The organism is Bradyrhizobium sp. BRP56 (genome assembly GCF_020194035.1).
Taxonomy (GTDB): domain Bacteria; phylum Pseudomonadota; class Alphaproteobacteria; order Rhizobiales; family Xanthobacteraceae; genus Bradyrhizobium; species Bradyrhizobium australafricanum.
Window position 1 is genome coordinate 1 of record NZ_JADYVV010000013.1, and the last position, 55,092, is coordinate 55,092.

The window sequence follows — 55,092 nt, forward strand, 5'->3', positions numbered from 1 at the left end:
CCAGACCGAAGGTCAGATCACGCGCCTCAAGCTCGTTCGACGTCAAATGTACGGTCGCGGCAACCTGCTTCAAGCCAGATTGATCGGCGCAGAATAGTCGGCGCTGCACCAAACTTGCGTCACAGCCAATATTGCAGGCCGAATGACACTCGAAGATCGCTACGGTCACCGTTCCACCATCGTCACCAGCCAGCTCCCCGTGGACCAGCGGCATGTGCTCATTGGAGATCCCACCTATGCCGACGCCGTGCTCGATCGCCTCGTCCACAATGCCCATCGGCTCGACCTCACCGGCGAGAGCCTGCGCCGAACTCGGCAATCCGCCCGAAAGACCTGAGCCCGTAACGCTGTGGACATGCCGCTTCGCTTGAACAACGACAGGCGTTGCCCACATGCCCACAGCAACCGCAACAGAAGCAGAAGAAGTTCAAGCCGCGATTCCAGGTTGACCACGCGGCTCGCCAAATGCCAGAGAAGCTATCGCCAGAACGCCTCGTCACCGGGCGAGATCAAATCGGAAAGGTGGGCGACATCGTCTCGGAATCCCCGAGCGACTTCACATCGGTACACCCGGGGCGACTTCGTCGGAATCCGCAGCTATGGGGATGGCCATCGATAATGGGCTCGAGTGTTTCGGCAATTTAAGCAGCCGGGTTGACGTCGTTGAGCTTGCAGGTGGTGACGAGCGACGCAGGCAAGGCGCAAATTTCAGCTCCAACCTCATGCCCGGCGAAGAGCGCATTTTTTTGGTCAGGCAGACTGGCCGGATGGCGTTCTCGACCGGTTTCGTGTCGAGCTCGAGGCGCCCATTTTCGAGGAAGCGGGTCAGCCCCTGCCAGTGATTGAGCGCGTAGCGGATGTCCTCGGCGAGCGTCGAACCGCAGGAGACCATCGACAGCTGTTTCTCGAACCAAGGCTTTCCGCAAGGGTATCGATGGTCTTGTTGTGCTTGTGCGCGATGCCGGTTCGGATCCGTTCTTGTGTGTCGGACGAGATTATGTGGCAGAGGCGCCCTAACACCAGCCAGGGCCGGCCACCCAGAGATTCTCCGCCACATAGTAATCAGATGCTGGCCGGCAGCTGCAGGATGGTGTCGTTCGGCGGAAGCGCGCGCTGCGGTCGCCTGAGACGCCCGCCTTCTCGAGTCCCCAGCCCATCATCGAGCACGCCGTGACGAACCGCGCGGCTGTCGTAGCGCGTCAACGCCCAGGCAAGGCAGGTCGTAGAATCATGGCCTCCAGAGAAAAGCACGAGTGCAGATCTTGTTATCCCCAGTGTCCCAAAATGGCTCCGAGCCTCACGGTTCGTCTCCATCATATTCGGCCCAGCATTCGGCGGTCTCGAAGACCCTGACCGCGGAGAGTTGCTGCAATCGGGGTCTTATCTTGTCCCAGATCCAGATCGCGATGTTCTCCGCGGTCGGATTCTCGAGCCCGTGGATATCGTTGAGGCAATGGTGATCGAGTTGTCGCAACAAAGGCCCTAAAACCTCCTCGAGCTCGAAGAAGTCTATCACGAAGCCCGTCCGCGGATCGACCCGACCGCTCAAGACGAGTTCGATCCGGTAGGAGTGACCGTGCATCCTGTGGCAGCGATGCGTCTCGGGCACGTTCGGCAGCCGGTGCGCGGCTTCAAACTTGAATGCTTGAGATATTCTCATTTGATTCCGAGGTGTTTGTGAGTTTGGACGCTGAGACGCCATTGGGATGAGACCGACAATATTCGATGGCATCGCGTGTATTGGCGACGACATCGGGACCATCCATCGGCTGGAGCAGGAAGTTCGCGAAGTCAAGGTCTTCGAGACGTTCGGGTAGCGCCTCGGGCTCGTTCGGAAACCTGCTCACCTCGTTTAAGCCGTATCAGCAGGTCCTTCCGCCGTTCTTTTTCAACCTTCTGCCCGAAGGCCCCTGCATGTCGAACCTCTCTGTTGGCAATGGCCTTGAAGAGCGCAATCGCGATCCGACCGCGTTCCGTGATTTCGAAGCGAAGGGGCTTGCGGCCGCACTACGCCACGGAGCCGGCGATCAGGGCACCGGATGAGTGACGAGCCGAGCTCGGCCCATGTCCGCGAATTGCCGTTGGGGTAAAGGCCGGAGTCGCGGCCGATCTCGAGCGCCGTCACCTCGCGGTCGGCGGCCAGGACCGCGGCCTGCCGCGGCTTCAGCGTCTGTCTCGGCCGCCTCACAGCCCCAACTCCTCCGGCGACCGGCCGACCCCGGACCCAGTCCCGGCGCTCCGCCGCGACCGGCTGGACGAACGGGCGGCTGGCGCGCGCCTCAAGCGGAGGCGATCCTCGCCGAGCGAGAACGCATCAAGCGCGACACCATCGCAAACGGCCGCTTGCAGCATCAACTGCTGCCTGCTTAAACTCTAACCCTGATGAGCCAGAGCCTCCCATCTCGAAAAGCCTGATCAGTCTCAAATCATCTGACGACGGACAAGCCGGTCACGAGCAATCCGGAAGGCTCAGAAGATTGTCGGGAAGAAAATGATCATTCTCGGTCTTTAGGTACTCGCGACCATCGTGTTTTTTGACAATCACCTTGACTGTCTTACCCTGCTCAGTGACATCATAAGCGCTTTTGTCGCGTTTGACGTTTGCAATGGCTGTTTGTTCCGAATCTCGCCATGCTGAACCACCGACTGCTTGAATACGCCGATGGCGGTCTTGATGGTTAGGCAGCTTGGTAATGCAGGTGATATGGCGAGTCATGGCTCACTCCTTATTTCGTAGAGCCAAGGCTTTGACCGTTAGCAGAACGGACTCATTATCCGATTGCTTGGAAACCTTGAGAGCCCCGCCTCGGTTTGAAAATTTGAATAACGTGGTCAGTGCGGGCGGGTTGCATTCACTCGGGTTTCCTCTGCTCGCTGTCTGTATCTGCATCGTTGGTTATGCCAGCGCGGATGCACCAACTGGCCAGCCTTACCGCACGACGTGCGTCATTATTATCCAGACCAGCAGGACGGCGCTTAAGACCGCAATGCCAATACCGATGCGAGCCGCGGTTGAATAAGAACGGAAGCGTGGTTGTTTGAACATGCGACTTCTTCTCTTGTCCCTTGACGCGAGCGCGTACCGCTGATGTACCCTAATTCCGTGGCGCGAGTTCTTTCTTTAGGCATGCGAGCTTGGCGAACCGGTTCCACCGCGCTTTGGCTTTCTCGCGATTTCTCTCGCAGCTCGCCCGGCTTCCCGCAGTTCGGCGCGGCGCTTTGCCTGCAAGCTCGCGAACTCTTACGCGACAAGGTCTCGTCTGAGAATGCTGACCCGTTTGTTCAGTGCTCGGCGCAACGCATTGCCCTCACACGTCGTCATCCTGCCAGCAGACCGCTCGGCCACACAATCCATCATGACCCGTTGAATCTGGACTAGTGTCATACTTTCGATCTGGGCAATGCGTTTCTTAACTTTGGCGCGCAAGTTGGCAGTCTTTTTAGACATCGTCAGATCCTGATGCTCCACCGAGTCCAGCCCGAAAGGCTAACGACGTTTGACGGTACAGCATCAACATTGGATCGGGCTCCTACCTACTCTGGGGGGCGATCGAGATAACGACTTCGTCCAGATACCATTTGTCACCGCGAGCGGGAGCGCGCTGGCCGATCCGATCGGAGAACGGTTTGCCGAATTTCCGTCTCCACTGGCGCACGGCTTCATAAGGTCACGCCAATGCCATGCGCCGCCAGCATTTCCTCGACCATGCGCAAGCTTAAGGGAAACCGGAAATACTACCAAACGGCATAGCTGATCACTTCCGGCGGGAAGCGATGGCGTGATCCTTGGCAGTCCGCACGTCGCTCGTATACCCCCTGCGCCGCTCCAATTCGTTGAACTTGACGGCACCCTCGGCCCCCCTACCAGGACGAGGAGGCGACAGCATGCTTTGCGTGTAGTACAAATGCTTGCAATCTGCGAGCTGCCACAGCACAGGGAGCAAATAATGGCACTGAAAGATGTTATTGGCGAATATGCTATTATATCTAAGGTAGATGTATCAGACTTGGATGCCAGCGTGGCGTTCTATGGAAAGAAGCTCGGCTTAATTCCAGACGAAAAGTACCACACGTCGATATGGCGGCAATTCCGTGTGCTTCCACGTGTTGCCATCGGACTGAATGTGCACCCTACCGGAGTCGGAACAGGCGGTGCCGTGGCAACGCTTGTCGTCGATGACATCGAGCAGGCAAGTAACCGGTTGCAGAAGCAGGGCGTGGAGGTCAGTAAAATAGATGATGTGGGAGACGGCGTTCGGCTTGCCTTCTTCAAGGATCCCGACGGCAACTCCCTCGGTCTTCGTCAAAACTCTCCGCAGCATCCCAAGGCAGCTGCCGTAGGCGGCGCGTAGTCCACCAGCCACCGGCTCGCGCCTCATGCGAGCCGGTGGCTGCTGCCCCCCTGGCGGGTTGCCCCTTCGGAAAGTTGGGTGAACCCGGCCCGCCGCCGGCTCACTCACCCTTGTGCTTCGGCACTTCACAGAGGACCGCCGAGATAACTTGCTGTTGAATGGTTGCGCTGCCAGCCACTGCCGGCACGACACAGTGTCCGCCTCCACAAGCGACGATGTGACTCCGCCATTCGGCGGGAGACGCACGTCGCCCGGCAAAGTGATCGCCAATACCTACCCAGACCTCCAAAGGGACCGCCAGTCTCTACAGACAAATTGGCATCCGTCTGATTCGCCACGGCATGCGGTTCTTGGACTAGTGGGCTTACCGCTACACCGCTAGCCGGTGCCTTCTCCCAAGACTTGGTAGGTTGCACTTAGTTAGACAGCGGCCTCTAATGATCGATGATCAAGCGACCTGCAAGCCGAAAGGCGAGCCGAAGTTTGCCGGAAATGGCGCGGAATTTCGGCGCACGCCTCTTCTTGCAATTTTGACGATGGAAGCGGTAGGCCACACGATGCTCCGTACTCTCTTTATAATTGCCTTGACGTTTGTGGTCACGACAAGATCAAGTGCTCAAGGTACCGACGCCAATCCCATATATGTTGACCAAGGTATGGATTGGACCGCGGCAGCAAGAGCGGACTTCTACTCGCGCGATCAGGGCTCGCGTTTGATTCCGTTGTCTTGGATGCAGGCCCTGAAGCAAAAGAATGGACAGCCATTCCTCGCGGATGGTTTGTCACGGTACGGTTATCTACCGAATCCTGCAAACACGGCCAACCTTCCCGTCGGTTTTCACGCTTCTGGCCCTCAAGACTTCCAGGTCGTTGGAATGACCTGCTCGGCATGTCACACGCGCCAGATCGAAGTTGACGGCAAGGTGTATCGGGTGGATGGCGGTCCAGGGCTTGTAGACTTCTACGCACTGCTTGGCGATCTGGACAAGGCAGTCGGTGATGTGATTGCCGGCGACAGCTCGTTCGCTCCCTTTGCTGCAGCTGTCCTGCGGTCCACAACGCCGGATGCGGCCGATGTTGCGGACCTTCGTCGACAGGTAGATGGGTGGTACTTGCGGTTTCACACGCTCATGGTACGCGCGCTGCCCAAGAGCGGCTGGGGAGTTGGCCGTCTCGATGCTGTAGGAATGATCTTCAACCGCATATCCGGCCTGGACATCGGTCCGCCACCCGACTTCATGATCCCGGAAAATATGAAAACCGCGGACGCTCCCGTGAGATACCCATTCCTTTGGAATTCGCCGCGGCAAGACAAGACGCAATGGCCTGGATTCGCAAAAAATGGAAATGACATCTTGGGGCTGGCTCGGAACGTTGGCGAGGTTCTGGGGGTATTCGCTACGTTCGAGCCGAAGCGTCAGGGCGCGATTATCAATTTCCTCGACAATAATTCAACCAATTTCGACGGCTTGAGCGAGCTTGAAAACTTGGTGAAGCGGATCGGCCCTCCGAAATGGCCCTGGAAGATTGACGCCGCTTTGGCCACCCGGGGCAAAGTAATTTTCGAAAGGGATTCCGCTGAAGGGGGATGTAGCGGGTGTCACGGGATTGAAGACGGAGAGCAACGCGTTCCATTCATCAAAACGTGGAGAACTCCGGTCCAGAACGTTGGTACCGATACACGAGAATACGATGTCCTCACCTGGAAGGCGAAAACGGGCGTGCTGAAAGGAGCGTTCATTCCCTTCGCGACCGCCCCGCTCAAGGAGAACGATGAGATTTTTAACATTCTTGCGACCTCGGTCATCGGTTCGATAGCGGAACACCTGTTGGCCGGCGGCGCCCCTTCAACCAATGCCCGGGTGGCAGCGGCGCCAGAGCCAGGATCGTCGGACACACCGGAGTCTCTGGGTCTGGTGCGACTACCACCAACGCTGCAGGATTTGCTAACGGCTTTTGATACTGCCAGCACCTCGGAAGCAATCAAAACTAAGCGGCAGGGAGCAGAACGAGCGTTTCGCAGCCGGCTCCCTCCATGGGGCTCCTACGAGGCTCGAGTTCTGCAGGGCATTTGGGCCGCCGCACCATATCTTCATAACGGCTCGGTCCCTACGCTGGCGGAATTGCTCAAGCCATCAGGGCAGCGCTTATCGCAATTTAGCGTTGGACGGAAATACGACATTGAAAACGTTGGTCTTGCTGCCACCCAGGAGCCCCTGAGCGAAACTCTATCCCTCACGGATTGCAGTAATATCAACTCCGGGAATAGCCGATGCGGGCACGAGTATGGGACCAGTTTAAGCGACCCAGAAAAAAGGGCGTTGCTTGAATACCTCAAGACACTGTGACCCCGCTCCACGCTCCCTCTTTGAGCGGCTTCCAACATGCTGTCGGTCACAGCATGCTTGAGCAAACGGAATCGGTTTACCGAGCTCTCGCACAGACATCTGATCCAGCACAACCGCTCCAGGAAGCACAAGTAACGGCTTACAAATTCTCGCCCATCTTACGTATGCGTCGCTTGTGCATAAGAATAGAGGTTACGCATGCTCCCAATTTCGATACGACATCGCATAGAATGCGTTCGCTGTGGTTCTGGATTAGTCACCCTCGAGTGGCATGAACGCGTGAATGCGAATGAAGTTCAGAATCATTGGCATTGCTGGATCTGCAAACACCAGTTTGTCTCCATCATCACTTCTGACGAGAGGGTGCCTTCAGTCGATGAGATCACAAAACCATTCTTTACGAGCCTGCTCGTCTGACCAATGACGCCCGAGCAGGTCGACCTTATAAGGACATCATTTGACGCGATGTGGCCGATTCGTCGCGACCTCGCTGACCTGTGCTACAACAGGTTCGTCGAACTAGCTCCTGATGCAAGGAACTTGTTCGGCGGCGATGCTGAGAAGCAGCGAATGAAGATGCTGGATATGATCACCGCTCTGGTCGCTTCGCTCGACGAAAGACCGATGTTCCAATCGCTGATCACGCTTTCCGGTCACAAGCACGCCAGACTTGGCGTTCAACCATCGCACTTTGTCGCAATGGGCGAGGCGCTGATGTGGAGCTTTGAGCGCAAATTCGGCGCTTTTTTCACCCCCGAGTTGAGGGATTCCTGGCGAACACTTTACGCCACCGCCCAGAACGAGATGCTGCGCGCGGCTGGCCGACCGAGTTCATTCTGACAGCGGCGGACAGGGGCCAAATTCGTGAAAGATTACGTCGGACACAAATAAGACGTGCGCGACGGTACTATACTCAACGCCACATTTAGTCTTACTGCGTCACAAGGGTGGTCTGTGGATTGGACGAACTCAACAGCGTTCGGGCGAGCCGCCGTCGCATCGTCGCGATCGACTTTGGAATGTGACGTTGGGTCCAGTGGCAATCCGCGGGGTCTGCAATCTGTGGGAACGCGAGTGAACGGAATCGGTCGGGCGCGCCGAGGGAGTGCGAGGCGGCTGACCGACCCCGACTTCATCGCCCGGATCGGTCACTACGGCGGACTACCCGAGGCGGTGACCAATGACCCGGAGATGATGAGCGCGTTGATCAAGCCGATGCGGGCGGACGTCGAGATCTTGGAGACCTATCGTCCCGAAGCTCCCGTGCGCCTTGCCTGCCCGACGACGCTGCTGGGCGGCGAGGACGATCCCGTCGTGCGCCCGGACCTTCTCGAGCGATGGGCAAGCCACGTGCACGCATCCGTGCCCGTGCTGCTTCCCGGCGGCCACTTCTACTTTCGCAAGTCTTTGCCGGTGTTAATCGACCTCGTGGTGTCGACGCTCAGGCCGGTGCTGCGCGCGATGCCTCGCTAACGATAGCACGCGATGTGGCCCACCGCCCGACCTGCCGATGTCGCGCCTGCGCTCGGGCGCGGCGCTCGAACGACCAGGCGATGCCGGAATGGACCCTCGAAGAGTTGGAACCCGATTCCACTTTGTGGGTGCATGGGCCGCGCAGGCGCCATTGCCTGCGCGACACTCCATGCGGTTTTCAACCAGGCATTGGAAGAAAGCGCTTAACAGTCGCTGGGACCACCAAGGCGATTGGTCCGGCAAGGCGACGACAAGGACTTGAGCAGCAGCATCGAAGCCTCTGACGTTCGATGCGATAACCTGCCGGCAGGCAACGTGCAGGTGGGCTCGGCGTGGTCAGCCGTTCGCAAAGGTACGCATCCTTTGTCCACGCGGCGGCCAAGAAGGAGACGGTTTCCGTCGGCCTGAAACTACCGCCAACGACATTTGGGTTTCGCTGCCATGCGCTGACCACAAACTGTAAATTGAGCAGGCCTCTCGTTCCGGGCGAGTATGGCATCGATTTTTATTTGGCTCATGGAAGAGGAACACTTTCCACAGAAAGACGGTTCTCTTGGTCAGATTTAAGGTTTGCCAGACCACCCTTGCCGTTCTTACGACGACAACGGGTCCTCGTGTAGCCCTCTTTAGAGGCAGGGCTCCATAAAGTGTCATCCGGCTTGCAATATTGGCTCTTACGCAAGTTTGGTGCAGCGTCGACTAGGGGGCGCCAAAGTTCAGTCCCGTTTCGACAGCCGGTCGCACACTGATCATCGAGCCATGGCAAATTCAAGTCCAACGAACTTTGCCGGGTCCGAAAGACATCGTTGCGGTCGCCGCGGACTACCTGCCGTACGAGCTTCCTGCTATGGCCGGTCTGGCGTACCAGCTACTCGATAGGTATGCCATTCTTCGACAGAGTCAGGATGGCTGCATTAGTCTCCTCGCGGCGCAGATAGCCCTCATACTGGAGGCGCTCGGCGGCTGTGAGCAGCTTGGGATCGATCGTGGTCGCGCCGATGACGGCGCGCATCTGACGCATCGATTTTCGGACGGCATCAAGGAAGGCTCGGCCGGCGTTCTCCATTAGATGCCAACGATCCGCGACCTGTACCGCGTACGGCAAGGCCTTTGCTGCGGCTTCGCCATAGGCGACGAACGCGCGAAAGGATCGCCGGCCGCGCCTCTACGCTGATCCGCTTCTTGTTCATCACTCTCGATCGCCTCCTCTTGAGGTTGTGAGCCGAGCGCAATTCTCGGCTCGTGTGGAAGAGGTTCACCGAGAAACTGCTCAATCACCTCTTGGGCAGTTTCGCCCCGGCGTCGCGAGAATCTACCAGCGCCACACGTTATCTGGAAGAGATGCGTACTCCCGTTGCAGCGTGGGAGCTGTAGGTTGGCAGGTTTCAGCGACAGTGCTGGGACATGGCAGTGAAAAAGCTTGGTGGCGTAGTGGGTCACAGAAACTCACCTAGCGCCTTGTGCCCTGCCGCACACCCGATCCGACGCCTCCCACAGCGCCGTCATCGCGTCCTTGACCGTTCGCGCCATATCTATACCTGCGCTCTTGCGGTGTCTCGACCTTGCCCGGCCCAACTGTCTCGCGTGGCCGAAGCGCACGTACCGTATGCTTGGGATGCCACCCCGTAACGGCGCACAGCTCGTCCAGGATCCGTCCCCTCTCGAGCCGCCCGCTCGACCGATAACGCTCGGCCAGCGCTGATGTGATCTCGCGCCTTGCGCGCACGCTGATCTTCCCTGCCATATGGACCAGTGGGCTGAGTATCAAGCGATGGCAGTGCTATTCCCAGAGGAAGCCCGAGATGAATTCTTTGCCCTGAATGCAGCCGAGAAAATCACGCTTGACGAGATTTCATCCCGTCTTGTTCTTCCCAAGGATAAGATCGCATTCGTTATGACTACGGCGTGGGCTAAGCTGCTGGACCTGCTCAAGAGCATTGACTAAATGCTGCCAGCAAAGAGGCTGATCCTGGCGGTTGCCCGCTAATTTGTGTCGCGCGGTCGGACAGGGCGCCAAGTGCGCGACATCAGCGGATCATTTCGATCATCGTGTATGGCCACAAGCTCGCCAGTCTTTAGGCCAAGGCCCTTCAAATGCGCTTCGCGGAGTTCGGAATTCACGATCGTTGCTTCACCGCCGCTGGCCGCCAATGAAGCTTTCACAGCTTCCGCCTGATTAGCCATTGCGACGGCATGGGTCACATATCGAACCTTGCCGTCTTTGACTACGCCGACCGAAATCATCCATCCTGCTGCCATCTCAGTTCTAGCCTATGAAAAGAGCTTCTGTTTTCGAGGCGGCGGCCCAGTCGCCATAAGCTCCGCAATCGCGGCGAGTACAGCGCCGGTTTCGATCTTTCCCTCCGACCATCCCCTGAGCGCTGCTATAGCGTTCTTCAAAGCCTCTTCACGTGTCATGCCATGATCTCCACGGCTACGAAAAAGACGTGCGGGCGTCTGGAGGAACCACCCGCACGAAGTTTGCTACGCCAAGCTTGACTGTCTGGGGTTGCGTGAGGATAGAACAGCCAAACCGTAAGCCTCTCAGCAACTCGCGTGCCAGATGGTCACTATGCAATGCAGAGATAAGCGGTGAGTAATCGACACAGCACAGCGGGGCTAGGGGCCGAAACGACGAAAAAGCGTGCGGGCGGCTGCTGACGGCCACCGCCCGCACGCCGTCGCGCCGCGAACAGGCTTGGCCCTCACGAGGATCATTCATAAGCGAACCAAGCCATACCTGGCTCAGCAACCCACGTGCCAGACGGTCACATTGCGCAGAGAAGCAGACGGGGCACTTTCATACCTTGTGCAGACTGACTGCTCGCGCGAGCGGCGGCTTCCGGACCCCAACGTCATGAACCGGACACGGCTGAATGAGATCAGACGTGCCGCATTAGTGACGACGAGGGCGAGAGATGATCGGATCGATCGCGTCCTCGTGTACAATGACAAGCTCGCCGGGCTTCACGCCAAGTCTTAGTAACTGCTCCTCTTCGATCGGGCAGTTGAGCATTGCGGCCTTTGCGCCGCAGTCTGCTAAGGTCATCCTCACCGCTTCCGCCGGATCGGCGACGGCAACCACGTAAGTTATATGCCTGAAAGCTTCGTCGTCGTCGACTTCTTCCTTGAAGACAGCGACTGTCACTATCCAACCATCCATTTTGTTGGGCTCCCTGACGTCAACTATGAGCTGCCGAGCCCTGCAAATCCGGAGCCGCCAAACACCCGTGAGACGGGGCTGAACGCGAAGGTCGGCGGCGCCCGTAGCATTCCGGGAGCTCTTTCTCCGCGCCGCTCGCTGGGCTATCCGAGGCGATGGGCCTGGAGCGTGATGACGTCGACCTCGACGCCGGCGTGCTGACGGTCCGGCTGACCAAGTTCGGCAAGTCGCGGCTCGTGCCATTGCATCCGACGACGCGAACCGCGTTGCGCGACTACGCTCACCGGCGCGACGCGATGCTCGGATCACGCTGCGGCTCGACCTTCTTCGTTGCCGAACAGGGAGGCCGCTTGCTGCACCAGTACGTTCATCGCGTCTTCTGGCGATTGTCCCGAGAGATCGGGCTGCGGCGCCCAGGTGATCGTACCGGGCCACGCGTGCACGACTTCCGTCATCGCTTCGCCATCCAGACGCTGCTCGACTGGTATCGCAAAGGCAAGGACGTCGAGCAGCAACTCCAGTGCTCTCCACTTACCTCGGCCACGCCTGCGTGCGTGATACCTACTGGTATCTCTCGGCCTGCCACCGAGTTGATGGAAGAAGCGGCGCGGCGTCTCGATCGGCGGTGGGAGGTGACGCCATGAAGCCTGCCTGCAATGTCGGCACGTTGATCGAGCGCTTCTTCACCGAGCGCCTCATGCGCCAGCGCAATGTTAGCGCCAACACGATCGCCTCCCACAGGGACACGTTCCGGCTGCTGTTCTTGTTCGCACAGGTGCAGCTGCGGAAGCCCCCATCGGCCTTGGCGCTCACCGATTTGGACGCAACGTTCATCGGCGCGTTCCTAACCGATCTCGAGGTAAAGCGCGGCGCCAGCGCGAAGACGCGTAACCTGCGTCTGACCGCCATCGTGGCGCTTGCTCGGTATGGCGAGCACGCGCTGGATCAGCGCACTGTGTGCCGGCTCCTCGAAGGACACGAACCTGAAGAAGGATCGGAACCTCGGGTCTGGCGCACACGTACGATGCGTCGGTAAAGGGCCGAAGGAGCGAACCGGATAGGCGACAGCTGCACTTCCTGACGCGCCCCGAGATCGAGGCGGTTCTCGCAGCGCCCGATCGAACGACGTGGCTTGGCCGCCGTGATCACACCTTGCTGCTGGTCGCGGCCCAGACGGGCTTACGCCTCTCCGAGCTCCTGGCCTTGACCGGGATGCTGTCCCACGTTGGGGAACAACGCTGTTGCTCCTTTCCACGGTTCCTTGAGCCATGCCTGGAGCGCACACCGAGCGAGTGTGGTCAGCGGAGTGCGCATGGGGGCCGGCTCAGTGCCGACAGCGTCCAGTCGCTGCTGGGAAAGCATGTTCGTGTCGCTCCCAAGAGTTGCCCGTCTTTGAAGGCCAAGAGCGTGTCACCGCACGTGCTGAGGCACAGCGCTGCGATGCTGCAAGCCGGCGTCGACTGCTCCGTGATCGCGCTGTGGCTCGGTCATGAATCGGTCGAGACGACGCAGACATACCTGCACGCCCACCTCGCCCTCAAGGAAGCTGCCCTGGCGAAGCTCAAGCCGTATGAGCGCGGCAAGCGAACCCGCTTCCAGCCGAACGACCGCCTACTCGCCTTCCTCGAGACGCTCTGAACGATCAGACTATGCCGAATGGAATGGGGCTGCCCTGCACGCGATCGACGGTGCCAGCGTGACAACGGCGTGCCATACCAAATCCGTTTGGCATAGTTCGGCGGGCGGCATAAACAGCCAAGATGAACGACGTTGATCCGCAAGCCTGGCTCGCTGACGTGCTGGCCAGGCTTCCAGATCACCCCGTCAGCAGCGTCGCAGACCTGCTCCCGTGGAATTGGAAGGCGACCCAACAGTCCAAAGCGGCTGCTGCCTGAGCGCCGCGGCAGACCGGTGCGCCTACCCAGGGTGCTGGCCGGATGCATACGACGGCCTCGCTGTTTGCTAACGGTTGATCCGCGATGCGCACTACAGTGATCTCGAGCGCGAACCTGCGTGGTCTTCGTCCCTTTCTCGGGTTAAGCAGATTTGGTTTTGAGTAAACGGCCCCGGAAGAACCTGTCGTCTTTGCCATTGCTCGACAAGAGAATCAGATAGGAATACGTCATCGTTCGGAATGTGATCGAATACCGCGGCCATGCTGTGCTACCAGACGCGCCGTGCCTCACCATCCAGGACGTAGAGGGGGCGGTGTTGCTTATCGAGCGTGAAGCGCTACCGGGACGTACCGGCCCTCCGCCGGAACCGGCAGACCCGTTCTTCCCGCCGAATTGCCAGCGGATCTGATGCGGAATATCCCTCAGCATTTGTTCTGCCGCCCTGGAGACTTCTCTTGCCATCTTCGCTCCCGGTGGCTGCGACGAACCAGATATCCTCCCTCGGCAACCTCAATTTGTCTCAGATGTTTCGGCGCTGACCAGACAGGACACTTCCACGCAAGTTCATGCCCGGTGTGATCATCGTTCAGCTAGTCATATCCAGCCGGTGCTTGGATTCAATTGCGACCAGAGTGCCCCATCAGCTTCGACTGGATACGAGCTAGCGCGTCACTGAGCCTCGCCGCTTCGTTAAAGCGTGTCTCCGAATATGGCGGGCGGGCGGATGGATCGTGCAAGAGGGCCTCCGCTGTATTCGAGAGCCGGCGGAGCGGCGTCCTCAGCCACTGCGCCGCACAAAAGAGTAGTGCTAGTGTGGCAATGGCACAAACACCGAAACTACTCCAAAATGATCGGATTAAATTACGGGTGGTCGCAAGCGCCTCGTCGGTACTCTGCCGAACCAGAAGAGACCAACCGAAGCTTGGAAGGTTTGCGAAGCCGACCGTCGGAACGATTACTGCGAAGTAGTCCCTGCCGTCAGGCCAGCGCTCGCGTAGAGACGCGGTCGTCACGCGACTAGCCGCAAGCGCGGAGCCGACGTTGAGCGGCTTGTTGATGAGATCGGGCGGGCCAAACAGGACGGTTCGATCGCCCGAAAGCAGCAGCACGTCAATGCCGGGCACTTGTAACGAGTCCATGCCTTCTGCGACCCATTTCCAGTCAAGGTGCGCGCCGATGACCCCGGCAACGGAGCCGGCGTGGCGCAACGGTGCTGCCAGGTCGATAAAGCGATAGGGCTCACGAGATGCAGGCAACTGGGTGGCCAGCAGTTGAGCGGCATGCACATCGATAGCCGCCGGCGAGACAAGGCCCCGCTTAAACCAGGGTCGCTGTGCAACGCTTACTCCTTCGAGCATGCCGTCTTTAGCCGCGAGAATGCTCCCTTCGAGATCCGCGACGCCGAGCCAAGTGTAGCGTCGATCAAGGCGGCTCAAGAAGTCGATGTGTTCTCGCGCACTCTTAAGATCTGCCGGGTCAATGAGCTCAGCGGACCGAGCTACATCCATCCAAACTCCATAGAGCCGGCGGGCCAACAGCGCGGAACTCATTTCGCCGCGAATCCTTAGCGCGTCGAATTGCAGCTGCTCTCCCCGTTGCTGTAGCAAGGCCGTGTAGATCGTTGCGGTCACCACGGCAGGCACCAATATGAGCAAGGCGCCTCCACAGAACACCAAGGAGAGTAAGCTCGGTCTTTTCGGCATCTCACGCTCCTCAACTCGTTAGAGCTCGCGCCAACTCGCGGATCATTTGCAAGATGTTCCCTCGATCGGCCCCTGGCATGGCCGATTCGGTATGAAGCTTCTTGATAATTTTCGCCCTTTGCTCAGGAGTTGGAGAGAACTTGATTCGATAGCCATCACGAGTAGTCGCAGCAACATGCGCGTCCACTCCGCCAATCCCGGGCAGGTCGAGCTTCCCTTCTGCTCCGGCGGAAAGCCCGGATGGACCGCTGATTCGAGCGCCCCCTCGGCCCAGATTGAGAAGCCATCCGCGGTGTTTCTCACCTTGGATCACCAACGTGATGGGTTCTGGGATCTGGCGCTGAGGTCGATCGTATCGCGGTCGTTCGATGCACACCACGACTGCCACGAACAGCACCAGTATGTTGTAAAGTGTCCAGAACATCACGATAGCCGTACCGTCGCCCGCTGTTGGGGACGTATTGAAGACGAAATCGGAGTTCAACGGCACGATCAGGCCGCCGATCGTCAGTGCGAGCAGGAGTAGAAACGGTCGCATCAACGCCCATTGGACAACGACCTTGGCACGGTCGCCGCCTTTGGCCGTCACCGAGAATTTATGCGATCCGCTGGTCAGAAGCCCGAGAGCAGCTGCCCGGCTGATGGGCCAGGCCGCGATCAGTTGAGCCGTATCGTTGAGAAGCGGGACAAACAACCCTTTTGAAAGCCAGTTCAGGGACACCAGAACCATTAGGTAATAGGGTACATAATAACTGATAATTTCCACCAGCGACGCGTTCACGATGGTGATACCGAACCACCAGTACAACAGGGGGCAAATCAAGCTGGCAAGCCTGAAGGGAAAGGTGCTGAGCCAGTAGAGCAATGAATCGAGGATACCGATTCGATGCATCAGCCCAAGGCCTCGCATGCCAAAGGGGCTGTATGAGCCGCGGACAATCTGCATCAGGCCAAGGCACCACCGTCCACGCTGAGTAATATACTCTTTCAATCCTTCGGGAGCCAAACCTTCAGTCAATGGCTCGTTAAGGTACGCAGTTTGCCAGCCGTTCTCCGCAAGCTTAAGGGTGAGCAGGAAATCCTCGGTTACGCTTTGTGTTGGAATCCAGCCAATCTGCTCGACGGCCCGGACCCGCATTACGGATGATGTCCCACAGCAGATGGCAATCCCCCAAGCGTCCCGCGCTGGCTCGACGTTGTCAAAGAAATGACGTTGTTCATCCGGATATGCGGTGCTTATTCCCAGGTTATGTTGGATCGGATCAGGATTGAAGAAGTGCTGCGGGGTTTGCACGAGCGCGACGCCTGGCTCGTGAAACAACGCTAGTGTCCGCTCGATGAAGTCCGCATGGGGAACGAAATCTGCGTCAAGTACAGCGACAAAGACCGGGGGGGCTGGATCGCGGGCGCGCACGCGAAGTGCGTGGTTGATGTTCCCCGCTTTAGCGTGCTCCTTATCCGAGCGTGCGAGATATCCGATTTCGTACCGCTCGCAAAGTTGCCTCACCCAATTCCTGGCGCCGTCGTCGAGAAGAAAAATCCGAAGCCGTGGATAGCGGATTTCGGTCGCGCCAATGATCGTGCGCTCGAGCACTTCCGACGGCTCGTTGTAAGTCGTGATGAAAACATCGACGCGCGGCGCTTCTCCAGGCAGCCACCATTCGGAGTACTGGTTTGCTTCTGCCGACCGCTCTTTTACCCGCGACAGTATGAAAAACGCGATGGTAGAGGAAAGCATCGTCAGAGCTTCGAGTATGGCGAATCCCCAACTGAACAGCGCGTCCGCAGTCCAGTCGAGCGGTGCCAGTGTTTCGGTGAAGCGCCAAGCCATATAACGCCAAGACAGTACGGTAGCCGTCCCCAGGAGAAGAGCGCGCCAATACCACTTCATCGGATTAAGCAACGGAAAGACGGTAAGGCGAAGCCCAATTATGAAGGCGGCGCCTGCGAAGGCAGCAACGAGTGGCGACAGCAGAAGCATCAGAGTCCGTACCGCGTGATAAAGAGACGGAATTGTGCGATTGGGCCGGCTGTGAAGATAACGCGTCCAGTACGTCCAATCGCGCAGCCGAGATCTGCCTCTCCTGCAAGGTCTGGAACTGTCACGGTGACATCAAAGCGCTGGAGATGTTGTGCACTTGGACCCACAGCAAGATTGGTGTAAAGCGAGGCCGCACCGGATCCGCCAAGGCGAGTTATGGTTCCATTGAAAACACGGTCATCGCGAAACAACTGAAATTGCACGGCCGTTCCCACCGAGAGACCGTCGTAGAGAGATTCGCTGACGCCCGCAGTGACGATCAGTGTACTGCAGTCGACGATCTTGATGAGATCCTGGCCGCGCCGCGCGTATTGGCCATCGTCTATTAGTATGTCCCAGACTAGTCCAACGACGCTGGCATTAAGAGTAGCGAAGCTCAAGCTATTGACACGAAGACGCTCGGCATCGATTTGCCCGTCGAGCAGTACAATACGTGCCTTCACCTGCTCCTTGTCGACATTCAGCTCGGCCAGCCGCTGCTCGAGCTCGCGGATACGTTGGGCCGAGGAGGGAGCGTCGTTATAGGACTCCCCGATGAAGACGCCGTCGCGAGCGGACGTAAGTTCCGTCTCTAAAAAATTCACTCGCTGCTGCGCACTCTCCCGTTCTTGCTGCGCGACGTCGTAAGTTGCGCGAGCGCGATCCAAATTCGCCACCGTCTGTACACCACGCGTGCTTAGCTCATTTGCCCGCTTGAATTCTGCGTCCGCTTGACGAAGGCGCGCGGCCGCAGCGTCTTGAGCTGCTTTCGTTTCGGCAATTCGAGCCTCAATCTGCCGAACCCTGCCGCGCTGGTAATCAGTTGATTGAACATCGAAGCGAGACCGGGATGCGGACAAGGCCTCTCGCTGGCCAACGAGACGGTTGAGCTCGATCTGCTGGTTCGTGCGATCGCGATCAAGCTCAAGAAGCCTCGCGGTATCGAAGCGTTGGTCGTTCAGTTCTGCTATCAGCTCGCCGGGACTAATGCGCGCGCCGATGCTCTTTACGGCAAGCGTCACTTTTCCTTCGATCGGGGCCCGAACGATGTAGAGTCGAGCATTGAGTGTAGCATCCGCCGATGTTCCGGCGAAGTGCTCGCCGATAATAACGTACAATCCAACTGCCAACAGGGCCAAGCCGACGATTGCACGTACGAGCCTCATAAGAACATTCCAACTTCATTTATGATGGGAAGGTCGCGCAGCGTATTCCCCATCCGGGATAAGCAGATACTGAGCCTACGGTCGCATTGTTCTCCCCTAAGCGACCCTCCGCCCTGCTTTGGATTGCCAAGTCTGATGCCGCTCGGATGCGAGTGTTAGCGGCTCAGGCGTTCATTGATCAGACTAACAGGCTGGTAAAGAATAGCTTTGTGATCTCAGCGATAGGAGGATCCGTATCGTCAGAAGTGACAATAGTCATAAATTCGTGCCTGCAATTCCAGCAGCGCCAGAGATCTTGGACCTCCCGCGCACCAATGCGTTCATGCCACTCGCGGTGGACCAACGCAGAGCCACATTGAGGACAGTTTTTGTGACGTGCTATTGAGACCGACTCCATGTGGCGGCCCGTGTCGTTGTGCCAAACGGGATTGCCGAAGAAGCATTATTCTGGCCGCCGCTTCGTGGGCGGCTGCGGTGGATGGACTTCTCTGTTCAAACCCTGTGCCAACTGCGACAGCTTGATCAGTAAAGGATATTTTTCAAGGAAGTGTACCAGACCGACTGCATGTCAGAAATCGGACAATCCATGTTACGTTCTAACGCAAGGTCGCAAATCAGGCTAAGTCTCGTTTTGGAAGCCTTGGGTGAATCGTTCGGTGTTGAGTAATGCGGGCTGGGAGGTGTCGCTGATCATAAACGGCCTGATCAGAACGTCTCCACCTGACCGGACAACCGGATGCTCGTGGAAGTGCGCTTTGGATCGTGTGCGCTCGGCACTCCCGTAAGCGCCCGGTCATGACCCGGGCTTTTGTTCGCCGCCCTTCTCGCCGCGGCCGCGATTGGTTTTGTGCTCGCGGATGAAGTCGGTCAGGCTTTCGAGGCCGAAGTCAGTGAAGGCGGGGATCTGCTGATCGTCGGGCCCGTAGACCCAGAGGCAACCGTCTTCCGGCTCCACGTCGACATAGACCTCCCACAGCAGTTCGGCGTCCTCGCCGAGCATTTCGGCAGCGAGCGGGAGGGTGTAAACGCGGGTGATCGCAGCCACGGTCAGGCCGCCAGTCTGGCGTCGGATGGGGCGCGCCAGTTCCAGGGAAGAAGCTCGTCGATGCGATTGGCTGCGTGGTCGCTGACGCGGCCGATCAGGTCGGCGAGATAGGCCTCCGGATTGATGCCGTTCAGCTTGCAGGTTTATGCCGCCTGCCGAACTATGCCGAACGGATTTGGTATGGCACGCCGTTGTCACGCTGGCACCGTCGATCGCGCGCAGGACAGCCCCATTCCATTCGGCATAGTCTGGTCGTTCAGAGTGTATCGAGGAAGGCGAGCAGGCGATCGTTCGGCTGGAAGCGGGTTCGCTTGCCGCGCTCATACGGCTTGAGCTTTGCCAGGGCTGCTTCCTTGAAGGCGAGGTGGGCGTGCAGGTACGTCTGCGTCGTCTCGACCGATTCATGACCAAGCCACAGCGCGATCACGGAGCAGTCGACGCCGGCTTGCAGCAGTTCCATCGCAGCGCTGTGCCTCAGCACGTGCGGTGACACGCTCTTGGCCTTCAAAGACGGGCAACTCTTGTGAGCGACACGAACATGCTTTGCCAGCAGGGATTGGACGCTGTCAGCACTGAGCCGGCCGCCGTGCACATTCGGGAACAACGCTGTTGCTCCTTTCCGCAACGGTTCCTTGAGCCATGCCTGGAGCGCGCACCGAGCGAGTGTGGTCAGCGGAGTGGTCCGCTCCTTCCGCCCTTTACCGACGCATCGTACGTGTGCACCAGACCCGAGGTGGACGGCATCCCGGTCAAGGCCAGTCAGCTCTGAGAGGCGTAAGCCCGTCTGGGCCGCAACCAGCAACAAGGTGTGATCGCGGCGACCAAGCCACGTCGTTCGATCGGGCGCGGCGAGAACCGCCTCGATCTCGGGGCGCGTCAGGAAGTGCACCTGTCGCTTGTCATGGCGTTTGCTCGGTATGGCGAGCACGCGCTGGATCAGCGCACTGTGTGCCGGTTCCTCGAAGGACACGAACCTGAAGAAGGATCGGATGGCGGTCAGACGCAGGTTACGCGTCTTCGCGCTGGCGCCGCGCGTTACCTCGAGATCGGTAAGGAACGCGCCGATGAACGTTGCGTCCAAATCGGTGAGCGCCAAGGCCGATGGGGGCTTCCGCAGCCGCACCTGTGCGAACATGAACAGCAGCCGGAACGTATCTCTGTAGGAGGCGATCGTGTTGCTGCTAACATTGCGCTGGCGCATGAGGCGCTCGGTGAAGAAGCGCTCGATCAATGTGGCGACATTGCAGGCGGGCTTCATGGCGTCACCTCCCATCGCCGATCGAGACGCCGCGCCGCTTCTTCCATCAACTCGGGGCAGGCCGAGAGATACCAGTAGGTATCGCGCACGCAGGCGTGGCCGAGGTAAGTGGAGAGCACTGGGAGTTGTTGCTCGACGTCCTTGTCTTCGCGATACCAGTCGAGCAGCGTTCGGATGGCGAAGCGATGACGGAAGTCGTGCACGCGTGGCCCGGTACGATCACCTGGGCGCCGCAGCCCGATCTCTCGAGACAATCGCCAGAAGACGCGATGAACGTACTGGTGCAGCAGGCGGCCTCCCTGTTCGGCAACGAAGAAGGTTGAGCCGCAGCGTGGTCCGAGCATCGTGTCGCGCCGGTGGGCGTAGTCGCGCAATGCGGTTCTTGTCGTCGGATGCAATGGTACGAGCCGCGACTTACCGAACTTGGTCAGCCGGACCGTCAGCACGCCGGCGTCGAGGTCGACGTCATCACGCTCCAGCCCCATCGCCTCGGATATACGCATGCCCGTCACCGCGATCAGCCCGAACAGGGTATGGTAGGTCCATCGGCGCAATCCGCCCGCTGGCGGCAGAGCCAGCGCCGCCTTCAGCAACGCATCGATCTCCGCGTCGTTGTAGACATAGGGCTTGGCGCGCTTCCATCCGGGCAGCATGCCGACGGCCGGTACCTCCGTTCTCGGATCGAAGTTGGCGACATGGCGCGCGAACCCGCGTACGTCGCTCAATCGCAGCGCCCAGGATGCATGACGATCGGGCGGTAGCGTTGCCCATTCCATTGCCAGCTTCGTCGTGATGATCCTGGCTTTGCGCTTCTCCATGAAGGCGACGAAGTCGGCGAGCCGACGGGTCTGGTGCTCGTACTTGTATCCAAACCCCTTGCGCATGCTCAGGTACTTGTCGAGTGCGGAGCGCAGATCGGTCATTGCACGCCTCCCGGCCAGGGCAGGCTCAATGTTCTCAGCGCGTCGATGTCGACCTTCGCGTAAATCCGGGTGGTGTCTTGTTTCTCGTGCCGCAGCAACTGTCCGATCTCCGACAAGGTCGCGCCAGATCGGAGAAGCTCGGTAGCGAGACTGTGTCGGAAGATATGGGCGCCGCGGTGGGCACACCCTTCGATTCCGACGCGATCGAGAGCAGCCTTGGCGATCATGGTGATCGCGCATCCAGAAGCAAAGCCGACGTGTGGCGCGAGTGTGCGGACGAACAGCCGTCGGCACGACGACTTTGGGCGGCCATTGCGCAGATATGCAACGATAGCCGCGCAAATGTCTGGCGGTATCGGCATTCGTGCACGCTGTCGGCCCTTGGCGCGAACGAGTATCTCGCTGGCGCGCCAGTCGATATCGTCGACGGTGAGCGTCGCAACCTCGTTGGCCCGCAGGCCGAGCTTGGCCAGCAACAACAGAATGGCGTAGTCGCGCCGTCCCGTCACCGTCTCTCGGTCGCAACCGTCGAGAGCCTTCCGCACCTGAGCAGCAGGCAGATAGGTCGGTAGAGTTGCGAGCTTCCATCGGCGCATCGATGGAACGCAATCCGCCAACGGGCGCGCGTTCAGCCCCCGATGGTGGAGGTAACGGAGAAAGGCACGCAACGACCAGCACATCGCCTTGCCTGTTCCCGGGCCCCAATCCTGGGCGTGGCGCTCAACGTAGCGGATCACGTCCTCTTGGCTGATCTTGCGCAGGGCGCCGGCGCCGCCGGAGCACACCTCGTGCAGGAACCTGCGGATGACTGGGAGATGGCGGACGATGGACCTCGGGGCCAAGCCGCGCTCTGATCGCAGGTAGGTATCGAACTCCTTGAAGATCCGTTCGTGCGGGGTGAGAGGCGATAGCACCAACGGCGCGATCGCGTCTTCTTCGCGCAGCACCGACAGCCATCGCTTGAGCGCAGCTCGGTCACCGGGTTGGATAGACTGCCTCCCGCCTCGATGTCGGAGGTACCGCTCAACGACCTGCTCATCGAGATCGACCAGCTTGTAGCGACGGCCCGCGATCCAACTCAGGAGCCCGCCAACCACGTTGAGGCAACGCCACGTGCCGTGCCGAACGAGCCTCTCTTCGACGAGACGAGCGGCGTAGCGCTCGACGAACTGTCCGTGCGGCCCGCTTCTGAGACGCCGGTAAAGCCGGCTCCTGCCCAAGTACTCTTCAACTTCCATCTTCCTGTTCTCCGCTGTTGAAAGCGGAGGCACAGAACGAACTATGCCGAACCGACCAAACGCCGGTCAGCGAGAAATCTGGGGAAAACGACCCGACTCGGCATAGTTCGGCGGGCGGCATAAACCTGCCTATGCCGCGCGCGGCATAGCGCCGTCTGGATCAGGGTGTAGAAGACCGCAGCACGCTCGCCACCGGAGTCCGAGCCGAGGAAGGTCCAGTTGCGTCGTCCGAGCGTCAGCGGGCGGATCGCACGTTCGGCGGCATTGTTGGTCATCTCAAGACGGCCATCTTCGGTGAACCGGGAGAGCGCCTTCCAGCGATTGAGGCTGTAGCGGATGGCCTTGGCGAGGTCTCCCTTGCGACTGATCCTGCCGAGGCTTGTCTCCAGGTAATCCTTAAGGTCGGCCAGCAACGGCACGCTTTGAGCCTGGCGCATGGCCAGACGATCCGAGGCACTTCGGCCGTTGATCTCGCGCTCGACGGCGAAGACCGCGCCGATCTTGTCCAGCGCCTGACGCGCGATCGGCGATTTGGTCCTCGCGTGCTCGTCGAACAGTTCGCGTCTCGCATGGGCCCAGCACGCGACCGGCTCCGGGCGCGGGCAGCCGGTGAGCGGATCCGGTTCGTAGAGTTTGTCAAACCCGGCATAGGCGTCGGCGTGCAGGAAGCCGGATGCAGGCGCCAGAATGGCTTGAGCGTGCTCACCTTTGCGGTCAGGCGAGTAGCGATAGTAGGCCGCCGGTGGATTGGGCGAGCCCCAGGTGCCTTCATCGCGCACAACGACCCATAGCCGGCCGCTTTTGGTGCGCCCGCGTCCGGGATCCTGAACCGGGATCGGCGTGTCGTCGGCATGGATGGTCGGGCCGGCGCGAGCGTAGTCGCCGATGCGCTCAGCTACCGGCGCCATCAGCCATGCGGCCCGTCCGACCCAATCGGCCAGGGTCGATCGATCCAGGTCGACGCCCTCGCGCGCGTAGATTCCGGACTGTCGGTTCAAAGGCAGGTGGTCGCAATATTTGGAGACCAGCACATGGGCGATCAACTTTTGGCCGGGCCTGCCGCACTCGATAGGCAGGCTTGGCATCGTCGGCTGCGTAATGGCCTCGCAGTCCCGGCAGCTCAGTTTCGGCCGCACATGCACGATGACCTTGAAGTGTGATGGTACATATTCCAGCACCTCCCGCTCATCGTCGCTGATCCTGCGCAACCGCTCGGAGCCGCAGGCCGGGCAGGCGCAAACCCCGCCGTGGGTGATGATCTCGCGCGGCAGGTGATCGGGCAGCGGCCGGCGATTGCCCACACGCCGGCGCCCGGTCAACACCGGCATCGCGCCTGGCGTCGCCGCAGTCGCATCCTGGCGGGCTTCGCTGGCGGCCTCGGCTTCCTCCAGATCGCCGATGATCAGCTCGAGCAGATCGATCTGCCGATCGAGCTTCTCAGACGACTGGCCGAAGCGCGCGCGCCGCAGCGTCGCCAACTGGGCTTTCAACTTCTCGATATGCAGCGTCTTGGCGTAGAGCTCGGCCTGCAAAGCTGCCGCGAACGCGCGCAGGGCGTCCGGATCCGACGGCAATTCCGCAGTGGCGAGAGACATGCCGGCTTATAGCAAGGTCATGACTCAGGAGCGAGAATAAATCTTCGGACTCGGGAGCTTATTAGACAGCTTCAGGACGTATGACCGGTTCAGGCGCGACCGTCCGCCGCCAATCGATGCCTTCGACGAGCAAGGCCAGCTGGGGTGGTGTCAGCTGAAGCCGACCCGCCACGATCGGCGGCCAGACGAACTTTCCTTGCTCCAACCAGCTTGGCGAACAGGCACATCCCACTTCCATCCCAGGCCAGGATCTTCAACATGTCGCCGCGCTTGCCGCGGAACACGAACAGCGCCCCCGAGAAGAGATCGGCGGCCAGCACGTTCTGGACCTGGGCCGCCAAACCATCCATCCCTTTGCGCATATCGCACGGCTGCGTCGCCAGATAGACTCGCACCCCAGACCCGGGCGCGATCATGCCGCCGCCTTCAGAGCAGATAGCACTCGCCGCAACACTGCCTCGCTGATCTCGGCGTCAACTCGCAGGCGCACACCGCCGATCAGGACGATCTCAATCACGCCGCACCGTTCTGCCCCAGGGGCCACGGATGGTGAGGCAGCCTGCACATCGCTGATGACCTCGACCGGAATCAATTCCAGCGGCGAAGCCGCCGACGCTGGCGTGCGCATCTGCCGGCGCCACGTGAACAACAGATTCGCATTGATATCGTGCCGCCGAGCCACCAGTGATACCGACGCGCCGGGCTCACAGCTCTCAGCCACCAGTCGCTGCTTCTCTTCGAGCGTATATGACTTGCGCCGACGGGCGCGTGCCGTCGCACCACGAAAATCTTCGTCAGCCACTCCATCCCTCACGATCGTGTCCATTAAGCTCCGCTCGTGGACACTATCTTCAGCGCCCCGGAGCCAAGCTGCTATCCGATCCGAACCCCACAACGAAAGGCGGCCATAACCGGGCGCTTACGCACTCCCTGGCGCAATCAGGAGTCGTTAGGAGACCAGAACGGTCAGCTCCGGCGTTTCAGTCGGAGAGGCATTAGGGGCCTTGGTGACGGATCTTTGAGACGATATCCGGACTTCTGATATCTGATCGCAGTTCGCGGATGCCCCTAAGCGTTGACGTTGGAGCAGGTGCAAAACGGTGTGCACGACAGGCCGCTACCAGTGATCGAGCCAATGTGATTTCTTAAGAGCCCACGCCCCGTCTAAGTGAATGCGCCTTTGAGCAACAATGCAATTGCCGGCAACGCGTCAAATGCAGTGCGGCAGATCTACACGCCTCATTCTAATCAAGCGCCTCCCGAGCACGCTTGAACTCAGCGCGTCGACTCACGCATGTAGGTTTCTTGCTCCATCTTCAGTAACCGGTCCGCGGCGGGCTTGGCGATCAAGCAGCGCGGGGATACCGGCGGCTTGAACGGGACCACTGAACAAGTAGCCTTGTCCTTCTGTGCAACCATTGGCCACCAGATAGACAAGTTGGCCTTCGTCTTCGACTCCCTCGGCCGTGGTCGTCAAACCAAACCCTTTAGCAAGGCCGAGTATAGCACGAACGATCACCCGACTGTCGGTGCTCTCGTCGAGATGCGACACGAAGCTGCGATCGATTTTGATCTTGTCAAGACGAAACGAAAGCAGCTGGCTAAGCGTAGCATAACCTGTTCCAAAATCATCGAGCGCGATGCGGACGCCGGCTTGACGAAGTTCGTCAATCACGGTCTTCGCAGCCCCGTTCCGTTCCACGAACGCGCTCTCGGTAATTTCAATCTCCAGGCGGCATGGACTAAAGCCGGTTTGCTCAAGGATTGATATAATGCGCCCTCCAAGCGCGGAATCCCGCAATTGAATAGGCGAAATGTTGAAGGCAAGCGAGAACGTCTTCGGCCACGCAGCGGCATCAAGACACGCGCGGCGAAAAACCTGATCTCCAAGAGCGTTGATGAGGCCAGTTTCTTCTGCAATTGGAATAAACACGTCGGGCGGGATATGCCCTAATGTCCTGTTTTCCCAACGCGCCAACGCCTCGAACCCGACGATGCGATTACTTTCGAGTGAAACCACCGGCTGGTAGTGGGGCTCGATAATATCCGCCGCGATAGCGCTCCGAAGCTCACGCTCAATATTGATGCGCCGCTCGACATGTATGTCCATGTCCGGTTCGAAAAAGCGAACACGCGACCTGCCGTCGCTCTGCGCGCGATAAAGCGCGCGTTCTGCGCGCCTGACCAATTCGTGGGGGTTGACGCCATCAATCGGAGCGATGGCGATGCCAATGCCAAGACTAAGCTCGGCTGCGCCAGTCTCAATCGCGAAAGTATCGGCGGCGGACGCCATCATACGGCGCGCCAGGTTGGCGGGATCTTCGAGGGAGCTAATGCTGGGCAGGACGATCCCGAATTCGTCGCCTCCGATCCTCGCCAGGAGGCCATCCTTGCGCAAGATGTCGATAAGCCTTGTGGCAAGTTCGCAGAGTGCCTTGTCCACCGCTTCATGGCCGTGCGTATCCTTGATCCGCTTCAAGCCGTCGAGGCCGAGCATCAGAACAGCGACTTGATGCGTGTCGGTGGCGAGGCCAGCGCACAGATCAAGTTTCTCATCAAACAGGCGGCGGTTCGGCAAGCCAGTCAATGGATCGTGTCGCGCCAAATCGCGGACGTCCCCTTCTGCAATGGTTCGTGCGTCAATTCCGCGGGCGAGTTCTCGGTAGCGCCGAACACTAAAGATTGATAGTGCAATGCTCAGCAAGAACGCGACGAACACAATGAATATAATGTCGTCGAGTACCGAATCCACATAGCGCCGTCCCAGCTGCGCCAAACGGGGGCCAAGCCCATAGAGATGCGCTAAGAGTGAAGCGAGAACGACGCCGCCGAAAAGAGCAATGAAGTCTCTCGTGGCAGAACGGCGCCAATCGAAGTGCAATATTCGCAATCGTGGAGTTGAAATTTTCATCTCAGTCGAAATTTCGCAACGTAGAGTGGTCCAGTGAGGTTGGCGCCCGCAGCGCGGTTGTTAACTGAGAACCAGATGTTGCGCCGATTGCCGAACTTCAGTTGCGGCTTCGGAAGCTGCAATGAGCCATCGGGTAGCGATAGTTGCCGGGCAGAAGTTGTGTTCGAGCGACCTGCACGTTCGCACATCGTTAGCGCGGCCCAAGCAATGAGTTACATCTGCCACTTGAACACCCTGGAGCGCGAGCCGCTAGTTCACGTGGGATAGCAATCGGCGCGACTAGGTTCCTGTCAGTTGTGCTCCCTGATCCCGACATTCTGCCGAGTGCCTGGCCAGCGGATCGGTAATCGCGGCGCGCGCCAAGGGCCGGCCGCCTTGGCGAGGTGAGGCGGCTGCTGCCAGTTGAGCGCTCGACGGAACAATGGCTGTCAAGCGCTGTTGTAGCAAGCAACGACATGACAGCTCCCGGCAGCAACCTATTGTGGTGCGAATCTACCTGCAAATGTTGCAATGGATGGACCATGAACGAATAATTGTTAGTGGAGTTGCGGCTTTGACTCGGAGAATGATAGCGAGAACGAACGTCGGGGCCCAGAGCACCAGAGACGAAGTGAGCGACGAAGGATAACCTAGGCGACAACCACGCGGTTGCGACCTTCAAATTTTGCACGATAGAGTCGCTGGTCGGCGACGTTCAAGAACCCGTCGAGCGTGTCTCCATCGCGCCCGAACTCCGACACTCCAACACTGATGGTGACGCCGACCGACGGTTCGGCTCCGACGTCGAATGCGGTGCGTTCGATGGCCGACCGAAGGCGCTCGGCGACCGCGCAAGCCGCGTCGAGCGTCGCCCCCGGCAGCAGTACCATGAATTCTTCACCGCCCACGCGCGCGACAGAGTCGTAAGGCCGGATTGCCTCCAGGCACTTTCGCACGAATACGCGCAGGACCTCATCGCCGACGCTGTGACCACGCGAGTCGTTGATATCCTTGAAATGGTCGAGATCGAGCGATAGCAGAGCCAACGGAGCACCGGTCCGTTTGGCACGCGCGATCTCTGCGCCGATATGCTCGATGAAGTGGCGCCGATTCCCGGCACCGGTTAGTGGGTCGGTGGCGGCAAGCCGCTCCAACCTTTGATTGCTCATTTGCACTTGCTGGAGTGCTTTTTGAGTGTCAGCCATCGATTTGGCCAGGCGGGCGGTCATTTCTTCCTGGCTATAGATGGTCGCGAACGATTGCGTTGTTCGGAAAGCTCGGACGACGCCATAACTGAGCAGAAAAAAGCCGCCAGCAAAGATCGCGTGAGCCAGCCACCACATATGATTCCACGGCGCGGCCAAAATGAATGCGAGCGACGATAACGCAAACCATGTGACAGAAACGCCGAAAACAAGCATCAGCGGTGAGTGAATCCGTCGCATGAGCAAGGCCGCGACGTTCAGCGCGCTGAATAGCAATGCGCCGCCCTCCATGGACAGGCGGACCACCGGATGCCCAGCATAGCGTGAATAGGCGACAAGTGCGACAGCTAGGTCCACCGTAAGGAACAGGCCAATCCACATGAGCCACGCGCGCGTGTCCGAGCGCTTCTCAAGCTCGTCTGACGGCTGGTTGTAGCTGAGTAGCCCGACGAAGAGCAAAATCGACATCGCCAGACGCGACGCCGGCCCATAGAGCAGAAACAGCCAAATATTGCGATGTGCCATCCCGGTGAAGGCGCCGTGCAGCGAATAGATCAGCACGAAGGCCAGAAAACCAAGGGTCAACCACCGCAACAACGGCTCGCCTGAAGACCGATAGCAACGCCACGTCACATATGTGACGAACAGCCCCTCGAGGGTGGCGACGGCGATGGCGAATTCGTGGAACAGGTGGTCTTCAAACTTCAGCGCGGGATCCTGCTGGAAATAAAGGTAAGCGATGAACTGAGTGGGCAGCAGGGCGAAGCCGATAATGAGAAGGCTCGTATACGCCTGTGTGATCAGCCGCAGCGCGTTGGGCGGCTCGTGCAACATAAGATTGGTACTCATATGCTATACCGTCATTCCATGATGATCCCGCGCGGTCCTTTCATGAACTCGCGGGCCTTTCTTCAGAGCACCTGGGGTCCTGTTGGACAACCAAAGTGAAGGCATCATGGTTCGTCTCCGGCGAAGTCATCCAACACCCCGGCACGGGTGATCACCGCTGCACGGGCGCGGAAGTCACAAGAGTTGCCTTTCAGTCCATCAGCTGCACTCATCCGAGCAGGGCGGCGACGCCGCCAGGATCGGCTTGCCAGCCAGGAGCGGCCAAGTCCGCCACCGCGGGACCGTCGGTGCCGTGGCGGGTTATATGTTCGAGCCCACCACGTTCAGCCCACCCGCTCCGCTAAAGGTAAGGGTATCGTGCGTGTTCAGGACAGTATCCCAGCTGCTGCCCCGAGTCGTCACGATCTGCGACCCGTTCGAAAACGCGCCATCGGAAGATGAGGAAATCACGAGCCCGTTGAGGAAGGGATTCTGCGCACTGCCATACTCAATCGTCTGCTTGCCACCCACCGGTAGCGCCGTTGCGACGATCTGTCCGGACTGGTTCGGCTCTGAGCCAACGCGCGTGATGAGCAACACCGTAAGTGTCAGGCCGCTTTGATTGATGAGTTTCTTGTATGCCATCTGTGACCTCCGTTACCTGCCGCGTGTCCCCGCGCAAAATGCGGGACAGGGGTTCCGCTATATACATAAGCTGGCTAAGCTAGGCCCCTGCCAGATCTTGTAGGCGGCCAATATTTGGAACCTGTCAGATAGTTTTCATCATGTAGAAAATGCGGTGCCGCTTCGGTGTAAGCACCTAACTGCCCACTGTTGCGGGATAGGCAACATCCCCGCTTGCTCGACACTGGCCAAACTGGTCGCTCTGAATGCGGTATAGTAGTCGACACAGACACCTCGGCACGCCTTTGTCGTGGCGTCGAAGATGGCGCCATAGGACGAGAAGTAACCGCCGAAGATCGTGTCCCAGTAGGCGAGACATGCTGGATCCATTCGCCGGTATCAGGGATTCCATATTGCCGCCCGCATCTCCATCTTCATAGCTTAGTAGCCCCCACTGGACCGACAATCTCTTCAGCTTCACCACCACGCGGGATTCGTCGTTCCGCTTCCGCAGCGGCGAGTTCACCATGATCGGGTTCAAGGTCGACGAGGAGCCGCTGCTGCGTGCCTGTAGCCTCGCCAGCGTAGCTGGCTCACCAGTGATATCGAGAGTTGCCGGTTCAAGGCCGCGAGTTGATAGCCTACGCGGGCGTGCATCGGCTGGTGCGAAAGCCGGCGCCCGATCTGTTCGGGCTCCACGCTTCTCGCCGAGGCCTCATTCGAAATTCTGTGGCGTCGGACCGTTGCGTTTGTTCTTTTGGACACGCGGCTTGCCGAGACGCGCTGACTTACGGCGTTTAGGCGAGGTCTTGCAAGACACCGCATGTTTGGACGGCCGAGCAAAGAATTCGGACAAATGAACGCCCAGCGTTTCGGCGATGCGATCGAGGAGATCAATTGTCGGATTTTTCGATTGCCGCTCAAGACTGGCCATGTAAGAGCGGTCAATCCCGGCTTGGTAAGCCAATCTCTCTTGGGAAATACCGCGTTTCGCCCGAATCCGACGCACATTCCAAGCCACTAGCGCACGAGTTTTCATGTGCCAAGCATGCCATTCGCTCTGACCGTCAAACCACTGACTATAACGCTACTATTAGCGGGGTGCAGACTCATTAATGAATGCTGAGGCGGTAGGGCTACTTTGCCGATCCAGTCAGGAGCAATCACGTTCGAAGGTCCCATGCGATGGCTCCCCGCATCTCAGAAGGAGCGCTCGATGAGGCTGAGGCGATAACCGTGGCCTCCCGCGACCGGCGGTTCCGCTGCAACCTTGTTCGCAACCTCGGCGGCGCATCCAAGCGCAACCACCAACTAATGTGATGGACCGATCTGATTTGGCGATGGATTGTCGTGAGGCCGAGTCGTCATCTAATCAAATAGATTGTATTTTGGTGGCATAATTCCAGCAAACGGCCCAGCCGTCTTGCTCAAGCAGAACTTCGTCTGAACCCGCCCGTAACGCTCGCCGAGGCGATTGCACTCCGATGGCAAGAGCCAGCGTCGGCGCGCCACTCAGTGAACGAGTTGTCGAATGCGCCAAGCTCGGTTCGATCATTGGTCGGGGAAACGAGATCGCCGAATCCTTTGAAAAGGAGGCAACCGAGGGCAGATAGCTAAACCTTCTCGCAATTATCTTACCGAAGCTCCTGACCTTTTCGCGGTTGAGTTCGTCGAATGGACGCGCTTTAGCCTCTTAGCTGGCGGGCAGCTACATGCGGTTCAATCTGAAGTCGACAGCGATTTTTTGGTCGGGGCGGAAGCCTACGTTGGCTCTTTTACACGCCATTGCGGTCGGTCGCCAGAACCTCCAATGCCTTCACGAAGGCGCTCAATGGCTGCGTCAGGGCTAGCGCGAAGAAGGCGCTGAAGCAGCGCAAACAAATGGAGTGAACCATTCAAAAAACAGTTTGGTCACCGGCAATTCGCCATAGGGCTCCGACCACGCCAGTGGAATTAAGAGATCTACGCTGGGCAATCGCCGCATCTCACCACAGAAGCCTCCGCCAAGCGGCAGAAACGCTCAGAATCAAGCAGTCGACTCTTAGTCGTCGCCTGCGCAATCTCGAATACAAGTTGGGCGGCGCTCTCTTCGAGCGCACTTACGCCGGCACGCGACCGACCCTCGAAGGGCAAGAATTCCTCGATGCCGCCCAGCGCATCGTGGATGAAACGGAAGCGATCGCCGCTCGCCTCAAGACTCATTGGCGAGGCGAGAGCGGCCGATTGACCATCGGCGTCCACGCCTCACTCTCAGCCGGCAATCTCCGGGCCACCCTCCTTGACCACCGGCACCGCTTCCCCGATGCTGATACGCATCTGGTAGACGGATCGAGAGACCATCTGATCTCCGATCTAGCCAGTTCCGCCATTGACGTCGCCTTTGTGGCCGAACCCAATTCAAGCTGGAGCGACGGGTGCTTGTCGCTCTGGAGCGAACGTGTCGTCGTCGCCCTCCCCAAGGGCCATCCGCTGGCAAGGCGTGATGTGGTTCACTGGGGCGAACTGAGGGAGGAAGCGCTTCTGTTGTCACAGCATGGCCCGGCACCGGAATTGCTCAAGCTTCTCGTCAGCAAATTGGGTGGGTCCGATCCGTGTTGGCTGCTTCACCATGATGTGGCGCTCGACCGGCTTCTCACTTTGGTGGGCGCGGGCTGGGGTGTCCTGCTGACTTTGGAAGGCGCGACCGGCGCGGCCTATCAGGGAGTGACCTTCCGCGAGGTCCATGATGCGGAGGGTCCGACGCGGCTGAGCTTCCGCGCTTATTGGCGACAAGACAACTGCAATCCGTCACTGCGTCCGTTCCTCGCCCTGCTTCGGGAACGCTATCCAGACCTCTCGGCTGATCCAGAGACGACCTGAGCCGCATTTCGGCGAGCTTTTGCAAAGGCGCGGTCGGTTGCCATGAAACGCTCGATCATGGGCGCGATCAATTTGGCGGGCTCGGTCGGTGTGGTCGTGCCTCCGCTACGCGTCAGAATCTCGGCGTAGCTTTTGAGATCCCTGAAGACCGCCGCCGGCAGCTCGATCGTGAGCTTCACCGGCTTGTCGTCTTCAAGCGGCCCAAGCTTGAGCTTCGTCATGGCGTCCCTCCCTTTCCGTACGGAGCCAGCACCAGGTCTCGCGTAACGCTGACCCGCACCGGGAAACCTGGCCGGATGGTCAGCGTCGGCTGGATGTTGAGCTGGCGCTGCACGATCTGCTGACCCGTCTGGCTGATGCTGTTGGACGCGCCACTACGGATTGCTTGAACGAGGTTGTTCTCGTTCTGGCTCGTGCCCGCCTCCGCTCCAACGCTGAGCATGGTCGAGAGGACGGCGGCTTTGAACAGCATGCCCCAATGGTTGTCGACCTCATCCTCAAGCCCGGCATAACCACCGGTGTCGGCGCCGGGCTGGCGCTCGAGCACGATCGAGTTGCCGTCCGGCATGATGATGCGGGTCCAGATTAAGAGGATACGGGACTGGCCGAAGGCGACGGAACTGTCGTATTGGCCGATCAGCTTCGCACCCTGGGGAACCAGAAGATATTTGCCGGAAGGGCTGTCATAGACAGCCTCGGTCACCTGGGCGGTGACTTGGCCAGGCAGATCGGAACGAATGCCCGTGATGAGCGCAGCCGGGATCACTGTGCCGGCCTGCACGATGTAGGGAGAGGCCTTGGCTTCGAGCCGATCTGGACTGACCGTGCGCTTGTCTGTCGGAGCGTTGAGGAAGGCCGTCTTGCGGTCCTGCATGTTCTGGGCGGATCCTGCATCGACAGGTGGTGTCGCGGCCGGAGTCGGCGTGGTGCCAGTGGAGGCATTCGGGATTGGTTGGTCCATGCTCTGCGGTTGCTGAGCAGTTTGGGCAAAGAGGCGGCTAACCCGCGCCGCCTCGATTTCCTGGACCCTGTGCTGCGTCTCGGGATCAGACGTCGCCGCTATGGTGTTCGGTGCGGCGCCTGCGTTGAGGATCGGCTTGCCGAGATCGCCGGGCAGCGGCGGCCCGAGCGGCGGCGCTTGACGCGGCAGGCCAGTATAGTCCTTCGGCAACCCGGCCAGCCCCTCGGCCGAAGGTCGGTTCTGGGTGCTGAGCAGTTCTTGGCCGCTCTGCGGCTTATTGCCGGTCTGGAGGGCATAGCCGAGCGCGCCCGCGACTGCCAGGGCAGACACCGCGCCGAGGCCGACAAGGACCTTGCGCGAGAGCCGTGTGACACGGGGCCGCTCGCCTCGGAGCCGAAGGTCCGGCGGCGCGACGGACGGAGTATCGCCTTGATGTTCGACTTCCCTGCCTATCGCCATGAGCGCGACCTTCCGTCGGTGCGGACGATACGCACGCGCCGCTCGCTGTCCTTGTCACCAAGACGCAATTCGGCGGCGGCGAACAGGCGGTCGACGATGTAGTAGTTGCGGTTGACCCGGTAGTTCACCAGTTCGGAGCCGCCGGCCGGGCCAATGACGAACAGTGGCGGCATCTCACCCTGGACAATCCCGCTGGGAAATTCGATATAGACCTTGTTGCCGTCGTCAAAAGCGCGCAGCGGACGCCAGGCCGGATCATCGCCCTCGATCGAATAGCGGAAATTGATCGAAGCGAGATCGACGCCGGCCGCAATGGGGGCCGCAGTTTCAGCGGCTGCATTCTGCCGCCGAAGTGCAATCAGTTGGTCCTCGGGATACTGCCAGGAGACCGAGGCCATGTAGGTCTTCTCCGTCGAGCGCAGCTCGAGGAGATAGGTTCGCCGGTCGGTGTTGATCACGAGATTGGTGACCAATTCCGGCCGCGTCGGCTTGACCAAGATGTGGATCTTCTTGGTCGCGCCCGCCCCGCTCTCGGTATCGCCGATGATCCAGCGCACAGTGTCCCCGGCGGCAACCGGACCCGAGCCGACGAGTTGCTCGCCCTCCTGGAGGGCGACATCGGTGATCTGGCCGGGCGCCGCATAGACCTGGTAGAGGGCTCCGCCGGAGAACGGATAGACCTGTACCGCGTTGATGAATCCGTTGCGGACCGGCTGCACACGTGCCGCGGCGTTGGCCTGTTTGAGGCGAACCTTTGGATCGGCGGCCTCCGGGACGCGCTTGCCGGCGGCGAGCGGTTTCAACTGCCCAGGCAGCGGCAGGGGCTGAGGCAATTCCACGATCTTGACGGGAGGCGGCGGATCGACGGTGAGCGTCGCTGGCTCCGCACTATCGTAGTTAATGTCGGGCGGGATGAAATTGTGCGCGCAGCCACCAAGCGCCAAGGCGAACATCAGCAAAGGCGCAAAGCCGGATTTACGGAAGCACGTATCGCCGTCTTTCCGGCTTTGGTGAACGATGGAGAAACGTAAAGCCGGACCGCCGGCTTTTGAGGAAATCGGCGGGGTCATTGTCCCAGCTCCTTCGACCAGTTGATGGCGTTGACGTAGATGCCGAGTGGATTCTTGCGGAGCCGATCGGCGTCGGTGGGTGGCTGGATCGCGATAGTGAGGATCGCGGTCCAACGTGTGGTGCCGGCGAGCGCCCCATCCTGAAAGCGGTGTTCGACCCAGGCGACGCGAAAACTGTCGGGCGAGGCGCGGATGACGCTGGAGACGTCGATGGCGACCTGTTGCCTGCCGAGATTGGCGAAGGGGTCATTGGCGCGGGCGTAATCGTTGAGCGCCGCCGCGCCCGCCGCCGTCGTGAAAGCATAGGCCTGCAGCCAGTTGTGCCGCACGATGATCGGGTCGGCCGGAAGCGAACGAACGATCTGGATGAAGTGAGCGAGATACCAGGCAATCTGCGGGTCGTTTGGCCTGTAGTCAGCGGTCGCGGGCGCCACGGCTTGCGCCTCGCCGAGCTTGTCGACCTGCACCACCCAGGGAACGACGGTGCCGTGCGTGGATTGCCAGACGAGCCCGCCGGCAAGGCCGCAGCTAAGGATCAGCGACCCAAAGGCCATCAGCCGCCAGTTTTTGGCCTGGACGCGGGCCGAGCCGATGCGCTCATCCCAAACTTGCGCTGCGCGCTGGTAGGGGGTTTCGGGTTCGCTCGTGCGGCCGTAGCGCACGGACGATCGCCGGAAAACTGACATTCGTTATTCTCCTCCCGAGAGGTCGACGGAGTGGCCTCCGCCATGGCTGTCGCCGGATTTGAGGGCCTGCGCGGCTGTCTGAGCGCCGTGAATGACGGTCTGATTGCGCTTGACGCGCTGGGCCCAGGCAGGCGGACCGCTCTCGCTCGCTGCTTGAGATGCAGCTTCATCGTTTGCGGCGGTGCCGCTCCCGATGGTCCCCATCGTCGAGGAGCCACCCGTGTTGGCGACGCCGGCACGGGCACCAGAGCTAAAACTCTCCGTCATTGCCCCCGTTGCTCGCGCAGCGGCGCGTCTTGCGGGAGCTGCCGCTGCACTGGCCGCAGCACGGCCCACGCCGCCGAGACCGGACGCGACGCCGCCAGCGCCGGACCGACCGGCCGATGCGAGGCTGTAGGTGGAGGACACACCGCCCGCCATCGCAACACCACCACGCGCGGCGGCCGCAGCACCGGAGCTAGCTGCCATCACTCCCCTTCCGGCCAAACCGAGCGCCGCGCCGCCGACCATCGCTGTACCGGCAACAGCCAGACCCGTGCCGACGGCAGCGCCCGCACCAAGCTGCGGCGCGCCGGAAACAAGACCGGTGGCGATGCCGGGCCCGAAGATGCCGAGACCGAGCATGGCGAGCGCCGCCAGCACGACAGAAAGAGCCTGCTCGATGGTCGGCTGGCCACCAGCATAGGCGGTCGTGAACTGGGAGAAGAGCCCGGTGCCGATGCCGACGATGACAGCGAGCACCATGACTTTCACGCCGGACGCAACGACGTTGCCCAGCACCTTCTCTGCGAGGAAGGCGGTCTTGTTGAAGAGCGCGAACGGAATGAGGATGAAGCCAGCGAGCGTCGTCAGCTTGAACTCGAGCAGCGTGATGAACAGCTGCACCGCCAGAATGAAGAAGGCGATCAGCACCAGCAGCCAGGAGACCATCAGCACGGCAATCTGAACGAAATTCGCAAAGAAGCTGGTGAAGCCCATCATCTGGCTTGCGGAGTCGAGCAGCGGCTGTCCGGCATCGAGGCCGACCTGCGCAAGCCTGCCGGGCCGCAGGAAGTCCGCGGTCGAGATCGACGAGCCGCCGGCCTTCAGGCCGAGGCTAGCGAAGCCATTGAAGATGATGCCTGAGAGCTTGGTGAAGTTGGTGATGATGAAGGCAAAGAAGCCGATGTAGAGGGTCTTCTTCACCAGCCGCTGGAGAATGTCTTCGTCCGCGCCCCAGGCCCAGAACAGGCCGGCCAACGTGATGTCGATGACGATCAACGTCGACGACAAATACGTGACCTCGCCTTTGATCAGGCCGAAACCCGAATCGATGTAGGTCGTGAAGGTATTGAGGAAGGTGTCGATAACGCCGACATTGTTCATCGCTTCTCTCCCTGCGGTGCGTTCGTCATCGGCTGTGTGGCCGGCGCGGCCTGCGGCAGAAGTGGCCGCGCCGGCCCGCCGAAGAAGCGCGCGCGGTTCTCCTTCCAGACCGCCTGGCAGTGCGGATCTTCGGCATCCTGGGGACCAAGCGCGCCGCAGCGGCGCAGCTCGGCCGAGAGATCATCGGGAGCGGAGACAGAGGGGGCATTGGATACGGGACGCTCCGCCGGACGCCGGTGGATGACGTGCAGCGCGGCGAGAAACATCGCGAACACGATGATCATCGCGCCTGCGCGAAGGATATCCGAACGCTCCATGATCGGTGCCTCAGTTGCCGCTGAACATGGTGACGTTGCCGGGCTGATAGCCGCTGCGTGTCGAGAAGATCTTGTATTGCTGCTGGCCCTGCGATTCGGTCGCCGTCACGCGTGCCTGCTCCAACGCATCCGCCCGTCCCTTCGCGGCGAGCACCGCGACGAGATCGGAGAGCTGCTGGGAATGCAGGGCGAGGAGCTGGTTGCCAGCCTGAGCGGCCTGCAAGGCGCCGCTTGCCGACTGGCTGGCGGTAACCAGCGAGCTCATGGCGCTGGAGTTGGTCGAGATATTGCCGACGACGCCGGCCTGCACTTTCAGTGAGTCTTCAAAAGCACCCACCGAGTTCTGCCAGCGGGTTTGAGCCGCGGCAAACATTGTCGCATTGGAACCCGCGCCCGCCGCCGTGCCGTAGACGCTAGAGTACGCCGTCTGGATGCGCTCGACGTTGAACGCGATGTTCTGAGCCTGGCTCAGCAGCGACTGAGTCCGTGCGACCTGTGCCTGGAGCTGAGTCAGCGTCGACAACGGCAGGTTGACGAGGTTCTTTCCCTGATTCACCAGACTCTGGGCCTGATTGTTCAGCATCTGGATCTGATTGTTGATCTGCTGCAGCTCGCGCGCCGCGGTCAGCACGTTCTGGCTAAAGTTCGTGGGATCATAGACGATCCACTGCGCAGAGGCCGGCGCCGTCAAAGGCGGCGAGATCGACAAGGCAAGCGAGAGAGCGGTCGCAGCGGTCAAGCTTGCGCGCCGCGTCTGATGAGCGATCATGATTGCACCTCCAGATTTATCAGGTCAGGGATGAGATCGGCGGCCCAGAGCAACTCGTGATCAGCGAGCCAAGCGGGCGTGAAGTCGTCGTGGCCGTGCTCGGCGAGCAGCCGTTCGATGGCGGCATGGTCGGCCTTGGAGGACGCGGCGCAGAAGGCCAGCGCGACCGGCCCGAGGCCGAGCTCAAAGAGCCGATTGCCGCGGCGAGACTGGCAGTAGTAGTCGCGCTTCGGCGTCGCCCGCGCGATGATCTCGATCTGGCGGTCGTTTAGGCCAAACCGCTGGTAGATGGCGGTGATCTGCGGTTCGATCGCGCGCTCATTCGGCAGGAAGATGCGCGTCGGGCAGCTCTCGACGATTGCGGGTGCGATGTTGCTGCCGTCGATATCGGAGAGCGATTGGGTCGCGAACACGACGGAGGCATTCTTCTTCCGGAGCGTCTTCAGCCATTCCCTGAGCTGTTGCGCGAAGGCCGGATCGTCGAGGACGAGCCACCCCTCGTCGATGATGAGGAGCGTTGGCCGGCCGTCGAGCCGTCCCTCGATGCGATGGAAGAGATAGGTGAGGACGGCAGGCGCAGCTCCAACGCCAATCAAGCCCTCGGTCTCGAACGCCTGCACCGACGCAAAACCAAGTTGCTCGGCTTCCGCGTCGAGCAGGCGGCCGGAGGAGCCGCCGACGCAATAAGGTTGCAGTGCCTGCTTGAGAGCGGTCGATTGCAATAGAACCGTCAGGCCGGTAATCGTGCGCTCCTCGACGGGCGAGGATGCCAGTGACGTCAACGCGGACCAGACGTGCTCCTTCACGGTCGGATCAATGGTGACGCCCTCCTTGGCGAGGATCGCGGTCACCCATTCGGCCGCCCAGGCGCGCTCCGCCGCATCGCCGATGCGTGACAGCGGTTGAAGAGAGACGGAATCGTCAGCGCTGTTCGACAGGCTTCCGCCGAGGTCGTGCCAGTCGCCGCCCATGGCAAGCGCCGCCGTGCGGATCGAGCCGCCGAAATCGAAGGCGAAGATCTGGCTCTTCCGGTAGCGCCGGAACTGGATCGCCATCAGCGCCAGCAGCACGGACTTGCCAGCGCCGGTCGGCCCGACGATCAGGGTGTGGCCAACGTCGCCGACGTGCAACGAGAAGCGGAACGGCGTCGAGCCCTCGGTCTTGCCAAAGAACAGCGGAGCGCTGCGGAAATGCTCATCGCGGTCCGGCCCGGCCCAGACCGCCGAAAGCGGTATCATGTGAGCCAGGTTCAATGTCGAGAGCGGCGGCTGGCGGACGTTGGCGTAGGCGTGCCCGGGCAGTGAGCCGAGCCAGGCTTCGAGCGCGTTCACCCCTTCCGGCATGCAGGTGAAGTCGCGCCCCTGAATCACCTTCTCGACGAGGCGCAGCTTCTCGGCGGCGAGACCTCCGTCCTCATCCCAGACGGTGACGGTCGCGGTGATGTAGGCCTGACCGACATCGTCGGTACCCAGTTCCTGCAAGGCGAGATCGGCATCGGCGGCCTTGTTCGCCGCGTCGCTATCGACCAGGGTCGAGGCCTCGTTGGTCATCACCTCCTTGACGATGGCGGCGATCGACTTGCGCTTGGCAAACCACTGTCGGCGGATTTTGGTCAACAGCTTCACCGCCTCGGTCTTGTCGAGGAGGATTGCGCGCGTCGACCAGCGGTAGGGAAAGGCAAGCCGGTTCAGCTCGTCGAGGATCCCGGGATGCGTCGCGGTCGGAAAGCCGACCACAGTGAGCGTGCGAAGGTGGTGGCTCCCCAGACGCGGCTCGAGGCCGCCTGCGAGCGGCTCATCCGCGAGCAGCGCGTCGAGATGCATCGGCGTTTCGGGGACACGCACGGGCTGTTGCCGGGTGGAGATGGTCGAATGCAGGTAGGTCAGCGTCTCGCCGTCACCGAGCCACGCCACCTCGGGCATGAACCCTTCGACCAGTTGCAGGACGCGGTTGGTCCGATCGATGAAGCCACGCAGGAGCTCGTGTGGATCGACGCCGCTCTGCGCACGGCCCTCATAGAGCCAGTTCTCGATGCGCGAGGCGTCCTCGGCCGGCGGCAGCCAGACGAAGGTCAGGAAATAGCGGCTCTCGAAATGCGCACCTGCCTCCTCGAAAGCGTCCCGCCGCTCCAGGTCGACCAGCGCTGATGCGGCGTCTGGAAAAGTGTTGTGCGGATAAGTCTGGGCGGCGATGCGCTGGGCTTCGACAAAGATCGCCCAGCCTGAGCCGAGACGCCGCAACGCGTTGTTGAGGCGGGCGGTCACGCCGACGAGCTCGGCCGGCGTCGCGCTGTCGAGATCCGGACCGCGGAAGCGCGCCGTGCGCTGGAACGCGCCGTCCTTGTTGAGGACGACGCCCTTCTCGACCAAAGCGGCCCAGGGCAGGAAGTCGGCGAGGCTTGTGGGCCGGTTGCGGTATTCGGCGAGGTTCAGCATGCAAGCCTCACACGCGGAGATAGGATGGATAGCGGAGGTGACGTCGAACGACGTCCACGAATTGCGGGTCGCGCTTGGCCGCCCAGACCGCAGCGGCATGCCCCACGGCCCAAATCAGCGCTCCGGGAATCCAGAGGTGGAGGCCGAGTGCAATTGCCGCCGCCAACGTGCCGTTGGCGATCGCAACCGTGCGGGGCGCGCCGCCCATCAGGATCGGATCGGTGAGCGCGCGATGGACCGGCGCGAAGAAGCCCGGCACTTCCGGATCGACGATCGCAGCCATCACACCAACGCTCCGCCGGAGAAGCTGAAGAAGGTCAGGAAAAAGCTCGACGCGGCGAAGGCGATCGACAGGCCGAAAACAATCTGGATCAACCGGCGGAAGCCGCCCGACGTATCGCCGAACGCGAGCGTCAGGCCGGTCACGGTGATGATGATGACCGACATGATCTTGGCGACCGGACCTTGCACCGACTCCAGGATCTGATTGAGCGGCGTCTCCCACGGCATCGAGGAGCCGGAGGCGTAGGCCGCAGGGGCTAAAGCGATGGAGAAGAAGGCAATCGCCGCGAGGTCGGCGAAGCGGCGATGAACACGACGGATCGCGGGAGGGCACTGAATCATGACGGGTCTCCGGGAAGTGAGGATTGGCCGCCCGCCCCGGCCGACTGGACGCGGTAATCGCCGGTGGCGGGATCGAGGCCGGCGACGAGAGCGAGTTCGGCGAGGCGGCGTTCGCTGCCACGGCCGCGCAGCACCGCGACGAGATCGATGGTCTCGGCAATCAGCGCCTTGGGAACAGTGAGGACAGCTTCCTGGATCAGCTGCTCGAGGCGGCGAAGCGCACCCAGCGCCGTGCCGGCGTGAATCGTTCCGATCCCACCGGGGTGCCCCGTGCCCCAGGCTTTGAGCAGCTCCAACGCTTCGCTGCCTCGTACCTCGCCGATCGGAATCCGGTCGGGGCGTAGGCGGAGCGAGGAGCGGACCAGATCGGACAGGGACGCGACGCCGTCCTTGGTGCGCAGCGCGACCAGATTCGGAGCGCGGCATTGCAGCTCGCGCGTATCCTCGATCAGGACCACGCGATCGGTGGTGCCGGCGATCTCAGCCAGCAGCGCGTTCGTCAGCGTGGTCTTGCCGGTCGATGTGCCGCCGGCGACCAGGATGTTCTTGCGGGCAGCGACAGCCTCGCGGAGCACGCCCGCCTGGCCCACCCTCATGATTCCAGCCGCCGCGTAGTCGTCCAGCGTGAAAACCGCGACGGCGGGCTTGCGGATCGCAAAGGCCGGCGCCGCAACGACGGGCGGGAGAAGCCCCTCGAACCTCTCCCCCGTCTCGGGAAGCTCGGCCGAGACGCGCGGCTTCTCGGCATGCACCTCAGCGCCGACATGATGGGCGACCAGGCGCACGATCCGCTCGCCGTCGGCAGCGGACATCGTTCGTCCGCTATCCTCCAGCCCGCCGGACAGCCGGTCGATCCAGAGCCGACCGTCGGGGTTGAGCATCACCTCGACGATCGAGGGGTCTTCGAGGAAGGTCGCGATCGCGGGGCCAAGCGCGGTGCGCAGCATGCGTGCGCCACGCGAAAACGCTTCCGAATGGAGTGGTGTGCCCGCCACGATCGTCCCCCGATGGCCAATCGCGGTAAGCGATCGGCGACGGGGATGGATAGAAAAGGCATGAACTGGGGCAGTTCAACAAGTATTCAGGCGTCGTAGGGAGCGGGCGTAGAGCAGAGAAAAAATACTTGCTAGGTGTAAGCTCATCTGCGGACGCCCCGTCAGGTATGAGCCGATTCGGATATCGCCGAGCGCTTGCTAGCCACGCAGCGTTCGGTGGAACGAATTGAGTCGATCAGCCATGCAGCGCCTTCAGCGCAGCTAGAGCCATCCGCAATGCGCTCGTCTCAGCTCTACAATTCGATCAGACACCGATTTCGTCGTGTCCGCGGTCAAACCGATGTCGTTTCGCAACCAATGGGACGAGGGAAATCTCTGGACTCTTCGGAGTTGACCGAAAATGGCTCGTCGAAGCCAAGCAACGATCTTCGCGGCGGGCCAGTAACTATTTCGGATGGACGGTTCTTGCAGACAGCCGCCATCGTTCGCTGCTGCCAACACCGGCATGAGCTGCTTAACCAACTCCTGGTTAGCCAACTCCTGGCAGGAGGGTTTTTCTCCGTCTCGCATGCACCTATTCGACATCAATGTTCAGAACGATTCTCAGTCGCCGTCCGATCGGACCATGACAAAATTGGCATGCGGGGGCCGGGCTGAGCCGTGATAACAAAGCCGCTCCCTCATGCGCTTCGAGATTTGTGAATCTAGCGAATATTCTGTTCTCGATTGATGCAACGAGCAGAGTGTTGACAGCTAAATCCTGCACGCGGGCGCATATATTCGACGAAAGTCGACTGAGCGGGGTGCACGCCCGCAGCAGCACGCGCCCAAGCCGCCGTATCGAGGAACGGCGCGTGAGACAGTTCGCAGCTCGGTGTGTGTGTGTTGGAGGTGGAATGGTCTGGTATGGGTGCGCCATTTCTGGCTTCATTGGCCCTCAGCACAACCGAGGGACTCTTTATGAAAACCAAAGCGATTGCTCTCACCGCGCTCTTCCTGCTTCAATCCACACTCGCCGGCCAGGCGCAAAGCGTGCTTCGGCAGATTCAACAGGCGGCGCCACATCCCCCGCTCGACCCCGGGCAGATCTTCCGTGGTGGCGGCGGCGGGCAGCCGCCGGGGCCGGGTGCTACTCCACTTCCTTGTAACTTGCCGACCGCGGAATCCATCGCCAAGCTGGTGCCAGCTCCGAAGGCGGAGGACATTGCCAAGCTGGTGACCATCCCGGTGGATGACATCGCCGAGAAGGTCGCGGATCTGCACAAGGCCCCGTTCAAGGCGCTCGGCGAGGCATTAGGGCAGAAAATCAAGGAAGAGATTGAAGCGAAGAGCAACGATCTGCGGGACTGGGCGTGGGAGAAGGTGCGGGTGCCCCTGTGGGTCGTCACCATCCTGACCGCCCTGCTGGCGTCAATGATCATCGGGCTGCCAATGAAGGCGCTGCTCTACCGGGTGCCAGTCGCGCGCGATAGATGAGCGGCTAGCGTTGCCTGGCCTACTGAGCACGTGGTTGCGCGTTGCCGTGCCGGACGTGGGTTAGCGCGGCAATCTGACAGGTATGCGACCTTATCTATGTGTCTCTCGCCTAGAAGAGGGTGCACTTCGGTAGGTTCTATTCCGTTCTTCACATTTAGAACGGACTGAACCCACATTAGGGGTCCGGCGGCGAGCTCTGCACGTCCTGCGGAATCTCTTGCCGCAGCTTCGGGCCCTGATTGAGTCGGCGGCCCAACGCGGCGACGAAATTGTCGTAGCGCGCGGCCGCCTGCGCCCGCGCCGCTTTTGCGGCCGGCTCTGGGAGTGGCGGTGTCGTCGTGAGCCAGAAGCGGACGAAGAGAGCGATGGTCTCGATCGAAATCCCAACGTCCCGCTCAAGGCGGGCGATCCGGCGGTCGATCTGGTCGAGTCTCTTGGCAATAGCGGCCTCCCGCCGCTCGTCAGCATCCGGCGACAGAAAGGACGCAATGGCGGCTTCGGCGATGAGCGACAACGATTGCTCACGCCGGGCGGCATAGGCCGACAGCGCCTTCATGACATCCGGATCGAGATAGACCGACATCTGGGCTTTTTTCTTCGGCGCGGCCATGCCTGCCTCATAATCCAAGATCATCGCCGGGATCGAGCGAGGCCTGGCGCGCGACGCCCTGCATCATGTCGTTCATGCGCCTGATCCGTGGGGCATCTTCGTCGAACTCGTCGGCGAGGTCAGACGCGAACTCGTTATCGAGAGGTTCCTTCTTTTCTACGATGTCTCGATCCAGTTCCGGATGCCGCCGCCGATCCGCGGTCTTTGGATCCTCGTCATCCGTCTGGTCGTCGGTCGACGACACCAATGGAGTTGGGTGCGGCGGCAGCGGCCGTGAACTCCAATCGTCCGGCCGGCCGTCATTGGATTTGGTCGGGGTCGACGGCTCCAGTATGCGCTCTTGGAAGCGTCCGTCCTCGTAATAGCGCGCCTTCTTGGCCCTGATCGGATGGAGGCCCGACATCATGACGATCTCATCGGATGGCGGGAGCTGCATCATTTCACCGGGCGTCAGCAGTGGACGGGCCGTCTCCGACCGCGACACCATGAGGTGGCCCAGCCAAGGCGCGAGCCGGCTGCCGGCATAGTTTTTCATCGCTTTCATCTCGGTCGCGGTGCCGAGTGCGTCGCTCACCCGCTTCGCGGTCCGCTCGTCGTTGGTCGCAAAGCTGACTCGGACGTGACAGTTGTCGAGGATCGAATTATTGGGCCCATAGGCTTTCTCGATCTGGTTAAGCGACTGGGCGATCAGGAAGCTCTTGATGCCGTAACCCGCCATGAAGGCCAGCGCGGACTCGAAGAAGTCGAGCCGGCCGAGCGCCGGGAATTCGTCGAGCATCAGGAGGAGCCGGCGCCGTCCGGCCTTGGCCTGAAGATCCTCGGTCAGGCGGCGGCCGATCTGGTTAAGGATCAGACGGATCAGCGGCTTGGTGCGATTGATGTCGGACGGCGGCACGACGAGGTACAGCGTGGTCGCTCGCTCTCCGCCGACGATGTCGGTGATCCGCCAGTCGCAGCGCCGCGTCACCTCCGCCACCACGGGATCTCGGTAGAGGCCCAGGAAGGACATGGCGGTACTCAAGACACCGGAGCGTTCGTTGCCGGACTTGTTCAGCAGCTCGCGCGCGGCGGAGGCGACCACGGGATGGACACCGGCCTCGCCGAGATGCGCCGTCCGCATCATGGCGGCAAGCGTCGACTCGATCGGACGCTTCGGATCGGACAGGAAGGCAGCGACCCGGGCGAGCGTCTTATCCTCCTCGGCATAAAGGACGTGGAGAATCGCGCCGACCAGGAGCGCATGACTGGTTTTCTCCCAGTGGTTCCGCTTCTCAAGGCTGCCCTCCGGGTCGACCAGGATGTCGGCGATGTTCTGGACGTCGCGCACCTCCCACTCGCCGCGGCGGACTTCCAGCAACGGGTTATAGGCCGACGACTTCGCGTTGGTCGGATCAAACAGAAGGACGCGGCCGTGCCGTGCGCGGAACCCGGCGGTGAGCTGCCAGTTCTCCCCCTTGATGTCGTGGACGATCGCCGAGCCCGGCCAAGTCAGCAGCGAAGGGATGACGAGGCCGACGCCCTTGCCACTCCGGGTTGGCGCAAAGCACAGGACATGCTCCGGTCCATCATGGCGCAGATAGGCGCGCTCGAATCGGCCGAGCACGACGCCGTCGGGCCGGAGCAATCCGGCCTGCTCGATCTCTTTCGTTTCAGCCCATCGCGCGGAGCCATAGGTCTCGGCATTCTTCGCTTCGCGGGCGCGCCAGACCGACATGCCGATCGCGACCGCCGCGGCGATGATGCCACCGGATGCGGCGATGTAGCCGCCCTCAGTAAAGATTGAGGGCGCATAGGCGTCGTAGGCGTACCACCACCAGAAGAAGGCAGGCGGAAGGTAGAATGGAAAATGGAGCAGCTCGAACCAGGGCTGCCCGAGCTGCGGCTGGAAGCCGAGCCGCCAGGCCGTCCATTCCGTCGCGGTCCAGATCGTCAGCAGGACGATCGCGAAGACCGTGATGACCTGCCCCCAGAGAATCCTGGTCGCGGACATGGCGGCCGTCCTTTCCTGACGTCGGTGATTGGAGGGATCGTTCACAGGCCTACCCCCCGGTTGCGTCCGAACCCCCAATCGATGCCGCCGTCGTCGCGGGCGACGCCGGAGACATGCCGGCCGAGCTGTTTTTCAAGCGAGGGCGTCCAGGGCACGAGCTGGAAGCCGAGACCATCGTCGATCATGGCGAAGCGGCCGGAGGCGAGCGCGAAGCGCTGCCGATAGGTGCCCGAGACATATTCACCGGCAGCCGAGGGGGTGAACGGCTGGCCGGTCTCGGCGGCGAGCTGGTTGCCATGATCCTCTAGCTCCCGGCGGCGCAGCGTGCCGATGAGGTTCTTCGCGAACACCAGTCCACGCGCCTGGCGCTCAGCGAGACCCTGCTCAATCAGCTGATCGGCCCGCCGTTGCATGGCGTCGCCGACCTCGGCGCCGAAGCCGGCCTGGCCGAGCGCCACAGGGTCGCGTGCGACGGCCTGGCGGTCGAGCCAGGTCGCGCCGCTCGCCGTCACCTGCGCTTCGATCGAGAGATCGGAACGGACCGCGAGCGCCACGCGGCGCTGTCCTCTCGCGTCATCGAATCTGCGGAGCTCGACAATCGAACCCGGTGCGCTGTCGCCGGCAGCGTCGAGATCGGGGAGCCTGATGTGGTGAGTGCGGCCGTCTACGCCATCGACCACGGCATAGGCAGTCCCCTTGAGTTCGTCGTCGAGACCGCGATCGACGAGGCGTCCGATGACGGGGACGTCCAGGCTTTCGCCTGCCAGCACGTAGGTCGCGGTCCCGCGCTCGATGCCGCGTTCGGTCAGGCTGCGGTGGATGCGTTTGATGATGTCGCCGCGTTCGCCGAGCTCGCGCAACGTCGTCTCGGCAAACTCGTCCATGACCCATTGGCCTGGCCCGAGCTGATGCGCGAGGCCGAGGCTTTCCAAGCGCCGCAGCCGGCCGACCTTCAACGCATGGAACTGATCAGGTTGCTGCGTCGGATTGGGCGCAAGATCGATAACACCGTGCCGGTCTGCATCGCGAACAAGCTGGCGGTCGAGCTGTGTCCAGCGTTCGGCTTCGACTTGGCGTTCGAGCGAGCGGCGGATGTCGAGATCGGAGCGCAGTCCGAGGCCCTCGGTGACGAGGTTCTGGGCGCGGGCGCGCATCCCCTCCTTGATATAGTCGCGCGAGATGACGAGGTCCTGGCCGTCTTCGCCGACGCCGCGCACGATGATGTGGACGTGCGGGTGCTGGGTGTTCCAGTGATCGACACCGACCCAGTCGAGCTTGGTGCCGAGGTCCACTTCCATCTGGCTGACCAGCTCGCGGGCAAAACCTTTGAGGTCGGCCATATCGGCTGCGTCTTCCGGCGAGACGATGAAGCGAAAATGGTGGCGGTCATTCTTACAGCGCGCGGCGAAGGCCTTGGGATCGGCATCCTCGGTGTCCGGGCCGAACAGGTGAGCCTTTTCCCCGTCCCGGGTCACGCCCTCGCGCCAGAGATAGCCGAGATGGGCGGCGAGCGGCGCCGATTTCGCTCTATGCCGGACAACCCGGGTCTTGATCGTCACCAGACGCGAGCGGCCGGTGAGCAGACGGTTTGCCCGCCCGCTGGCGACCCGGCCACGCCCAAAGCGCGAATGACGATGGTTGACGAGATGGCCGGCTCGCGAAATGCCGCCGCCGGCGCGTTGGGCGGCGGCAATCGCCTGAGCGATGAAGGGCTTGGCCCGCTGGTTCCGCGAGGAGCGGATGCGGCCAGGCCGAGGTTGAAAGTCGTTCTCCTCAGCCATCGGCAGCCTCGGAAACGTGCGAAACGTCAAATCCCTGCAATGAGTTGATGGTGAGGCGCACATTGCGCGCCGAAGGCACACATTGCCGGATCGCTAAAAAACGGAAGCAGAAACAACCGACCGACCGAGCCGCACATTGCGGCCTTTTATCTCGCCCTCGTTCGGTCGTTTCCTGCTCGTCTCCCTTGCCTGCTCTTCCCTGTTCGCCGATCAGCGCTGCGATACGCCAGGGCCCGAATTCGCAGCGAATCGCGATGGCGCGCCGCCATTGCGCGATGTCCGTCAGGATGTCCGCAGCCTGGGCGCTGACGGGCGGGCATCGATCGGCATCATTATTTTGGCGGCGCCGCGCATTCATTGCGATCGTCCCGTTATCGAGAGCGCGACGAACAGGCCTTCTGATTGCGGAGCAATGGCCGACAGATCGTGCACTGGAGCGCTAGCCGGCTTGTCGTGCGCCGGTCGGTCGAATGCTGCTGGCACGGCAGAGGACGGCCCGTCAACGTGGCCGGAAAACAGCGGCGCCCGCGTCCAGGATGAACGAGAGGAGGCCGCGAGGAGAAGAGGCTCTGGCGTCCTCTCCGCATCGACAAAAGGGATGATGGCCGCTACGTAGGCTTTCGTCTCCGCCGGTAGCGGACGATGTCTGTCTCGAAAGTCCTCGTAGCGGCCGGGACCCGCATTGTAGGCCGCGAGAAAGCCCGGCGAGCCGTAGCGGTCGTGCAGCTCGCGAAGGAAGGCTGCGCCAGCGAGGATGTTGTCACGGGGATCGAACGGATCGCGTCCAAGACCGTAGCGAGCCCGCATGTCCGCCCAGGTCTTCGGCATGAGTTGCATCAGGCCGAGCGCGCCTTTTGATGAGACGGCGCGCCGATCGCCGTTGCTCTCGATCCGCATAACAGCGTGAATCCATGCAGCGGGAATGCCAAAGCGCTGCGTGGCCTCCGCTACATAGTTGACATAGCGACTGCGCACCGGTGCTTTCTGTGCTGATACCGCCGACGTCGGCACACCAATCGCCAGCACGCCGGCAAGCAGGAGAATGGCCAAGCGCGCCGCGTCTCCGCCATGGCGCGAACATACCGCCGCGCTCAAGTGCGTTGTGGCTGCGCGCGGCGGGCCGCCCTGCCCTTGGCCGCTGGTCTGCGCAGCGGCCGACTGACGTTCGAGCGGAATGAGCGGATGAGACGGCTTTTCCCTGAACAGAAACGTGCGCCGTTGATGCGCCTGGTTACCGGCATGCGTGACGGGACCCTGCATACGATCAGTCCCGCTCGGCGCGCTGGGGCAGACGATTCCAGTTCAGCGTCCAGATCAATTTGTCGTCGCCCGATTGGAAGAGATTTGCTCGGATCGGCCGCGGCAGCGTCGGGTCGTCAATGAAGAGCGAAACGTATTCGCCGGCCTTCTCACCGGTACGCTTCCAGCCCGCGCCGATCTCCGGTCCGTCGGCATCGCCGAGGCGGATACGGTAGTCCGGCGCGTTCTCGGTATCCGAGGGTTCGGCTGGGGTGAGGATGAGAATCCGCTCAAAGAGAAGCGTTTGAATGCGCCCGGTGAAGGCAGATTTTTCGCGGGTGAACTGACCGATTTGCGCCATGGGAAACCTCCTTGGTTGCTGGTTGGGAAGCTGGTCAATGGGTGGCGGCGCGCCAGACGAATTGGCCGTCACCGGCCTCGTCGGTCCATAGCGGGACCGCGCGCGCGACGATGGAAGCGACGGGGAGCGCGCCGAAATAGCGACCGTCCAAGCTGTCCGGGACGGTCGGGTTCATGAGAAAGACCTCTCCCGGCTCGAGCGTGGTGCATCCGCTCCAACGCGGCAGAGGACGGCCGAGATGATCGCGATCGTGTGCGGCGCCGACATCGACAGCATCGACCGTGATGTCATCTCCTGACCGGCACACGGTTTGCCCGGGCAGCGCCATCACATGCTTCAGCAGCGGCACACCTTTGGGCAGGAATCCGCCATTGGCGAAGAAGCTCGCGATCGGCTCCGGTAGCCGCACCGCGACCAGTTCCAGGGCGCGCAGTTCGCCAACCGGATGCAGCGCGTAGAGCCCTATCGGCGCGCTCGCCGTGGTGTTCCAGATCAGCCGAGGCGCGGGGCGAACGACTGCCAGGCCGCCGGCGACGAGCGCCGCAATGTAGGTCAACAGAAGATAGCCGAGGCGCGTCATGGCATGACTCTGGCGCGTCATGGCATGACTCTCCGGCGCCTGAGCCAGGCCACATGCTGCTCGCGGGTGTAGGCGCGCGGCTGATGGCCGGCAGTGAGGCGGTTGTGGAGATGTCGCCAGTACTCGGGCGCGACGTCGGCCGGATCGATGTTGAGCGCCTCGATGGCGTCGACCGCCTGCAGCACACGCTCCACCTTCGGCCAGCTGTCGACACGCAGCAGGATCTCGCCGCCGGGCCGCACGAACGGCAGCGTCTGATAGGGCTTGCCGACCTCCATGGCGCGCACGATGTCCATGCGCGAAACGACAGTGCCGTAGTCGTTCGATGCCCAACGCACGAAACCGAAGATGCTGCCGGGTTTAAAACTTGATATGCTGCGGCGACGGTCGAGGATCTTCTCCTCGGCGCGACGTCCGAAGCGCAGCCAGTGCTCGATCCGCTTCTCGATCCAGGTGAGCTCAACATGGGTGAGCGCGACATCGTGTCGATGGGTTGACGGCACGGCGCGTGGCGGCAACGCCTCATTGTCGTTCATGACGGCTCTCCGGTGTGTCAGTCGGGAACTCTTGCGCCAGCAATTCGCGCAACATGTCGGCGACGGTTATGCCGCGCCGAAACGCAACGACCTTGATGCGCCCCCGCAGCGCCGGCGTGACATCGATCGTCAGCCGCGCGGTGAAGGCCAGCGTGGCATCCATGCGATGTGGCGCCATATCGCGGGCTCTGATCCAGCGCTCAGCATCGCCAGGTCGGGACGCGAAACCGCGCTTGCTGGAGCGCTTGCTCATGGCACGATCCTCGCGACTTCGGCGGCGAGCGCGGCGATCTCGCGGGCGCCAGCGCTCCCTTCGGCAAGCTCGAAGACGAGCCGGCCGGATCGCGCGGCATCCGCAAAGACGACGCGCTGGCCGATGGTGCTGATGAGTGCCGGCGGTTCGTGATCGGCAAGCACCTCAGTCGTTTCGCGGGCGATGACCGAGCGTGCGTCGCAGCGGTTGAGCACAAAGCGCGCGGTGAGCTGTGGACGATAGATGCGGGCCTCACGCAGCAGAGACAACATCTCCGCCGAGGCCCAGCCGTCGAGCGGCGACGGCTGCACGGGGATCAGCACCAGGTCAGCCGCCAAGAGTGCTGAGCGCATCAATCCAGCAGCGCGCGGCGGCCCGTCAATGACGACATCATCGGCAGTGCGGGCGATCTGCGGCGTGTCGCGGTGGAGCGTGTCACGCGCGAGGCCAACGACGCCAAACAGCCGTGAGACATTCTCCCGCGCTCGCTGCTTCGACCAGTCCAACGCCGAGCCCTGCGGATCGGCATCGATCAGGGTCACACGCCGCCCGCGCAGCGCCCATTCGCCGGCGAGGTGAAGAGCGAGCGTTGTCCTGCCGACACCGCCCTTCTGATTGAGCAGCGCGACGATCATCGCTTGCCTCCCCGCTTGCGGTGGAAAGGCAGCGCCGATTGACGCGCAGGGCTGCTGGAGGTGCGCCTGGGCAGCGACGGCGTTGTCGGCCGAAGCCGAAACGGAGGCCGACCGTTGCACCGGTCCACGAATAACGAGAAGCGAGGGAGGTCACTGCCCGCTGGGCGAGCGAGCATGGACCGTAGGGCCGGCGTCGCGCCAGCCTCCCGCGTCGATGGAGTCGCGCCGACTGGCAAGTGAACGATTAGAGGGACACGCGCCCACCATTTATGGAGCCATTCGATCATTTGTCGGCTCCGTCGAATTTTGCGGGAAGCCGACACGCGCGAAGCTGAGGTATAGCGCTGCAGGTGGTCTCGAAGCAGCATTCAAACGTCCGAGGTAGCTGCACCTCAGTGAACCTCAGGTGACGGAGTTCGCTGAGCGGATCGCCACAGCGCCGCCAACGAGACCACGCTGGCACAGCCACTGAGCGCAGAACGAAGCGCCGCGGTTCGGAGTGACGATCAGCATCCACGTCGTAGGATGCATGCCGCGCAGGCGCGACCCACAGCTTCGACGCAAGTTTTTCGCGAACAGGAGAGCTAACGTTTCGCCGGCGTACGATTGAAGCGGCGCGCCGGCCGCGCAATACGGGACCACCATTCGCACGAAGAAGGACCACAACCGCATGAGTGAGGACCACCCTCCTCATTTCGACCCTCCTGCTCTCCGTTTCTGGGGCCACCCACAGCTGGCCAACTGGATCGCAGCCGCGGCTGTGATGTGGTGAACAAAGCGCCCCGTCAACGAAACCGCTCAACGCTTCGGCGTCGAGATCACGGCCCATGTCACCGATTGAATGCTGCTCGGGTATGTTGCCTGGCCATGCCGTCGACCGACACCGAAACGGAGGCTCGGCGTTGCGCCAGTCTGCGATTAAGGGAAAACCAGTCTCCGAGTTGAGAGGCAGATTACTCATCTACCACCTCCAGTCGCCGGTTTACGGGAAGCCGACGGCAACGTCGTCGTGTCGGTGTTATCCGCAGGGCGCGCGGGCCTACAACAACAGTTAGATTCTGAGTTAGACTCTAAGTTAAGGCCCGGAATTACGGTTTCCGGCCACAGCGTTAGTTGGGGTTCATGCGTGCGAAGTCCCGATAGGGCTGCGTGCGGAATCCCGATATGGTTTGCGTTCGAAGTCCCGAGCGCTTCCACAGCACCATCCACAGGAGCAGTGGATAGTTCGGCCGGCACAATGCGCAGCAGTTCGCGGCGCCTCTCGCGCTCGATGTGCAGGCGATATCCTGGCAAAGGCTGCCGAGCCGCGATGCGTCGGATCTGCAGCGCGAAATCGGACACGCGCACCAGACTGCCGGATTTCGTGTGAAGGTGTGCGATCTCGAAGAGCCAGCCCCTCGGCTGGCGGCCGGCATGCTTGCGTGCGACGCGGTAAAGCCAGCGCTCAATTCCGCCGGTCAATCGGAAGTAAGCGGGATCGATCGTGAGAACGAGTGAGTGATCGATGACGCCGCGATAGAACCAGTCAGGAAGGACAAATTCCATCCCTTCCACGCGGCCGTCGCGCTGCGCGCATTCTTCCCATTCGTTGATCCAGGAGAATTGGTGGCGCCGCCAATGCTCGCCCTGCCGGATCGTGGTGCGGATGACGGTCGCCTGCAGACGCGCCAGCGCCCCCTTCAGGAGCTTGTAGTCGCGGGCCCCGGTCTGCCGGCCGACTGCGGTCAGAAGCTGGTAGGGTGTGAAGCGCAGGAAACGCGAGGTCTTGAGACCGAGGTTCTCGGCCTCGACAATCTGGCTCGCCGCCCAAATCAGCACATCGGCATCCCAAATGGTTGCCATGCCGTGCTCGGGAACCGCATAGACCTCGACGCAAATGTCTCCGGCTTTATATAAAATCGGCGTCGTCCGCTTGGCCTTCGCGAGTGAAAAAAACGGTCGCTCCATCAGATCGCGCTGATCGCGCGGGCTGGCGTCGCCGGTGGCGACAACGAACGGGTCGAGCTTGCTTCGCTCGCTGGGCGTGAGGGGACGGCGCGACGGCATGAGCAAGCGTGCCTTAGCGGTGCGCGTGGCCGGCGGCGCGGGCCTCGACGTAGCGCGGATCCGAGGTTGATCTGCAGGCGGCCTGATCGGCCCAGGCTTCGAGATCACCGATCGCGTAGACGACGCGGCCACCGAGCTTGCGGAAGGTCGGACCGTTGCCATGGCAGCGATACTTCTCCAGCGTGCGCGGCGAGATGCCGAGGAGGCGCGCGGCCTCGGGGGTGCGCACGTAGCGCGTGGTAAGCTGCGCGGGCCTGTCGAGCATGAGAGATCTCCGGTTTGCCTCGAAGCGCCGCGGCCAAATCGCGGCATGTCGGGGCCAGCGTGGCGGAGAGTTCGGGCGTTGGGGGTGGACGAAAATTTCTGAACGTGCATGTCCCCCGTTCGCGACGAGGCGGACCCGGGCGCAACCAGCGGGGCGCTGGTTGACGACTTGGCGGATGCTTGATGGGGATCGACGGGCCTGTCAGAGGCCGCGCAGGAGCTTCAGGTAGCCCCGTTCCACCAAAGCGCGCGAATCATGGATGAGGCGGTTCGCGGCACGGCGGGCATGCGAATCCTTCCATTCGACCGAACGACGTTGGGCGTGGTCGGAGGCGAGCACCTCCGCTGCCACGTCTCGGGGAGTGCCCCCGGATTCGTGAACGTCGAAGGCATGAAGGAGCTGAATCAATCGCCGCTTTTTAAAGGGCGTCAGCCGCAAAGCCGCTGGAAGAAGACCCGGACGCTGGCCGCCAAGATGACGCACAAGGTGTAGCGCGACGTCGAGCCGCAGCTCGGCCATGCTGTCAAGCGGCAGAAGCACGGCAGGACGTCGCGCAGCTCGCTGGTTTTGCAAGCGGACATGAAGTTCACCCGATCCGTCCGCGATCACCAGTTCGCGACCGTCAACATCCGTCCGCTCGACGAGCGGCAGTCCGAATGCGTTGCGATCGATCGAATGTATGATTTTGAAGCCCGACGGCGCGGGTTCCAGGATCACGATTCCCGGTGATGCCTCGGGGAGCCAAATGGTTGGTTCGAGGCCGACCGGAGAGACGGGATCATGGGCGAAACCGCAACCCCCATCGTCGTGCGAAAGTCGCACGAAGGGTTTCGGCATCGCCGCCGTCGCGCGCGATCTGGCGCTGCGTGTGGGCGAAGTCGCGACGGTAGTCAGAGTTGCGGCGGAGGAATTCGAGGGCGAAGCCGGGGCGCTCAAGACGATTCAGGCGTTCGACGGTCTCCGGCGAGCGCCAGTATTGGGTGGGCATGATCTTTCCTCTCGTTTCTTGTTCTATCGTCCCGAACGACGGACACGCCACGATCCGGAAAGACCG

Annotated in this window: 54 protein-coding genes and 9 pseudogenes; 14 read left to right on the top strand and 49 right to left on the bottom strand. The window is 61.3% G+C overall.

Annotated elements, in window-relative coordinates; genetic code table 11:
* Positions 1-148: 148 nt before the first annotated feature.
* A pseudogene (locus tag I6F38_RS11595) lies at positions 149-337 on the top strand (ATP-binding protein); the annotation flags it as partial.
* A 219-nt stretch (positions 338-556) separates the two neighbouring features.
* Here I6F38_RS11595 and I6F38_RS11600 read toward each other — a convergent pair.
* The 4 genes and pseudogenes from I6F38_RS11600 to I6F38_RS11615 form a co-directional block, all read right to left on the bottom strand.
* Complete coding sequence (locus I6F38_RS11600; protein WP_225160394.1) at positions 557-1,057, bottom strand: IS66 family transposase; 501 nt, start codon at positions 1,055-1,057, stop codon at positions 557-559.
* A 131-nt stretch (positions 1,058-1,188) separates the two neighbouring features.
* Positions 1,189-1,314: pseudogene (locus I6F38_RS44215) on the bottom strand (7-cyano-7-deazaguanine synthase); the annotation flags it as partial.
* Positions 1,298-1,660, bottom strand: a complete 363-nt coding sequence (gene queD, locus I6F38_RS11610) for a 6-carboxytetrahydropterin synthase QueD (protein ID WP_038381338.1) — start codon at positions 1,658-1,660, stop codon at positions 1,298-1,300. The gene queD and the pseudogene I6F38_RS44215, both read right to left, overlap by 17 nt.
* A pseudogene (locus I6F38_RS11615) lies at positions 1,657-1,829 on the bottom strand (7-carboxy-7-deazaguanine synthase); the annotation flags it as partial. The pseudogene I6F38_RS11615 and the gene queD, both read right to left, overlap by 4 nt.
* Before the next feature lie 85 nt (positions 1,830-1,914).
* On the opposite strand from I6F38_RS11615, the gene I6F38_RS43965 reads away from it, so the two are divergent.
* Complete coding sequence (locus tag I6F38_RS43965) at positions 1,915-2,043, top strand: hypothetical protein (protein WP_276326208.1); 129 nt, start codon at positions 1,915-1,917, stop codon at positions 2,041-2,043.
* Between the two features lie 406 nt (positions 2,044-2,449).
* Here I6F38_RS43965 and I6F38_RS11620 read toward each other — a convergent pair whose 3' ends face one another.
* Positions 2,450-2,716: a DUF3892 domain-containing protein gene (locus tag I6F38_RS11620; RefSeq protein WP_225160395.1), complete on the bottom strand. Its 267-nt coding sequence runs from the start codon at positions 2,714-2,716 to the stop codon at positions 2,450-2,452.
* A gap of 829 nt (positions 2,717-3,545) precedes the next feature.
* A pseudogene (locus tag I6F38_RS11625) lies at positions 3,546-3,708 on the bottom strand (IS6 family transposase); the annotation flags it as partial.
* 239 nt (positions 3,709-3,947) lie between these two features.
* On the opposite strand from I6F38_RS11625, the gene I6F38_RS11630 reads away from it, so the two are divergent.
* From I6F38_RS11630 to I6F38_RS11645, 4 genes are all read left to right on the top strand, one after another.
* The gene (locus I6F38_RS11630; protein ID WP_225160396.1) at positions 3,948-4,352 is read left to right on the top strand and encodes a VOC family protein; all 405 of its coding nucleotides are present in this window, start codon (positions 3,948-3,950) and stop codon (positions 4,350-4,352) included.
* A 437-nt stretch (positions 4,353-4,789) separates the two neighbouring features.
* Positions 4,790-6,700, top strand: coding sequence for a di-heme-cytochrome C peroxidase (locus I6F38_RS11635; protein ID WP_225160397.1), 1,911 nt, complete (start codon positions 4,790-4,792; stop codon positions 6,698-6,700).
* A 420-nt stretch (positions 6,701-7,120) separates the two neighbouring features.
* A complete protein-coding gene (locus tag I6F38_RS11640; protein ID WP_225160398.1) occupies positions 7,121-7,540 on the top strand; it encodes a globin domain-containing protein in 420 nt (139 codons plus the stop codon).
* 234 nt (positions 7,541-7,774) lie between these two features.
* Positions 7,775-8,173 (top strand): thioesterase domain-containing protein, encoded by a 399-nt coding sequence (locus I6F38_RS11645; protein WP_225160399.1) that lies wholly within the window; start codon positions 7,775-7,777, stop codon positions 8,171-8,173.
* 706 nt (positions 8,174-8,879) lie between these two features.
* Here I6F38_RS11645 and I6F38_RS11650 read toward each other — a convergent pair.
* A pseudogene (locus tag I6F38_RS11650) lies at positions 8,880-9,302 on the bottom strand (ISL3 family transposase); the annotation flags it as partial.
* Between the two features lie 642 nt (positions 9,303-9,944).
* On the opposite strand from I6F38_RS11650, the gene I6F38_RS11655 reads away from it, so the two are divergent.
* A complete protein-coding gene (locus I6F38_RS11655) occupies positions 9,945-10,118 on the top strand; it encodes a hypothetical protein (RefSeq protein WP_225160400.1) in 174 nt (57 codons plus the stop codon).
* A 38-nt stretch (positions 10,119-10,156) separates the two neighbouring features.
* On the opposite strand, the gene I6F38_RS11660 is transcribed toward I6F38_RS11655, so the two are convergent.
* Both I6F38_RS11660 and I6F38_RS11665 read right to left on the bottom strand, forming a co-directional pair.
* Positions 10,157-10,432 (bottom strand): hypothetical protein, encoded by a 276-nt coding sequence (locus I6F38_RS11660; RefSeq protein ID WP_225160401.1) that lies wholly within the window; start codon positions 10,430-10,432, stop codon positions 10,157-10,159.
* 637 nt (positions 10,433-11,069) lie between these two features.
* Positions 11,070-11,321, bottom strand: a complete 252-nt coding sequence (locus tag I6F38_RS11665; RefSeq protein ID WP_225160402.1) for a hypothetical protein — start codon at positions 11,319-11,321, stop codon at positions 11,070-11,072.
* A gap of 170 nt (positions 11,322-11,491) precedes the next feature.
* Between I6F38_RS11665 and I6F38_RS11670 the strand changes: the two genes are divergently transcribed.
* From I6F38_RS11670 to I6F38_RS11685, 4 genes and pseudogenes are all read left to right on the top strand, one after another.
* Entirely contained in the window at positions 11,492-11,980 is a 489-nt protein-coding gene (locus I6F38_RS11670; protein WP_225160403.1) for a tyrosine-type recombinase/integrase, read from the top strand.
* The gene (locus tag I6F38_RS11675) at positions 11,977-12,372 is read left to right on the top strand and encodes a site-specific integrase (RefSeq protein WP_225160404.1); all 396 of its coding nucleotides are present in this window, start codon (positions 11,977-11,979) and stop codon (positions 12,370-12,372) included. The genes I6F38_RS11670 and I6F38_RS11675 overlap by 4 nt, the downstream gene beginning before the upstream one ends.
* A gap of 176 nt (positions 12,373-12,548) precedes the next feature.
* Positions 12,549-12,974 carry a tyrosine-type recombinase/integrase gene (locus I6F38_RS11680; RefSeq protein ID WP_225160507.1) on the top strand — a complete coding sequence of 142 codons (426 nt, stop codon included), beginning with the start codon at positions 12,549-12,551 and terminating at the stop codon, positions 12,972-12,974.
* A gap of 113 nt (positions 12,975-13,087) precedes the next feature.
* Positions 13,088-13,231 (top strand): annotated as a pseudogene (locus tag I6F38_RS11685) (transposase domain-containing protein); the annotation flags it as partial.
* 617 nt (positions 13,232-13,848) lie between these two features.
* Here I6F38_RS11685 and I6F38_RS11690 read toward each other — a convergent pair.
* From I6F38_RS11690 to I6F38_RS11755, 14 genes and pseudogenes are all read right to left on the bottom strand, one after another.
* Positions 13,849-14,934 (bottom strand): cache domain-containing protein, encoded by a 1,086-nt coding sequence (locus I6F38_RS11690; protein ID WP_225160405.1) that lies wholly within the window; start codon positions 14,932-14,934, stop codon positions 13,849-13,851.
* 10 nt (positions 14,935-14,944) lie between these two features.
* Positions 14,945-16,915 carry a glycosyltransferase gene (locus I6F38_RS11695; RefSeq protein ID WP_225160406.1) on the bottom strand — a complete coding sequence of 657 codons (1,971 nt, stop codon included), beginning with the start codon at positions 16,913-16,915 and terminating at the stop codon, positions 14,945-14,947.
* Positions 16,915-18,120: an HlyD family efflux transporter periplasmic adaptor subunit gene (locus tag I6F38_RS11700; RefSeq protein WP_225160407.1), complete on the bottom strand. Its 1,206-nt coding sequence runs from the start codon at positions 18,118-18,120 to the stop codon at positions 16,915-16,917. The genes I6F38_RS11695 and I6F38_RS11700 overlap by 1 nt, the downstream gene beginning before the upstream one ends.
* A 793-nt stretch (positions 18,121-18,913) precedes the next feature.
* Complete coding sequence (locus I6F38_RS11705) at positions 18,914-19,165, bottom strand: hypothetical protein (RefSeq protein WP_225160408.1); 252 nt, start codon at positions 19,163-19,165, stop codon at positions 18,914-18,916.
* A 2-nt stretch (positions 19,166-19,167) separates the two neighbouring features.
* Positions 19,168-19,314: pseudogene (locus tag I6F38_RS11710) on the bottom strand (transposase domain-containing protein); the annotation flags it as partial.
* 107 nt (positions 19,315-19,421) lie between these two features.
* Positions 19,422-20,423 carry a tyrosine-type recombinase/integrase gene (locus I6F38_RS11715; RefSeq protein ID WP_225160409.1) on the bottom strand — a complete coding sequence of 334 codons (1,002 nt, stop codon included), beginning with the start codon at positions 20,421-20,423 and terminating at the stop codon, positions 19,422-19,424.
* On the bottom strand, positions 20,420-21,346 hold the full coding sequence (locus I6F38_RS11720) for a tyrosine-type recombinase/integrase (protein WP_225160410.1): 927 nt from the start codon (positions 21,344-21,346) through the stop codon (positions 20,420-20,422). The genes I6F38_RS11715 and I6F38_RS11720 overlap by 4 nt, the downstream gene beginning before the upstream one ends.
* Positions 21,343-22,584, bottom strand: a complete 1,242-nt coding sequence (locus tag I6F38_RS11725) for a tyrosine-type recombinase/integrase (protein ID WP_225160411.1) — start codon at positions 22,582-22,584, stop codon at positions 21,343-21,345. Before I6F38_RS11725 ends, I6F38_RS11720 begins: the two co-directional genes overlap by 4 nt.
* Before the next feature lie 41 nt (positions 22,585-22,625).
* Positions 22,626-24,179 carry an IS66 family transposase gene (locus tag I6F38_RS11730; protein ID WP_225160412.1) on the bottom strand — a complete coding sequence of 518 codons (1,554 nt, stop codon included), beginning with the start codon at positions 24,177-24,179 and terminating at the stop codon, positions 22,626-22,628.
* A gap of 61 nt (positions 24,180-24,240) precedes the next feature.
* A pseudogene (tnpB, locus tag I6F38_RS11735) lies at positions 24,241-24,595 on the bottom strand (IS66 family insertion sequence element accessory protein TnpB).
* Positions 24,592-25,005, bottom strand: a complete 414-nt coding sequence (locus I6F38_RS11740; RefSeq protein ID WP_225160413.1) for a transposase — start codon at positions 25,003-25,005, stop codon at positions 24,592-24,594. Before I6F38_RS11740 ends, tnpB begins: the two are co-directional and overlap by 4 nt.
* Before the next feature lie 462 nt (positions 25,006-25,467).
* Positions 25,468-27,090, bottom strand: a complete 1,623-nt coding sequence (locus tag I6F38_RS11745) for an EAL domain-containing protein (RefSeq protein ID WP_225160414.1) — start codon at positions 27,088-27,090, stop codon at positions 25,468-25,470.
* Between the two features lie 629 nt (positions 27,091-27,719).
* A complete protein-coding gene (locus I6F38_RS43970; RefSeq protein WP_018268870.1) occupies positions 27,720-29,123 on the bottom strand; it encodes a GGDEF domain-containing protein in 1,404 nt (467 codons plus the stop codon).
* Between the two features lie 300 nt (positions 29,124-29,423).
* Positions 29,424-29,747, bottom strand: coding sequence for a hypothetical protein (locus I6F38_RS11755; protein WP_018268871.1), 324 nt, complete (start codon positions 29,745-29,747; stop codon positions 29,424-29,426).
* Between the two features lie 356 nt (positions 29,748-30,103).
* On the opposite strand from I6F38_RS11755, the pseudogene I6F38_RS11760 reads away from it, so the two are divergent.
* Positions 30,104-30,310: pseudogene (locus tag I6F38_RS11760) on the top strand (ferredoxin--NADP reductase); the annotation flags it as partial.
* 131 nt (positions 30,311-30,441) lie between these two features.
* Here I6F38_RS11760 and I6F38_RS11765 read toward each other — a convergent pair.
* Positions 30,442-30,765, bottom strand: coding sequence for a helix-turn-helix transcriptional regulator (locus I6F38_RS11765; RefSeq protein WP_225160415.1), 324 nt, complete (start codon positions 30,763-30,765; stop codon positions 30,442-30,444).
* A 908-nt stretch (positions 30,766-31,673) separates the two neighbouring features.
* Here I6F38_RS11765 and I6F38_RS11770 point away from each other — a divergent pair.
* Positions 31,674-32,585, top strand: a complete 912-nt coding sequence (locus I6F38_RS11770) for a LysR family transcriptional regulator (RefSeq protein ID WP_085970796.1) — start codon at positions 31,674-31,676, stop codon at positions 32,583-32,585.
* Here the strand turns inward: I6F38_RS11770 and I6F38_RS11775 are convergent.
* The 11 genes from I6F38_RS11775 to trbB are packed head-to-tail and all read right to left on the bottom strand — an operon-like array spanning position 32,549 to position 42,266.
* Entirely contained in the window at positions 32,549-32,806 is a 258-nt protein-coding gene (locus tag I6F38_RS11775) for a DUF2274 domain-containing protein (RefSeq protein WP_016843881.1), read from the bottom strand. The genes I6F38_RS11770 and I6F38_RS11775 overlap by 37 nt on opposite strands.
* Positions 32,803-34,005, bottom strand: a complete 1,203-nt coding sequence (locus tag I6F38_RS11780; RefSeq protein ID WP_225160416.1) for a TrbI/VirB10 family protein — start codon at positions 34,003-34,005, stop codon at positions 32,803-32,805. Before I6F38_RS11780 ends, I6F38_RS11775 begins: the two co-directional genes overlap by 4 nt.
* A complete protein-coding gene (gene trbG / locus I6F38_RS11785; RefSeq protein WP_225160509.1) occupies positions 33,996-35,075 on the bottom strand; it encodes a P-type conjugative transfer protein TrbG in 1,080 nt (359 codons plus the stop codon). The genes I6F38_RS11780 and trbG overlap by 10 nt, the downstream gene beginning before the upstream one ends.
* Positions 35,072-35,761, bottom strand: a complete 690-nt coding sequence (trbF, locus tag I6F38_RS11790) for a conjugal transfer protein TrbF (protein WP_225160417.1) — start codon at positions 35,759-35,761, stop codon at positions 35,072-35,074. The genes trbG and trbF overlap by 4 nt, the downstream gene beginning before the upstream one ends.
* Positions 35,762-35,764: 3 nt before the next feature.
* Positions 35,765-37,126: a P-type conjugative transfer protein TrbL gene (gene trbL, locus I6F38_RS11795; RefSeq protein ID WP_225160418.1), complete on the bottom strand. Its 1,362-nt coding sequence runs from the start codon at positions 37,124-37,126 to the stop codon at positions 35,765-35,767.
* The gene (gene trbK-alt / locus I6F38_RS11800; RefSeq protein WP_225160419.1) at positions 37,123-37,443 is read right to left on the bottom strand and encodes a putative entry exclusion protein TrbK-alt; all 321 of its coding nucleotides are present in this window, start codon (positions 37,441-37,443) and stop codon (positions 37,123-37,125) included. Before trbK-alt ends, trbL begins: the two co-directional genes overlap by 4 nt.
* Before the next feature lie 10 nt (positions 37,444-37,453).
* Positions 37,454-38,212: a P-type conjugative transfer protein TrbJ gene (trbJ, locus tag I6F38_RS11805; protein ID WP_225160420.1), complete on the bottom strand. Its 759-nt coding sequence runs from the start codon at positions 38,210-38,212 to the stop codon at positions 37,454-37,456.
* Positions 38,209-40,647: a conjugal transfer protein TrbE gene (trbE, locus tag I6F38_RS11810; RefSeq protein WP_225160421.1), complete on the bottom strand. Its 2,439-nt coding sequence runs from the start codon at positions 40,645-40,647 to the stop codon at positions 38,209-38,211. The genes trbJ and trbE overlap by 4 nt, the downstream gene beginning before the upstream one ends.
* Before the next feature lie 7 nt (positions 40,648-40,654).
* On the bottom strand, positions 40,655-40,930 hold the full coding sequence (locus I6F38_RS11815) for a VirB3 family type IV secretion system protein (RefSeq protein WP_225160422.1): 276 nt from the start codon (positions 40,928-40,930) through the stop codon (positions 40,655-40,657).
* Positions 40,930-41,271: a TrbC/VirB2 family protein gene (locus tag I6F38_RS11820; RefSeq protein WP_225160423.1), complete on the bottom strand. Its 342-nt coding sequence runs from the start codon at positions 41,269-41,271 to the stop codon at positions 40,930-40,932. The genes I6F38_RS11815 and I6F38_RS11820 overlap by 1 nt, the downstream gene beginning before the upstream one ends.
* The gene (gene trbB, locus I6F38_RS11825; RefSeq protein ID WP_225160424.1) at positions 41,268-42,266 is read right to left on the bottom strand and encodes a P-type conjugative transfer ATPase TrbB; all 999 of its coding nucleotides are present in this window, start codon (positions 42,264-42,266) and stop codon (positions 41,268-41,270) included. The genes I6F38_RS11820 and trbB overlap by 4 nt, the downstream gene beginning before the upstream one ends.
* A 960-nt stretch (positions 42,267-43,226) precedes the next feature.
* Here trbB and I6F38_RS11830 point away from each other — a divergent pair.
* Positions 43,227-43,742, top strand: a complete 516-nt coding sequence (locus I6F38_RS11830) for a hypothetical protein (RefSeq protein ID WP_225160425.1) — start codon at positions 43,227-43,229, stop codon at positions 43,740-43,742.
* Positions 43,743-43,917: 175 nt separating this feature from the next.
* Here the strand turns inward: I6F38_RS11830 and I6F38_RS11835 are convergent, their stop codons facing one another.
* The 14 genes from I6F38_RS11835 to I6F38_RS11900 all read right to left on the bottom strand — a co-directional run bounded on the left by I6F38_RS11835 (position 43,918) and on the right by I6F38_RS11900 (position 55,026).
* The gene (locus tag I6F38_RS11835) at positions 43,918-44,352 is read right to left on the bottom strand and encodes a dolichyl-diphosphooligosaccharide--protein glycosyltransferase subunit 2 (RefSeq protein WP_225160426.1); all 435 of its coding nucleotides are present in this window, start codon (positions 44,350-44,352) and stop codon (positions 43,918-43,920) included.
* Positions 44,353-44,359: 7 nt separating this feature from the next.
* Positions 44,360-46,342 (bottom strand): conjugal transfer protein TraG, encoded by a 1,983-nt coding sequence (locus tag I6F38_RS11840; protein ID WP_225160427.1) that lies wholly within the window; start codon positions 46,340-46,342, stop codon positions 44,360-44,362.
* Positions 46,343-46,383: 41 nt separating this feature from the next.
* Positions 46,384-48,123, bottom strand: coding sequence for a VirD2 family relaxase/mobilization nuclease (locus tag I6F38_RS11845; protein WP_225160428.1), 1,740 nt, complete (start codon positions 48,121-48,123; stop codon positions 46,384-46,386).
* Positions 48,116-48,481, bottom strand: a complete 366-nt coding sequence (locus tag I6F38_RS11850; RefSeq protein ID WP_225160429.1) for a hypothetical protein — start codon at positions 48,479-48,481, stop codon at positions 48,116-48,118. Before I6F38_RS11850 ends, I6F38_RS11845 begins: the two co-directional genes overlap by 8 nt.
* Entirely contained in the window at positions 48,478-49,383 is a 906-nt protein-coding gene (locus tag I6F38_RS11855; RefSeq protein WP_225160430.1) for a lytic transglycosylase domain-containing protein, read from the bottom strand. Before I6F38_RS11855 ends, I6F38_RS11850 begins: the two co-directional genes overlap by 4 nt.
* 4 nt (positions 49,384-49,387) lie before the next feature.
* Entirely contained in the window at positions 49,388-49,723 is a 336-nt protein-coding gene (locus I6F38_RS11860) for a DUF736 domain-containing protein (RefSeq protein WP_225160431.1), read from the bottom strand.
* A gap of 34 nt (positions 49,724-49,757) precedes the next feature.
* Positions 49,758-50,303 carry a S26 family signal peptidase gene (locus I6F38_RS11865; RefSeq protein WP_225160432.1) on the bottom strand — a complete coding sequence of 182 codons (546 nt, stop codon included), beginning with the start codon at positions 50,301-50,303 and terminating at the stop codon, positions 49,758-49,760.
* A 17-nt stretch (positions 50,304-50,320) separates the two neighbouring features.
* Complete coding sequence (locus tag I6F38_RS11870) at positions 50,321-50,839, bottom strand: DUF2840 domain-containing protein (RefSeq protein ID WP_225160433.1); 519 nt, start codon at positions 50,837-50,839, stop codon at positions 50,321-50,323.
* Positions 50,826-51,092 (bottom strand): hypothetical protein, encoded by a 267-nt coding sequence (locus tag I6F38_RS11875; RefSeq protein ID WP_225160434.1) that lies wholly within the window; start codon positions 51,090-51,092, stop codon positions 50,826-50,828. Before I6F38_RS11875 ends, I6F38_RS11870 begins: the two co-directional genes overlap by 14 nt.
* On the bottom strand, positions 51,089-51,727 hold the full coding sequence (gene parA, locus I6F38_RS11880; RefSeq protein WP_225160435.1) for a ParA family partition ATPase: 639 nt from the start codon (positions 51,725-51,727) through the stop codon (positions 51,089-51,091). Before parA ends, I6F38_RS11875 begins: the two co-directional genes overlap by 4 nt.
* Before the next feature lie 957 nt (positions 51,728-52,684).
* Positions 52,685-53,773, bottom strand: a complete 1,089-nt coding sequence (locus tag I6F38_RS11885) for a replication initiator protein A (protein ID WP_225160436.1) — start codon at positions 53,771-53,773, stop codon at positions 52,685-52,687.
* A 13-nt stretch (positions 53,774-53,786) separates the two neighbouring features.
* Positions 53,787-54,038, bottom strand: coding sequence for a helix-turn-helix domain-containing protein (locus I6F38_RS11890; protein ID WP_225160437.1), 252 nt, complete (start codon positions 54,036-54,038; stop codon positions 53,787-53,789).
* Positions 54,039-54,239: 201 nt separating this feature from the next.
* Positions 54,240-54,875: a DUF2285 domain-containing protein gene (locus tag I6F38_RS11895; protein WP_225160438.1), complete on the bottom strand. Its 636-nt coding sequence runs from the start codon at positions 54,873-54,875 to the stop codon at positions 54,240-54,242.
* Positions 54,817-55,026: a DUF6499 domain-containing protein gene (locus I6F38_RS11900; RefSeq protein ID WP_225160439.1), complete on the bottom strand. Its 210-nt coding sequence runs from the start codon at positions 55,024-55,026 to the stop codon at positions 54,817-54,819. The genes I6F38_RS11895 and I6F38_RS11900 overlap by 59 nt, the downstream gene beginning before the upstream one ends.
* Positions 55,027-55,092: the final 66 nt, after the last annotated feature.

Excerpts from the sequence above, each read along its gene's own strand:
- I6F38_RS11600 (WP_225160394.1), bottom strand. The coding sequence starts at position 1,057 with ATGTGGCGGAGAATCTCTGGGTGGCCGGCCCTGGCTGGTGTTAGGGCG.
- queD (WP_038381338.1), bottom strand. The coding sequence starts at position 1,660 with ATGAGAATATCTCAAGCATTCAAGTTTGAAGCCGCGCACCGGCTGCCG.
- I6F38_RS43965 (WP_276326208.1), top strand. The coding sequence starts at position 1,915 with ATGTCGAACCTCTCTGTTGGCAATGGCCTTGAAGAGCGCAATCGCGAT.
- I6F38_RS11620 (WP_225160395.1), bottom strand. The coding sequence starts at position 2,716 with ATGACTCGCCATATCACCTGCATTACCAAGCTGCCTAACCATCAAGAC.
- I6F38_RS11630 (WP_225160396.1), top strand. The coding sequence starts at position 3,948 with ATGGCACTGAAAGATGTTATTGGCGAATATGCTATTATATCTAAGGTA.
- I6F38_RS11635 (WP_225160397.1), top strand. The coding sequence starts at position 4,790 with ATGATCGATGATCAAGCGACCTGCAAGCCGAAAGGCGAGCCGAAGTTT.
- I6F38_RS11640 (WP_225160398.1), top strand. The coding sequence starts at position 7,121 with ATGACGCCCGAGCAGGTCGACCTTATAAGGACATCATTTGACGCGATG.
- I6F38_RS11655 (WP_225160400.1), top strand. The coding sequence starts at position 9,945 with ATGGCAGTGCTATTCCCAGAGGAAGCCCGAGATGAATTCTTTGCCCTG.
- I6F38_RS11660 (WP_225160401.1), bottom strand. The coding sequence starts at position 10,432 with ATGGCAGCAGGATGGATGATTTCGGTCGGCGTAGTCAAAGACGGCAAG.
- I6F38_RS11670 (WP_225160403.1), top strand. The coding sequence starts at position 11,492 with ATGGGCCTGGAGCGTGATGACGTCGACCTCGACGCCGGCGTGCTGACG.
- I6F38_RS11675 (WP_225160404.1), top strand. The coding sequence starts at position 11,977 with ATGAAGCCTGCCTGCAATGTCGGCACGTTGATCGAGCGCTTCTTCACC.
- I6F38_RS11680 (WP_225160507.1), top strand. The coding sequence starts at position 12,549 with ATGCTGTCCCACGTTGGGGAACAACGCTGTTGCTCCTTTCCACGGTTC.
- I6F38_RS11690 (WP_225160405.1), bottom strand. The coding sequence starts at position 14,934 with ATGCCGAAAAGACCGAGCTTACTCTCCTTGGTGTTCTGTGGAGGCGCC.
- I6F38_RS11695 (WP_225160406.1), bottom strand. The coding sequence starts at position 16,915 with ATGCTTCTGCTGTCGCCACTCGTTGCTGCCTTCGCAGGCGCCGCCTTC.
- I6F38_RS11700 (WP_225160407.1), bottom strand. The coding sequence starts at position 18,120 with ATGAGGCTCGTACGTGCAATCGTCGGCTTGGCCCTGTTGGCAGTTGGA.
- I6F38_RS11715 (WP_225160409.1), bottom strand. The coding sequence starts at position 20,423 with ATGAAGCCCGCCTGCAATGTCGCCACATTGATCGAGCGCTTCTTCACC.
- I6F38_RS11720 (WP_225160410.1), bottom strand. The coding sequence starts at position 21,346 with ATGACCGATCTGCGCTCCGCACTCGACAAGTACCTGAGCATGCGCAAG.
- I6F38_RS11725 (WP_225160411.1), bottom strand. The coding sequence starts at position 22,584 with ATGGAAGTTGAAGAGTACTTGGGCAGGAGCCGGCTTTACCGGCGTCTC.
- I6F38_RS11730 (WP_225160412.1), bottom strand. The coding sequence starts at position 24,179 with ATGTCTCTCGCCACTGCGGAATTGCCGTCGGATCCGGACGCCCTGCGC.
- I6F38_RS11740 (WP_225160413.1), bottom strand. The coding sequence starts at position 25,005 with ATGGACACGATCGTGAGGGATGGAGTGGCTGACGAAGATTTTCGTGGT.
- I6F38_RS11745 (WP_225160414.1), bottom strand. The coding sequence starts at position 27,090 with ATGAAAATTTCAACTCCACGATTGCGAATATTGCACTTCGATTGGCGC.
- I6F38_RS43970 (WP_018268870.1), bottom strand. The coding sequence starts at position 29,123 with ATGAGTACCAATCTTATGTTGCACGAGCCGCCCAACGCGCTGCGGCTG.
- I6F38_RS11755 (WP_018268871.1), bottom strand. The coding sequence starts at position 29,747 with ATGGCATACAAGAAACTCATCAATCAAAGCGGCCTGACACTTACGGTG.
- I6F38_RS11765 (WP_225160415.1), bottom strand. The coding sequence starts at position 30,765 with ATGAAAACTCGTGCGCTAGTGGCTTGGAATGTGCGTCGGATTCGGGCG.
- I6F38_RS11775 (WP_016843881.1), bottom strand. The coding sequence starts at position 32,806 with ATGACGAAGCTCAAGCTTGGGCCGCTTGAAGACGACAAGCCGGTGAAG.
- I6F38_RS11780 (WP_225160416.1), bottom strand. The coding sequence starts at position 34,005 with ATGGCGATAGGCAGGGAAGTCGAACATCAAGGCGATACTCCGTCCGTC.
- trbG (WP_225160509.1), bottom strand. The coding sequence starts at position 35,075 with ATGACCCCGCCGATTTCCTCAAAAGCCGGCGGTCCGGCTTTACGTTTC.
- trbF (WP_225160417.1), bottom strand. The coding sequence starts at position 35,761 with ATGTCAGTTTTCCGGCGATCGTCCGTGCGCTACGGCCGCACGAGCGAA.
- trbL (WP_225160418.1), bottom strand. The coding sequence starts at position 37,126 with ATGAACAATGTCGGCGTTATCGACACCTTCCTCAATACCTTCACGACC.
- trbK-alt (WP_225160419.1), bottom strand. The coding sequence starts at position 37,443 with ATGGAGCGTTCGGATATCCTTCGCGCAGGCGCGATGATCATCGTGTTC.
- trbJ (WP_225160420.1), bottom strand. The coding sequence starts at position 38,212 with ATGATCGCTCATCAGACGCGGCGCGCAAGCTTGACCGCTGCGACCGCT.
- trbE (WP_225160421.1), bottom strand. The coding sequence starts at position 40,647 with ATGCTGAACCTCGCCGAATACCGCAACCGGCCCACAAGCCTCGCCGAC.
- I6F38_RS11815 (WP_225160422.1), bottom strand. The coding sequence starts at position 40,930 with ATGGCTGCGATCGTCGATCCGGAAGTGCCGGGCTTCTTCGCGCCGGTC.
- I6F38_RS11820 (WP_225160423.1), bottom strand. The coding sequence starts at position 41,271 with ATGATTCAGTGCCCTCCCGCGATCCGTCGTGTTCATCGCCGCTTCGCC.
- I6F38_RS11830 (WP_225160425.1), top strand. The coding sequence starts at position 43,227 with ATGAAAACCAAAGCGATTGCTCTCACCGCGCTCTTCCTGCTTCAATCC.
- I6F38_RS11835 (WP_225160426.1), bottom strand. The coding sequence starts at position 44,352 with ATGGCCGCGCCGAAGAAAAAAGCCCAGATGTCGGTCTATCTCGATCCG.
- I6F38_RS11840 (WP_225160427.1), bottom strand. The coding sequence starts at position 46,342 with ATGTCCGCGACCAGGATTCTCTGGGGGCAGGTCATCACGGTCTTCGCG.
- I6F38_RS11845 (WP_225160428.1), bottom strand. The coding sequence starts at position 48,123 with ATGGCTGAGGAGAACGACTTTCAACCTCGGCCTGGCCGCATCCGCTCC.
- I6F38_RS11850 (WP_225160429.1), bottom strand. The coding sequence starts at position 48,481 with ATGAATGCGCGGCGCCGCCAAAATAATGATGCCGATCGATGCCCGCCC.
- I6F38_RS11855 (WP_225160430.1), bottom strand. The coding sequence starts at position 49,383 with ATGCAGGGTCCCGTCACGCATGCCGGTAACCAGGCGCATCAACGGCGC.
- I6F38_RS11860 (WP_225160431.1), bottom strand. The coding sequence starts at position 49,723 with ATGGCGCAAATCGGTCAGTTCACCCGCGAAAAATCTGCCTTCACCGGG.
- I6F38_RS11865 (WP_225160432.1), bottom strand. The coding sequence starts at position 50,303 with ATGACGCGCCTCGGCTATCTTCTGTTGACCTACATTGCGGCGCTCGTC.
- I6F38_RS11870 (WP_225160433.1), bottom strand. The coding sequence starts at position 50,839 with ATGAACGACAATGAGGCGTTGCCGCCACGCGCCGTGCCGTCAACCCAT.
- I6F38_RS11875 (WP_225160434.1), bottom strand. The coding sequence starts at position 51,092 with ATGAGCAAGCGCTCCAGCAAGCGCGGTTTCGCGTCCCGACCTGGCGAT.
- parA (WP_225160435.1), bottom strand. The coding sequence starts at position 51,727 with ATGATCGTCGCGCTGCTCAATCAGAAGGGCGGTGTCGGCAGGACAACG.
- I6F38_RS11885 (WP_225160436.1), bottom strand. The coding sequence starts at position 53,773 with ATGCCGTCGCGCCGTCCCCTCACGCCCAGCGAGCGAAGCAAGCTCGAC.
- I6F38_RS11890 (WP_225160437.1), bottom strand. The coding sequence starts at position 54,038 with ATGCTCGACAGGCCCGCGCAGCTTACCACGCGCTACGTGCGCACCCCC.
- I6F38_RS11895 (WP_225160438.1), bottom strand. The coding sequence starts at position 54,875 with ATGCCGAAACCCTTCGTGCGACTTTCGCACGACGATGGGGGTTGCGGT.
- I6F38_RS11900 (WP_225160439.1), bottom strand. The coding sequence starts at position 55,026 with ATGCCCACCCAATACTGGCGCTCGCCGGAGACCGTCGAACGCCTGAAT.